The following is a 57,671-nucleotide window of genomic DNA, read 5'->3' on the forward strand; positions in this document are numbered from 1 at the left end:
CGACTGGCACCTGCGACCCGGTGCGCTAACGCGCGCCACCCCTCACTGGGCAGGTTCTGTTGAGCTTGATAAGGGCGTCGAAAAGGGTATGCAGGCACGGTTGAAGGTGGCAGTACCCGCCACTAAGGGTCTGATGACCCGCAATTGGACGGCGCTCATCATCGAGGTCACTGACCGTTCCTTTACCGACACCGCACTCGAAGCACCCGTCGCGCAATGGCAGCACACGCACGACTTCTTAGAAACCGCTAACCAGACGGTGGTGCGCGATAGCATCGAGTTCACGCTGACACCGAAGGACGCGGTGAAAGAACGCGCCGTAGCTAAGAACTCCGGTGCTTTGGAGTTTGCGGGCAACGCACTCACCGGCATTGAGGCTATCTCAGATAAGGTAGCCGAGCGTTTCTTTGAGAAGGTTTTTCAGGCTCGTGGTGCGCGCATTGAAGCTGATCTAGAGTTTCAGGAACGCTACGCCGATGTAGCCCCACAAACCATTGTGATTGCGGGAGTCTCAGGCATGGTCGGGCGTCAGGTTTCGGCACTGTTGACCACCGGCGGTCACACGGTACGCACCCTGGTGCGTCGCGCCCCTCAAGCTGAGGGTGAGTACCGCTGGGATCCGGACGCTGGTGAAATCGATGAAAGCGTTTTTGAGGGTGCGGACGCGGTAATTCACCTGGGCGGTGCCTCTATTAATACGCGTTTCACTGAGAAGAACAAGAAGAAAATCCTCGAATCCCGGGTGAAATCCACCGCTTTACTGGCGCGCACCCTGGCGCGTTTGGCGGGCGAGAATAAGGGCCCAGCAACCCTGGTGGTTGCTTCAGCAATCGGTATTTACGGTGCCGACAGGGCAGGTGAGATTCTGAGTGAAGATTCTACTGCCGGTCGAGATTTCTTAGCTGAGGTATGCGCCCGCTGGGAGCAAGCAGCTGACCCGGCACGCGAGGCAGGTCTGCGCGTCGTCCACGTTCGTACCGGCATTGTACTCACCCCCTTAGGCGGTGCCCTACGCCTGCAACTGCCCCTGTTTTTGACCGGCACCGGCGGCACGGTAGGCAAGGGAGAAAACATCCAGTCGTGGATTTCCCTCGACGATATCGCCGGCATTTACGTACACTCTGTACTGCGTGAGAACGTTGAGGGCGCTATCAACGCGGTAGCGCCCGAACCCGTGGCTAATAAGAAGCTGGCGACAATCGTAGGTAAGGTGCTCAAGCGTCCTGCCGTGATGCGCGCACCGCGCCTAACCTCAGATGCACTGCTGGGCAAAGAAGGCACCGACCAGCTGGTACTTGCCGATCAGAATGTCTCCAATGACAAGCTCACTGGCACCGGTTACGTCTACTTTCACGACACCCTACGCCGGGCTCTTGAAAGCGAACTGGGCTAGCCCCACCCCCTCCCGCCGAGTTCCTGTTTTAAATCAGGATTTCGACAACACATCTCGGCGGGAGGTTTTGTATATATCTAGCGCTTCTTGACGTGATGCTTTGAGATCCACCAGCGGTACTGGGTAGTCAGGGGCAGAAAATCCGAAGCCCTCGGGGTGTTCGGTGTGCAGCGTCCGCGCGTCAGCACCCACCAGTTCAGGTACCCATCGCTTGATATAAAGGGCGGACGCGTCAAACTTTTTGCCCTGTAAGAGCGGGTTGAAAATGCGGAAGTAGGGGGCGGCGTCCGCACCGCACCCGGCAACCCACTGCCAGTTGCAAGGGTTAGAGGCGGTATCGGCATCGACCAAGGTATCCCAGAACCAGCGTTCGCCCTCGCGCCAGTTAATGAGCAGGTTCTTAGTGAGATATGAGGCGACGACCATGCGCACGCGGTTGTGCATGTGCCCGGTTTCCCAGAGCTCGCGCATGCCTGCATCAACGAGAGGGACGCCGGTGAGCCCTTTCTGCCAGGCGGTGAGTTCTTGCGGCGCTTGGTTACCGGTGAGCCAAGGGAAGCTCTGCCATTCGCTGCGGAACTCGGTGTTGTGCAGGTTGGGATTGTGAAAGGTGAGGTGCCAGCAGAATTCCCGCCAACCGATCTCGCTAGCAAAACTGGCGGTGTTTGCCGTAGGTTCTTGGGCGGTGTGCAGGGCGTGCAGTACGTAGCGGGGGCTGATTTCGCCAAAGCGCAGGTGGGGCGAGAGGTTGCTGGTGGCTTTCTGACTGGGGCGGTCGCGACCTTCATCGTATCTATGCACGGTGGATTCAACGAAGGTGCGGCAAGTCTTGAGGGCGCTGGTTTCGCCGGGTGTCCAGCGTTCTTTCAGCCTGACAGCCCAGTCGGGGCGGGTGGGTAGCAGTGTCAGACCATCGATGGTGGTAAGCCCCGGTAGGTTCGAGGCTACGCTTTCAGGCAGGACGCTTGCCGCGAGATGTTCTTCACCCAGTGACTGCGGTGCCGGTAGCGGCGCGGGGAAGTCTTGCGCTGAAAGCGCCTTCCAGAAGGGCGTAAAGACTTTGTAGAAATCGCCGGATGCCGGTTTCACAACCCAGGGTTCGTGCAGTAAGAACCCGGTGTAGCTGTGCGCTTCGATGGTGTGGGCGTGTGCCCAGTCTTTGAGGGCGGTATCGACGGTGCGCTCGGGCAGGGCGTAGCGGCGGCTGTAGTGCAGGTGGGTTGCCCCGATATGGCTTGCGAGGGCGGGCACAGTGTCTAAAGTTTTCCCGCGCAGGATCACCAGGTTGATGCCCAGTTCTTTGAGCGCCTGTGAGTGACTGGTTAGGGAGTGGTGCAGCCACCATTTTACGGCACGGCCCAGGGGTCTTACTTCCTCGGATTCTTCATCGAGCACGTAGGCAGCGTACACGCGTCCGCCTGTTTGACGTGCCGCAGCCACCGCGGCGTGCAGGGCTTCGTGGTCATACACGCGCAGGTCATCTCTGAAAAGAACAAGGTGGGTAGTCATGGTTCAAGTGTAGTAGGCGGCTCGGGCGGCGGATGTGAAACGCTTGCGGATTGAAATGCATCATTATGACGGACGTGCATTCGCACCTTTAACACAACGGATGACTGCACCATCTGGGCGAATGAGTACACGATTTAGTGCATATGCTGCAAAAAGTGTTGCAAGAGCACGAAAAAACCGCTCTGCCTAGAATGTTTATCCTAGTCAGAGCGGGTTTTTACTCGGTGCGCAAGGGGGGACTTGAACCCCCACGATCTTGCGATCACTGGCACCTGAAGCCAGCGCGTCTGCCAATTCCGCCACTTGCGCAAGTGGCTGAGTGTTGATTTCTCAACAAGCAACGAAGACTACTATACACATTTTCGTACCAACCCCACAAATTAAACTTTATGGAATGCACCACAGAAACCGGTTCGATGGGGACAATTTGGCTATATCACCTAAAATAGAAGTACACGCAGTGTGAGCGTAGCACCACTGTCGGCTTTCATGTGAGCCTTTTTAACCTGGTTTATAGAGGAACAACTCAGGTTTTCCTCATCTTGGGTTCATGTAAAGCCGGTAGTCTGGTTCACTCGCGCAAAAGATGTGCCGGTCAGCGAAGGAGGCGTCATGGGTTTCATCAATAAAATCGAACAGGGTTTAGAGAAAGCTGTGCGCTCCACTTTCAGCAAAGGCGGTCAGTTTGAGCCTGTAGATATCGCCAACCGCGTCCGCACAGAGATGGATAACCGCGCTTACGCTATTCCCTCAGGACGCACGATTGCACCCAATGTTTTTACCATTGAGTTCGCTGCCGACGATTTTCACCGTGTGCAGGATTGGGGTGCTCCACTTGCTGAAGAGCTGTGCGATGTAGCAATCCGCCATGCGCGTGCCCAAGCGTATTCTTTGCGTGGCTCAGTGCGCGTGACCTTCGTTGTCGGTGATGATTTAGAGCCTGGCGACTTTGTAGTGAACTCATCGCAAGAGAAAATCGCTGCCCCCCATCAAGAAACGAGTGCAGCTGCCACCGGCGCCTTTCACCGGCAGGCACGCACACCGAGCGCACCTTCGCAGAATGCTCGCGGTGAAGCTTCGTTGCCTAGCCGCATTATCAAGCCAGCGGCACCCCATACGTCGCCAGCATACGGCGGACGCTCTGAACCCCACCGCGCAGACCCTAGTTTCACTCCGCCCAAGCCAGCTGTTCAGGTAGTTCTTGATATCAACGGCGAGCTGTACTCCATTAATTCTTTCCCCGTTGTTTTGGGTCGCGGACGCACCGCTGATATCACCGTTGAAGATGCCGGTGTTTCGCGTCGCCACCTAGAAATTGATGAGCGCGACGGCACCTATATTGCCAGCGACTTAGGGTCTACCAACGGTAGCCAGCTTGACGGTGCGCCACTTATAGGTCGCCGCGAGATCAGCAACGGCTCTGTCATTTCGATGGGGCGTGCCCGCATTATTTTTCGTCTGATGGTTCCGAGGAGCTAACACTATGGCATCTGAAATTACCGTCACTTTGTTGCGCTTCGCATTTTTAGCTTTGCTGTGGCTTTTTGTCTTTATGGTGCTCGCGGCTGCCCGCCGCGATCTCGGTATTGGTCGCAACTTGCGTGCCGCACGGACGCCCGAGGTAGCTCCCAGCGCCAGCGTAGCACCTGCGTCCGACCCTACGCCGGTTGCACCGCCACCTGCCCGCGCTACCCAGCTCACTATCATTGATGGTGCCCAGGCTGGCGCCGTGATGCGATTGGGGGACTCACCCATTACTATTGGTCGCGCCGACGATATTGAAGTGGCACTGCAAGATGATTACGCGTCGGGTCATCACGCGCGTCTTTTCCCGCAGGGTTCGCGCTGGTTCCTTGAAGATTTGGGGTCAACCAATGGCACTTTTGTGGGCGACACCCGCCTGACGCGAGCAACCGCCATTGATATTGGCACCGACTTCCGCGTTGGTCACACGACGATGCGGTTGAAGGCATAAGACTCTATGAATATTGCCTTTCGATTCGCGGCACGCTCAGATGTGGGTATGGTGCGCTCCAAAAACGATGACTCTGCGTACGCTGGTCACTACCTAGCTATCGTTGCTGATGGCATGGGTGGTCACGTGGGCGGTGACGTTGCGTCAGCCACCACTGTTCTTGATCTTACCCCGCTTGATCGCACCGGTTATTCGGGGTCTGCCGGCATCTATCTGGCTGATGAGATTCAAACAGCCAATATGATTATGAATGAGCTGGTAAGCCTCAACCCTGCCCTCGGTGGTATGGGTACCACCTGCACGGCTCTACTGATTGATGGCGGACGCATTGAGTTAGCTCATATTGGTGATTCTCGCGCGTACCGTCTGCGCGATGGCAACTTTGAGCAGATTACTACCGATCACACTTTTGTGCAGCGCCTACTCAGCGAGGGGCGCATCACCCGCGAAGAAGCAGAAAATCACCCCCACAAAAACGTGATTATGCGCGTTTTGGGTGACGTGGATGCTTCCCCCGAGCTTGAACTTCAAACCTTGGACGCGCAGGTTGGCGAAAAGTGGCTTCTTAGCTCAGACGGTCTTGATAACTGCGTCAGCTTAGAAGAAATTGAGGCGGTACTGCGTTCTACCAGTGACCTCAAGCAGATTGTCGACACTCTCACTGACCTCACCCTTCAGCGCGGAGCGCCCGATAATGTCACTCTGGTGGCGTTGCAGGTGATTGCTGAGGACACGCTGTCGCAGGCAATTACTGCCCCACAGCCTATTATTCCTGTTCGGAAATATGACGATTCGGGAACACATGTGGGTGTTCACCCTGTTCCTGCTGAAGATATCATCGATGTCGATGCCGCAGAACAGGCGTCCGAATACCACCACAAAATTCCCTGGCGACGACGCCTGCCCAGTGATGCCAAACTACGCAACGCCCTGCGCCACGGAAAATGGCGTGGCGAGTCTTTCTCTGACGGCGTGCTGAACGTGATGACCCAAACCGCGGGCGTTGATGAACGCCCGGTCAACGCAGAGGAATCATCGGCGTCCGTCCTGCGCACCGAGCTGAAAGAACGCCCGCACCAGCTGGTGGGGTCTGCGGCTAACGCCACCCAGACCGGGAAGATTCCCGCGGTTGCTGAACGTACTGTGCAGCAGCGCGCCACTCTGGCGCAGACTGCGACTCTCCAGTCGCAGGAAAAGACCGCTGAGCTACCCGAGGATTTTCGCGCCCTGCTTGAGGGTGAAGACAATGAAGACCCTCGCCCTCGCTGGGCGGTGCGAATTTTCGCCGCCATATTGACCTTGGCGGTGCTGGCAGCAACCGTTTGGAGCGGTCTGAGCTGGATCTCAAACCGCTATTATGTAGGCGTCAACAACAATAAGGTTGCTATTTACAGCGGCGTCCCCCAGTCGGTGGGTCCCATTCATCTGTACGAGCTGCTCGATGAAACTTCTATTGAGGTAGATACTCTGCCGGAGTACTCGCAGTCGCTACTGCACAACACCATTACGGCTACTGACCGTCAGGACGCCGAGCGTATTGTTGATAACCTCAATCAGCAGGTCATCCGTCGCGCGCCTACCCCTGGCACCGTTACCACCGTGATGCCTGAACCCAGCGCGTCCGCACCAAGCGAACCTAAGGCACCTGAAACTCAGACTACCGATGCAGGGGTTCGGTCCGAGACAACGCAGGGAGGTCAGTAATGTCTACACAAGCAGTACCGCGTAGTCGCGCTATCACCGGGTTTGTGCTGAGCGCTTTTGCTGTTGCTTTGTGCCCGCTGGCGATGTGGCTTATTGATGCTGAGCTGATTGCTGCCGGTGATACCCGCTGGCGCACGGCTACCATCACCCTGGCGGTGGGCACCCTCGTTATCTATCTTGTTTCTTTCTTCCGCGCGCGTTACGCTGATCCGCTCATTTTGCCCCTCGTGGTGGCATTGAACAGCGTTGGATTGGCAATGATTTATCGCATTGATTTGACTACCAGTGCGGACGCGGGTGAGTCGCAGGTGATGTGGACGGGTGTGGCGATGGGCGCTGCAATGCTTGTGCTAGTGGCTTTGAAAAACCACAGGGTTCTGCGTAAGGTCACGTATATTTCTTTAGCAGTATCTATTGTGCTGCTCTTGCTTCCGCTTATTCCCCGCCTTGGTCTTGAAATTAATGGTGCGCGCATCTGGGTGAGCGTGGCGGGTAGAACCTTCCAGCCCGGTGAGATTGCCAAGATCACCCTGGCTATATTCTTTGCTGGCTATCTTTCGACGCACCGTGATTTGATTCTGCTTGCTGGTAAGCGAGTTGGTCCCGTCCGTCTGCCCCGTTTCAAAGATTTGGCACCTATGTTCATCGCGTGGCTGGTGAGCATCGGTGTTCTGGTGTTCCAGCGCGATCTTGGCTCGGCAATTCTCTTCTTCGGCTTGTTCATGGCGATGCTGTTCCTGGCAACCGGGCAGATTACCTGGATTGCTCTGGGTTTGTTGTTCGTTGCTGCCGGCGGTTTTCTCGCCTACAACTTCATCTCCCATGTGCATTACCGCATCTCGTCGTGGATTCACGCTTTTGACCCCGAGGTCTATAACCAGCCGGTGGGTGGCTCTGGGCAGATTGTGCAGGGTGTTTTTGGTCTTGCCTCTGGCGGTCTATTCGGACGCGGCTGGGGCAGCGGACGTCCTGACCTGGTTGCCTACTCCAATTCAGACATGATTGTTACCGCCCTCGGTGAAGAACTGGGTCTTCTGGGTCTGGGCGCGATTTTGATGGTCTTCCTCCTGCTGGTATCAAGGGGTTTCCGCGCGGCACTCGGTGTACGCGATGCTTTCGGCAAGCTTCTGGCGGCTGGGCTTTCAGCTGTTATTGTTCTTCAGCTCTTCGTCGTTATCGGCGGGGTTACCCGTCTTATTCCGCTGACCGGTTTGACGACCCCTTTCATGTCGGCAGGCGGTTCTTCTCTTCTTGCCAACTGGGTGATTGCGGCTTTATTGATTGCTATTTCGCACTCGGCGAGGGCACCGCAGGTGGTTGATGCTTTCTCAGATCAGGACGCTGTGGCGGGCTCCATTGCCGCCTCCGAAGGTCATGAGGGAGCAACTTCTGTGATTTCTAGAATTTCAGACGAACAGGCAAACGCTGCAGGAGGTGGCAGATAAATGAATAAGGCTATTCGCAGACTCTGGATTGTGTCTGCCTGCGTCTTTGCCCTCCTGCTGGGAGCGCTTACTTACATTCAGTTTTTTGAGTCAAAGAACCTCATGGCGAATCAGTGGAACAGTCGCCAGCTCTATGATTCCTACGGGGCACAGCGCGGTTCTATTGTGGTCGGCGGCGTTGAGATCGCTTCTTCGGTGCCTTCTGATGATGGTTATAACTACCAGCGAGTGTATGCCCAGCCAGAAATGTATGCGAGTCTTACCGGCTACTTCTCTTCTGTGTACGGCACCACCGGCATTGAGTCTGCCATGGATAAAGAGCTTTCAGGCACCGCTGATGAGCAGTTCTATGATCGCATTTCGCAGATGTTCTCGGGTAGCAGTGCCCAGGGGGCAACTGTTGAGCTAACCATCGACCCTGTCTTGCAAAAAACTGCATGGAACCTTTTGCGGGGTCACAAGGGAGCCATCGTGGCGCTCAACCCCAAGACCGGTGAAATCTTGGCAATGGCGTCCTCACCTTCTTACGACCCCAACGACCTGTCTTCGCATAACAGCGCTGAAGTCATTGAAAACTATGCGGCACTGAATCAAGACCCCAGTAACCCCCTGCATAACCGCGCTATTGCCGGTAACACCTATGCACCGGGTTCCACCTTCAAAATTATTGACGCTGTGGCAGCCCTGGAATCGGGCAAGTACACGGCAGAGTCTGTGATTGATAACCCCCAGAACCTGCCCCTGCCCAACACAAATATCAGCCTGCCCAACTACGTCAACGGTCAGTGTTCAACACGCGCCCAAGCCACTATCGAGTGGGCTTTGGCGCAATCGTGTAACACCCCCTTCGCTCAGATTGCAATGGCTCTAGGGCAGGATAAGATAGCTCAGACGGCGCAGAATTTTGGGTACGGTCAAAAACTCAGCATTCCCCTTTCGGTTTCGCAGTCTGTCTTTCCCCAAAATATGTCTGATGACCAGTTGGCTTTGGCATCAATTGGTCAGTACGACGTAAAAACTACTCCTCTGCAGGTCGCTATGATGTCAGCTGCTATTGCTAATGAAGGCAAGCAGATGAAGCCCAACATGATAGCGTCTGTGAAATCTCATAATCTAAACTCACTGTATGAATTTTCCAGTGAGCAATTAAGAACTTCTACTAGCCCAGAAATTGCTGCGCAGGTTAAGGATTGGATGGTGAACGACGTGGAAAACGGCATTGCCTCGGGTGCCGCCGTCAATGGCGTTGAGGTAGCTGGTAAGACCGGTACCGCCGAGATTGGTGATACCGGTTCTAACAACGCGTGGTTCACGGGTTTTGCTCCGGCGGATGACCCTCAGATCGCTGTTGCAGTAGTTTATGAAGATGTAGATGCAGTTACTGGTGCTTCGCTCACCTCTCCGGCGGGCAAAGCTCTTTTTGAGGCGGTGTTGAACTAGTGAGACCCTCTGTTGATACGACGCTCGGTGGTCGTTACGACCTGACTGAGCGCATTGCCATTGGCGGAATGGGTGAGGTCTGGAAGGCTCGCGATAAGGTTCTTGGTCGCATTGTGGCGGTTAAGATTCTGAAAGAGGAATATACGGGTGATCCGGGTTTCCTCGAGCGTTTCCGCGCCGAAGCGCGTCACACTGCCCTGCTAAACCACCCCGGTGTAGCGAACGTCTTTGACTACGGTGAAGAGGACGGCTCTGCTTATCTGGTGATGGAGCTGGTGCCGGGTGAGCCGCTATCTAACATCATTGAGAAAGAGAAGCGTCTTGCTTCAGACCGCATTCTCAATATCATTGCCCAGACTGCTCGCGCTCTGGCGGCTGCTCACGCGCAGGGTCTGGTTCACCGAGATGTGAAACCAGGCAACCTCATTATCACTCCGGACGAGCGCGTTAAAGTTACTGATTTCGGTATCGCTCGTTTGGCTGATCAGGTTCCTTTAACTGCGACAGGTCAGGTGATGGGTACTGCCCAGTACCTCGCGCCCGAACAGGCGACGGGACAGCAGGCAACCGGTCACTCCGATATGTACTCTTTGGGCATTATTGGCTACGAGTGTTTGGCGGGTAAGCGTCCTTTCACCGGTGAGTCACAGATTGCTATTGCGCTGGCTCAGGTAAACGACCCGCCACCCCCGCTACCGCAGGATGTTCCGGCGCCCGCTGCTGCGCTCATTATGTGCCTGCTGTCCAAGGATCCCCAGCAGCGTCCTGAGACTGCTACTGCTTTGGCTTCTGCGGTGGATGCGATTCGCCGCCGCGATGTACCGGCAGCCATTAAAGCTGTGCCTTCCTTGGTAGCTTTCTTGCCGCAGGGTGCTGAGACAAGCGCTACCGAGGTAATGCCACCGGCAACTAAGGTTGCGCCTACTGCGCGTTTTGGTTCCGGTGCTCGTTTTGCACCGAAGCCGACCACTGCGGCACTGCCCGAGGTGGGCGTATCCGGTTCAGCTGCTGCGCCTGCGGCATCTGCACCTCGACCCGCGCCGGTCAAAAAGTCTTCACTCTGGGGTTGGGTATCGCTGTTCTTGGCGGTCATTTTGTTGGGTCTATTGGGTGGGTTCTTCTTGCTCAATAACAAGGATGATGATTCATCACCCGCGCAGAGTTCAAGCACAGCCCCGACCCCGTCGGGCACCGTCTCAACGGTAAGCTCAGCACCTGCAACTGAAGAACCAGCTCCCAACCAAAACGAGGCGCAGCGAGTTTCAATCCGCAGTAGTGACTACACCGGCAGGGCACTTGATGATGTCATCAATGACCTCACGGCGCTAGGTTTTTCAACCAAAACCGAGGGAATCGTTTCAGATGAGGAGAATGACACCGTCCTCTCTATCACCCCGACGGGTTCACTCAAGTCGGGCTCAACGATTACCGTCACCTACTCCACCGACCCTGAAAGCGTCGTGCTGCCCAACGACCTTGAGGGACGTAACGCTGATGAGGTCATTAGCGAAATTACAGACATGGGCATTAACGTCCAGTTGCATATGCGGCAGACAAACAGTGCAGACCCTAACACTGTGCTTCGCACCTCGCCTTCTTCAGGCTCACGCGTTGAAATTGGTAGTAGTGTAGATGTTTACGTGGCGCAGACACCTGCAACTGCTTCGGCATCTGCGACTCCCAGTGCGCCTGCAGCTCCTGCTGGAACCAAAAACTCCGGTGCAGCAGCAGACCCTAGTGCTTCAGCGAACGCCCCTGGGAGCGTTGCGACTGAGCCTTCTTCAGCCCCTTCAGAGAACAACGGATAAAGCATGGAACTGAATATTCCCGACACTGTTGACCAGCGTTATAGCGTTGGTGAGGTTATTGGTAGCGGCGCTATGGCTACTGTGTATGCGGCTACCGATAATCGGTTGGGCCGCCAGGTGGCGTTGAAGGTTTTACGCCCAGAGATTGCCCGTGATGAGGCTGCGCGTGTGCGTTTTGCCCGTGAGGGTGAATCAGTTGCCTCACTGAATCATGCTGGCATCGTGGCTGTCTACGATACTGGTTCTGTTTCTGTTGAAGATTCAGGTGAGCAGGTTGAGGTTCCTTACCTGGTCATGGAGCTGGTACACGGTAAGTCTTTGCGCGATGTTTTACGCGGTGGAGGGGTCTCTGTTGCGGATGCCGCTGTTTACGGTGTGCAGTTGATGGATGCCCTAGATTGTTCCCACAGTGCCGGGGTGATTCACCGCGATGTGAAGCCCGGTAATTTGATGGTGCTTGAGGCAAGCGATGATGATCGCAAGCAGGGCATTCCCGGTCGTATTAAGGTTATGGACTTCGGTATCGCTCGCGCGGCGATGGAGGGTGAGCCACTGACTCAGGCAAATATGGTGCTGGGCACCCCTCGCTATATCTCACCGGAGCACGCTAGTGGCGCTGCTGTTGACGAGCGAAGCGATGTTTATTCTGCTGCCGTGGTGCTGTACGAGATGGTTGCTGGGCGCGCACCGTTTACCGGTGATGTTGCCAGTGATTTGTTGTCTAAGCATTTAAGCGAGGATCCGAAGGCTCCGAGTTTCTACGCTAAGCGTGAGGTTCCCGTTGAGCTAGATCGCGTCATTTTGAAGGCTTTGAGTAAGGATCCCGCGAGCCGTTATCAGAGCGCTGCGGAGTTCCGCAATGCTTTGGTGCATGCTACGCATTCTTTGTTGCCCACGTCTATTCTTGAAAATCTTGATAACGCTCCGGCAACAACCGCTTTTACCCCTGTTGAGACTCCTATACCTACCAGCAAGCCGGGTGTCGGCGCTGCTATGGGTGCCGGGGCGGTAGCTGCTTCCAGCGCTGCAACCCCTGCTAGCGCGTCCTCAGCTACTCCTCCCACCGGCGAGGTAGCAGGTTTAGGCAGTATCTTCACGGACGCGCAGGATGAGTACTCCCGCGAAGAAGTATTGGAGTACGGACGCGATGAGGAGCTGCTGCGCAAGAGCCGCCGCAGGCGCGCGTGGGGCAGGTTCCTCTCTGGTCTGATTATTTTCTTGCTGGCCGCTTCGTGTATTGGCATTGTGTTGTACTATAACAACAAGCTGAACGAGGTTCCCACCGTTGCTGTTCCTTCGGTGACCGGGCAGATGCAGGCGGAGGCTGAGAATACTCTGCGTAATGCTGGTTTGCAGGTGGAGCACATCGAGGATTTCTCGGATAACGTTCCCAGAGGTCAGGCAATCGGCACTGTCCCCGTGGTGGGTACCGCTGTTGATGAAAACTCTATGGTGACTTTGAAAGTTTCAAAGGGTAACGAGCAGATTAAGGTTCCCGGTGATTTGGCGGGTCAGTCTGAGGCTTATGTTCGTGAGGCTTTGACTAAGGCTAACCTTGTTCCCGGTAGGGTTTCGACGGTAAATGACCCCACTATTCCTGCTGGTTTGGTGGTGGCTGTTGAGCCGGGTGAGGGTGAGTCTGTGAAGGCTGAGTCCACCGTGAACATTGTGCTGTCAACCGGTAAGGTTGAGGTTCCTGATTTGGTGGGTCTGACTCGCGATCAGGCGATTGCTGCCTTGACTGGTCCTGATACTCTACTGAGCACCAATATTGAGAATGTGCAGACAACCTCGGCACCGGCTGGTACCGTGATGTCGCAGAGCGCGGCACCGGGTACGTCCATTGAGCAGGGTTCCACGGTGACTATTCGTATTGCGAATGCTCCTACTCCTACCGCAGCTGCGGCACCGGCTACGCCCAGCGCACCGGCGGCTTCTAATGCTCCGAGTGCAGCACCTAGCGCACCGGCTAATCCTAATGCACCGGCAGGCAATGCGCCTCCGGCTCCGAGCGCGACTGCTTCAGCTGCTAATCGTGCGCCTGCTGCGCCCAGCACGGCGGCAACCGGTGGCGCTAACCGCTAGGTTGGTTCTCTAAGAGTGAGTAAAAGCCCTGCACTGTTTACAGTGCAGGGCTTTTTAGTATCTGGCTTTGCTGTGGGAGCGTGTTTATTCGCTGACTAGGGGTGAGAGTGCGGACGCGCGTTCGGCGACCCCGGCAATGCCACCTACTTCTTCGAGCCAGTTACCGAGCATGAGGTAGCCGCCTTCTGTGAGTACTGATTCGGGGTGGAACTGTACTCCGTGCAGGGGCGCTTCGGTGTGGGCTAGACCCATGATGATTCCGTTGTCGGTGCGAGAGGTGACGCGCAGTTCTGCTGGCACCGTTTCGGGTTCGACGGCAAGGGAGTGGTAGCGGGTAGCGGTGAAGGGTGAGGGTAGGTTTTTGAAGACTGAGTCGCCTTCGTGTACCAGCGATGAGGTTTTGCCGTGCATGAGTTCGGGCGCGTGTGAGACGGTAGCGCCGAAGGCTTCAGCTATTGCCTGGTGACCCAGGCAGACCCCGAGAAGGGGTTTGCGCGCGTCCTTAGCCCAGCGAATCACGTCGATGATGACGCCAGCATCGGCGGGGGCACCGGGGCCGGGTGATACGAGTACGCCGTCGTGGTTCTCGGCAAGAGCAATAGCCTCTTCAACGCTGATTTCGTCGTTGCGTACAACCGTTGTTTCGGCGCCCAGTTGCTGGATGTAGCCCACTAGGGTGAACACAAAGCTGTCGTAGTTATCGATGACAAGAATTTTGGTCATAAGGTCATACCCTGCTATTCGATGGTTGAGGTTTCAGTAAAGGGGCTGTACTCAGCGAGCACAGGAAAGACGTATTCCATGAGTATGAAAACTGCGGTGAGAATCAGAAGTAGCGCCAGAATGATGCGTACTGTCAGAGGTCCGGGAAGGTGGCGAAAAATCCATCCGTACATGCTTTAGCTTCCTTCCACAGTTGATGCGATGTCTTGGGGTGCGCCAGCGGCAAGAGGCTGCCAGCCGTCAAAGCTGGCATGAACAATATAACGTTCGGTGTCTCCGTAGCGCGGGTGGCAGGTGGTGAGGGTCAGGGTGCGCTCGGTGGCTTCAGCGCCGGGTTCGTTGGGTACGGGTGCGATAACCTCTACCTGATGGGGTAGCACAATGTGAGACTGGTAGACGGTGTAGGTGTAGTAGCCGTCGATAGTCTGAACGTAGATTTTGTCGCCGTTTTGCAGCTTGTCGATGCGGTCAAGCACCGCTCCGTTAGTTTGGCGGTGACCTGCGAGCGCGAAGTTCCCGACTTCGCCCGGCTGTGCTGTGCCTTCGTAGTGACCGAGTCCTAGGGTGTCGAGGACGTCGTTACCGGTGCCTTCGGCGATGGGGCGCTGGTAGCTTTCACCCAGTCGCGGTATGTAGATGACTCCGTAGGCTTGACCGTAAGCATCCGCACCTGTTGCCACCGGGGGGTTGGTGGGGTCAAAGTTTACGGTATCGGTACTGGCGGGGTCTGCACTGTTCGCGTTGTCGGTGGAGGTACCGCCGTCCTCGACCTGCCCCGATGCGTCGGAGAGTGCGGACGCTGCCGCCTGCTTAAATTCCTGGGTGAGGGAGGAGACCGCGTCCTGCTGGGCACTGTTGGCGGCGATATTCGTCCACCACAACTGCCAGGCAACAAAGAGAAGCAGTATGAAACCGAGGGTGAGCAGCAGCTCTCCAATGATCTGCACAGACCATTGCCCTGCGGTGCGAGCAGGGGCAGCCCGGTGAAAGCCGGAGCGCCCTGTTGCTGCTGTATTCATTGCTCCCTTTCGGTTGCGCATTGGTAGCTTCTAGTAACAACGATATAATTGTGTACTGAATTAGTTTTATTTCATTGTAAACCGTACAGTTGTGCGGCACTGGAGGTACCGTGGCATCAGGTAGCAAGAAGGCAGCAGAGAGCGGCATGGACGAAGAGGTTCAGTTGCGCCGTGTGGCACGCGAGATGAGCCAGGATCAGTTCGCCTCACCCACTCCCCTGTGGTACCGCGTCATCATGTTTGGCTTGATGATTATCGGCGTTTTGTGGATTATGACCTATTACATTAGTCAGACTCTTTACCCCATTGCATCTATTGGTGCGTGGAACCTTGTGGTGGGTGTGGGTTTGATGATGATTGGTCTGATTATGACAACTAGGTGGCGTTAGTTAGGTGAGCGGCAAAGGTTTCGCGGGTTCTGATATTCACCCCGAGCTGCCCGAGCAGCCTTCTGATGGTTTTAAGCCGGATGTAACGAACCCGGCGAATTTGGCGCCGGTTGATCCTACGGAGAAACGCGAAGAGCGCGAAGATATTAAAGCGGCGATTCTTGAGACTAAGTTGCGCCGTTGGGCGTTGCTGGCTTTTATTGTGATGCCCGCCCTTTATGTCATTTGGCAGCAGTTTTTCGCTTAGGCTGTAGCTAGCCCCGTCCTTATACGGTGTATAAAAACTGCCCGCTACCAGAAGGTGGCGGGCAGTTTCACTCGCACATCCACTCACAGAAGTCTCTCTCTGCTGGTGAATCCATCCCCTCGCGTGAGGGGAAACTTTTTTATGCCTCGGGTGCGGTGAATTCGAGGTCGAGTTCGATGAGAACCTTGTCTGAGACCATGACGCCACCGGTTTCAACGGCTGCGTTCCAGGTGATACCGAAGTCTTTGCGGGAGATGGTGGTTGATACGGACGCGCCGGTGCGGGTGGTGCCGAAGGCGTCTACCGCTACGCCGCCGAACTCGCCGGTCAGGGTGACGGGGCGGGTCTCACCGCGAATGGTCAGGTTGCCTTCAACGGTGATGTCTTCACCGTTGATCTCAACGGAGCGTGAGGTGAAGGTCATGGTGGGGTAGTTTTCAGCATCGAAGAAGTCTGCTGATTTGAGGTGACCGTCGCGGGCTTCGTTCTCGGTGTTGATGGAAGCGATCTGGAGGGTCGCTTCAACGGTTGAGTCTGAGATGTTCTCAGCTACGTTGAACTGCGCGTCGATCTGGTCGAAGCTGCCGCGTACCTTTGAGATGCCTGCGTGACGTACAACGAAGCCTACGTGTGAGTGTGCTGCGTCGATTGCCCAGGTGCCTGCGGTGAGTTCTGCCATGATGCCCCCCTTGGTTGAAGCTGTTTTACCTACAAGAATTACTTTACGAGTAAAGTTTATACGAGGCAAACTTTCCTTGTAAAGTTTCTTCATTAAGGGGCACCAAGAGGTCAGATGTGCGTCATTTTCAGGCTAAAAATGACGCGCACCTGACCTATCGCGGTGTATTGCGAGAACCTAGCGCTTCAACGACGCACCGTTGGACGCGATGACCTGCTTGTACCAGTCAAAGGACTTTTTCTTGTAGCGCTGCAAGCTACCCGAACCGTCGTCATGACGATCCACATAGATAAAGCCGTAGCGCTTAGACATCTGTGCGGTAGATGCCGAGACCAGGTCAATGCAACCCCAGCTCGTGTAACCCAGCAGCTGCACGCCGTCCTCAATAGCCTCAGCCACCTGCACCAGATGGTCATTCAGGTAGTCAATACGGTAATCGTCCTCAACCGTGCCGTTCACCAGCTCGTCTTTAGCGCCCAAACCGTTCTCTACGATAAAGAGCGGCACCTGCCAGCGATCCCAATACTCATTGAGAATGTAGCGCAGACCCACCGGGTCGATCTGCCAGCCCCATTCTGAGGCTTCCAAGGTGGGGTTCGGGATTCCGCCAATGATGTTGCCCTTACCGCTTTCCTTCTCGGTGGCAGACTCACACACCGACATGTAGTAAGAGAACGAGACAAAATCAACGGTGTGCTTCAGATCTTCACGGTCAGCATCGGTTATTTCAAGCTCGACACCCAGCTCGCGCAGCTTACGCCTGAAATAGCCGGGGTACTCACCGCGCACATGCACATCGCCAAAGGTGAAATCGTCGTGGGAGGCAATCAGCGCCGCCATAGCGTCATCAGGGTGAGGGGTCAGCGGGTAACGCGGAACCGCCAAAATCATGCAACCCACCTTGCTCTCGGGGTCAATTTCGTGGGCAATCCTGGTCGCCCGACCCGACGCCACCAGCTCATGGTGAATTGCCTGGTACAGGTTCTGCGCCCCGATTTCTTCGGGTGTTCCCTCAATGCCCGAGAACATTGGAAAGTGCAGCACCGAGTTAATCTCGTTGAAGGTCAGCCAGTAGCGCACGCGTCCCTTGAAGTGCTCCATGACGGTGCGGGCGTAGTTCTCAAAAAAGTCGATGACCTTGCGGTTGGTGAAGCCACCATATTCACGCATAATGTGCAGCGGGGTTTCATAGTGGCTGAGAGTCACCAGCGGCTCAATGCCTTGAGAGCGCATGTAGTCGATGACGCGGTCATAGAACTCTAGCCCCTCCCGGTTGGGTTCAGCCTCATCCCCGCGCGGGAAGATGCGGCTCCACGCGAAAGAAATACGGAAGGTGGTAAAACCCATCTCTGCCAGCAGATCGATGTCTTCTTCGTAGCGGTGGTAAAAATCAATGCCTTTGAGCTTGAGATTATCTTCGGTGGGGCCGTCCGTGGCAGGGCGGGTGACGCCACCGGGCAGAATATCCTGCACGCTCAGACCTTTCCCGCCCTCATTGTAGGCGCCCTCAATCTGGTTAGCGGCGGTCGCTCCGCCCCACAAAAATCCTTCGGGGAACATATTCTCTTCTTTCTCTCCTTTTAACACAAAAGACCTGAGCCACACAGAACGTGAATCTCAGGTCTAGCCCCTAGCACATCAGCAGCAGGTCAGCTGTTCATACCGGTGAAGGGTAACGATCCATTTCTGAGTCTAGACCTCATACTGTGAGCGGTGCAATTAGTTTCACCCTTGTTAATAAATATGCCCCTCCCCCAGCGCTTCGTAGATTCGCTGGGTCACGCGCTCCATCACAGACGAGGTGATCTTCCAGTGCTGCCAATACAGCGGAATCTCCACGGGCGCGTCGGCGAGTTTCACCCAGCGTCCTGCCGCGAGCGCGTCCGCGCACTGAACGTAGGGCACGATTCCCCAACCGATGCCGGTATCAACAGCGCGTACGTAATCCGGCGATGAGGGTACATAGACGCTGGGGGCGTCCTGCAGGTTTTTGCCCAGCTTGAACTTTGCGGCGATAAGTTGGCGGCCGCGTTGCTGACCGAAATCCTTGTGGTCGTATTCGATGACGGGTGCGGACGCGAGTTGTTCGGCGGTGAGGTTGCGGGGAAGATCAGGAAAGAAGTCTTGGGCAAATTCGGCGGATGCGACGGGCCAGTAGCTGCCGATGCCCAGTTTTTCGACGGAGCAGCCTGCGATGGCTTCTGGTTCTGAGGTGACAGCTGCCATGACCTCGCCGGAGCGTAGCAGGGCTGATGAGTGGTATTCGCCTTCGCGGCGCAGGTCGCAGTAGATGTGGTCTTCACGGGCGAGGACGCGCACGGCATCCAGTAGCCAGGTGGAGAGCGAGTCGCTGTTGATTGCTATTGCCACTGTTTGCCCGGAGCGGTCGCCGTCGAGTTCGCGGGCGAGTTCGTCGTGGAGGTACTGGCTTTGCCGTGCCACGCGGAGCACGAGTGTGCCGGGTTCTGTGGGTTCTACGGGGTTGGTGCGTTTGATGAGGACGCGCCCGGCTGACTGTTCCATGGCTTTGATACGTTGGGAGACAGCTGAGGCGCTAATCATGAGTACGTCGGCGGCAGCTTCGAAGGTTCCGTAATCAACGACGGTGGCGAAAGTGGTGAGCTGGTCTGCGGTAAAACGGGTCATAAGAATATCTTACGCACCGTGAGAATCCTTAGATTGTCTAATTAGACCTAAGACCGTATTGTTTCTCGGGTGACTAGCGCAGAAATCTTCTCTCATTACCTTTTAGGGGTTACGACCCTGCTGACGCTGATTGTGGCTATTGGCGCGCAGAACGCCTATGTGTTGCGTCAGGCGATTCTGGGTAAGTTCGTTGTGCCCATTGTGCTCTTTTGCATCGTTTCGGATATTTTGTTGGTGGGCTTGGGAGTCTTTGGTTTCGGCATCATTGTTGAAAGCGCCCCCTGGCTGTTGGAGATTCTGCGCTGGGGTGGCGGTGCTTTCTTGCTTTGGTATGGTTTTTCAGCTGCCCGGCGCAGCCTGAAGCCTTCTGCCTTGAAGGTGGACGCCTCGACTCAGGGCCCGCAGACCTTGCAGCGGGCGCTGGTGCTGGCGGCGGCGATGACTTATTTGAATCCTCACACCTATATCGACACTGTGGTTCTGTTGGGGGCGCTGGCGAACCAGCAGGGCGATGAGGGGCGCTGGTACTACTATGCAGGGTGCGCCACCGGTAGCGTTCTCTGGTTTATAGCCCTCGGGTTTGGTGCGCGTTTTCTGCGTCCTGTCTTTGCCAATCCTAAGGCGTGGCGGGTGCTCGATGGGCTGATTGCCCTGCTCATGTTCTTCCTCGCCTACAAGGTTATGTTTGGTATGCATTAGCCAACCGATCCGCAGACGCCCTCAAAAGCCATCACGAATCCAAATTCAAAGGCGGTTCCTGAGAAGCGGTACTTCTCAAGTAGCTCAGGGGCGCAGTTGTTGGAGCCTATGCCGGTTTGTTTGTAGTCAGTGGTGAGTGCTGTTGCTCCGGCTTGTTGTAGCCGGTCAATCAACTCGAAGTAGTCCTCGAAAATCTCCAGGCCCGTTGCCTATGGCGTGGCTGTATCCCAGGTACTGACCGTTGAGCCACACGTAAAAACAGGAATCAACGCTTCAAAGTTCAGGTTGACCCGCGGGGCGTCCTGCAGAGGGGTGTAGGTGAAGTCTCGCAGGTAGGCACCGGCAGGGTTGTTGTGGGGTACGAAGGGCGGGTCAATCGCATGGGGGTAGTTGACGTTGGTGTACTGGTGGGTGTCCATAACCGTGGTTTTGCCAGACGCTCGGTACAGGAAGGGCGTCGAGCCCATCCACCGGGTAGTCATCCGCGAAGAACCCTTCGGGTACGTCATAGATGCTGGCGAAGTATGCGAAATTCCAGTTTCCACTGAGCAGACTCAACCGGTCTGATGCCTCGCGGTTGTGTGCTAGGGCACCCATGGTACGGGGACGTGGGCACAAAGTAGGAGCGCACGGGCAGGGTATTTTCGTGCAACACCTTGAGGTTTGGTAGTGCTGTGGAACAATCACGAGGTTCTTCCTTCTCTACGAATCAGGCTGTAGTTGCAGATTCTTTACTGAGCTTATCGGGTGCCCCTTCCTCTCGGTGGTAACCGCTGGTTAGCCTTGGTTTATGCCTCTTGCGGCGCTGATAGTTCTCGGGCGCGCGTCCGCTTGGTCAAATGTGGCAGTTCTTATGAGCTTTTGTAGCGGTTCTAGGTGCTAGGACGCGTGAGACCAGATACCATTTATAGGGAAAGACCGCCGCTATGCGGCACTTGCGACAAGGAAAGAGCGTCAGCAATTGGCGCTCAAAATTTTTATAGGAGTACATATGGAACTCGACGTCACTATTGAAATCAACCGTGGCTCACGCGTTAAGTACGAAATTGACCATGAGACCGGTCGCCTGCGCCTGGATCGCGTGCTGTTCACCTCAATGCAGTACCCCACCGCTTACGGTTACTTTGAAAACACCCTGGGCGAAGACGGCGACCCCTTGGACGCGATGGTCATCCTTGATGTTGATGTTGTGCCCGGTGTTTTGGTTGAGTCACGCCCCATCGCTGTTTTCCGCATGACCGATGAAGCCGGTGGCGATGACAAGGTTCTGTGTGTTCCCTCAGATAAGCGTTACAACCACATCCAGTCCATCGACGATGTATCTGACCAGCTCAAGGCTGAGATCCAGCACTTCTTCGAGCGTTACAAGGATCTGGAGCCCGGCAAGTGGGTTAAGGGTGAAGGCTGGGAGAACAAGGACTTCGCTGAGAAGCTCGTTGTTGAGGCTCAGGAACGTTTCAAGGCTTCACACTACGGTTCAGCTGCTGAAGCTAAAGCAGACGAAACCCACTAAGCTATAGAAAGCTTTGGGGGCTTTGACGCTTTATTGAAGCTCAAGGGGGGGGGTCTCCGATATACACCGGTGCCCCCCCTTTAAGCAGACCATTCACCTCTGACCCAGGGGTGAATCATGCATTTAAAGGAGAATGATGACGCTTGCCCTCAATCTGTTTACCTCACACCGAACCCACCATTGCTGTACAAAATCGGGCAGTTATTCCACTGCCCTACATCGGAGGGTAAAAACTCGACGAGATTCGCGGTATCTACCGGGTGCCCAGCCGCCCTGTCATCGTAGGAATGGAGGTAAGTGATACAAATATGTTCCACCCCGGCATCAGCCAGTGTCTTCACAGCTGCGTAGCCGATGCTGTTGCTTCGTCCTGCACCGGTCACCAGAGCTACTGCACTCATGGCTTATCTCCTTTTAGGGAAGTGCCGATAAAGCGCGCAAAACCGCCCAAAAGCATCTGGGCAACCTCCCGGTCACGGGCATAGACGCCCAGCTCAGCGTCCGGGGCGATGTCCTGCGGTCCAATGATTCCCGAAGACATCTCAAGGCTGCTACCTTCGTCCTCTTCGTCAAAGGTAAAACTCAGCCCGTCTACGAAAGCGCCACCCAGAGCGTTTTCAACAGGTTGCAGAGCAATCACGTCACCGGGGACATAGTGGACGGTCTCGGCAAGGGGCACCAGCTCATTCCCTGCATTCTCTTCAACGAGCAACTCTTCGGTGAGCTCGACGTGCGCCTCGTGGGAGCTACGCAACTCTAAGGGCCACCACAGGTGCATGTATTCAACAAAAGCCTGCCATAACTCCCCCGATGGCAGCTCAGAGATGATATACAGATCAGTCCTGACCTCTTGCGCCGAGGGCACCTCTGTGGTTTGGATTTCTTCAATGTGATGCGAGAACAGTGAACTCATATCTTCAGCTTAACCCGCTGGAAGTCTTTAGCGTATCCCTTGTCTTAGTTCTGGGGTACGGGTGGGCCCATGAGTAGCAGGGCAACATAAACGACCACAATGACGCCCAGCAAAACGGCTGTAGCCAGCAGGGGTTTACGCAGTACCCACGCCTGCACCTTCTCGATGAAGCCTCGGGGCGTTTCACCACCGGGTGCCAGACGCCAACCGCCGGTGAGCAACCCACGCTTTTTTAGGTAGATTTCGTAGGGGACGGTGGCGAAGGGGATAACCGAGAGCAAAATGCCGGTAATACCTACAGAGGTTTTCCATTGCTGGTTAACCCATACGAAGAGGGTCACTGCCACGTAGCTGAGGAATACAAAGCCGTGCAAGCTACCAGCTGTAGAAACGAAGTCTGCTACCCCGGTTGCTCGGCTTATTATTGCGGCAATTAACCCTGCCCAGGTGATTGCCTCTGCGGTGGCGAAAATACTAAAGAGTGTGCGTGGGGTGAGATTCATAAGAGTGGATTCCATCTGTATCTATGTCTGTGTGTACAGGGTGAGATTTCCACTCTACCGCTTTTACTTTACTGTTGCGTGATGAGGATGCGGACGCGGGTTCTTCAGTTGCTCATAGTAAGTGGGGATCTTCTTCCAGGGTATAAAGAGGGCATCTATACCTGCCATTATGAAGAAGTAAATGTCCCCGATAATAAAACCACTAATCAGGCATACAAAGAACAGGGAGATACTCACTAGGAGATGGGGGCTTCTCGTTCTGAGTAGCCGTAGGGAACAAAGCGGGAGCGCACTCCCTGCTATCCCACTATAGCTACAGCCCACATAGTAGGCTCTCCACATCTTTGTAGGGGCTTTACTGCATCTTATGATCCTGAATTTTACTGCACGGGGGGTGGTGCAAGCAGTTAGGGATTTGTTACTAGGTTCTTAAACGAGAAAAAGTCCCTACCGTCAAACGATAAAGACTAAATCCCAAACAAAAAACCCGCGGTGACCTACTCTCCCACACCCTAACAAGTGCAGTACCATCAGCGCAAAAAGCCTTAACTACTGGGTTCGGAATGGAACCAGGTATTTTACTCTCGCCAAAACCACGGAAAACCAAACAACACACACCCCACCAACAAACAAGAGGCGGGGCACACGCCGGGGTTATTACCCAAAAACCATACAGTGGACACGTCAACAACAAAAACAATACTCACATACTCATGCCACCACAAAAAGTGATAAACAGTAAGCCTTCGACCTATTAGTACCAGTCAACTCCACACCTCTTCAGTCGGCGCTTCCATACCTGGCCTATCAACCCCATCATCTATAGGGAGTCTCACACACAAAAAGTGCAAGGAAATCTCATCTCAAAACAGGCTTCCCACTTAGATGCTTTCAGCGGTTATCCCTCCCGAACGTAGCCAATCAGCCATGCACCTGGCGGTACAACTGACATACCAGAGGTTCGTCCGTCCCGGTCCTCTCGTACTAAGGACAGCCTTTCTCAAATTTCCAACGCACGCAGCGGATAGGGACCGAACTGTCTCACGACGTTCTGAACCCAGCTCGCGTACCGCTTTAATGGGCGAACAGCCCAACCCTTGGGACCAACTCCAGCCCCAGGATGCGACGAGCCGACATCGAGGTGCCAAACCATGCCGTCGATATGGACTCTTGGGCAAGATCAGCCTGTTATCCCCGAGGTACCTTTTATCCGTTGAGCGACGGCCATTCCACAATGAACCGCCGGATCACTAGTCCCGACTTTCGTCCCTGCTCGACCTGCCAGTCTCACAGTCAAGCTCCCTTGTGCACTTACACTCAACACCTGATTGCCAACCAGGCTGAGGGAACCTTTGGGCGCCTCCGTTACTCTTTAGGAGGCAACCGCCCCAGTTAAACTACCCATCAGGCACTGTCCCTGAACCAGATCATGGCCCGAAGTTAGATATCCAGAATGACCAGAGTGGTATTTCAACAACGACTCCACACAAACTAGCGTCCATGCTTCACAGTCTCCCACCTATCCTACACAAGCCACACCAAACACCAATACCAAACTATAGTAAAGGTCACGGGGTCTTTCCGTCCTGCTGCGCGTAACGAGCATCTTTACTCGTACTGCAATTTCGCCGAGTTCATGGTTGAGACAGTAGGGAAGTCGTTACTCCATTCGTGCAGGTCGGAACTTACCCGACAAGGAATTTCGCTACCTTAGGATGGTTATAGTTACCACCGCCGTTTACTGGGGCTTAAATTCTCAGCTTCGACCACAAAGATCTAACCAATCCTCTTAACCTTCCAGCACCGGGCAGGAGTCAGTCCGTATACATCGTCTTACGACTTCGCACGGACCTGTGTTTTTGATAAACAGTCGCTTCCCCCTGGTCTCTGCGACCCATACACGCTCCCCACCGCAAGGGCAGTTCACGCTCAAGGTCCCCCTTCTCCCGAAGTTACGGGGGCATTTTGCCGAGTTCCTTAACCATGATTCTCTCGATCGCCTTAGTATTCTCTACCTGATCACCTGTGTCGGTTTAGGGTACGGGCAACTAGAACCTCACGCCGATGCTTTTCTCGACAGCATAGGATCACCAAATCCCCCACAAACGGGGTCCCATCACACCTCAGGCAAACACGGCCGCATTTAACAAACCGATACCCTACATGCTTAGACCACGACAACCATCGCGTGGCTTGGCTACCTTCCTGCGTCACACCTGTTAATACGCTTACCGCCACTGCTCGGATCCTACAACCCGCAGTAAGCTCCACACCAATCATAAAACCAGTGCAGTTACAAACCACATCGCATAGTTAGCATCACAGTCTTAGTATGGACGGTCCTTCGTCGGTACGGGAATATCAACCCGTTATCCATCGACTACGCCTGTCGGCCTCGCCTTAGGCCCCGACTAACCCAGGGCAGATTAGCTTGACCCTGGAACCCTTGATCATCCGGCGCACGGGTTTCCCACCCGTGATTCGCTACTCATGCCTGCATTCTCACTCGCATACCCTCCACCACTAGTTCACACCGCAGCTTCACTGGATACACGACGCTCCCCTACCCAACACACTCCACAAATGAAGCACATTGCCATAACTTCGGTGGTGTACTTGAGCCCCGCTACATTATCGGCGCGGAATCACTTGACCAGTGAGCTATTACGCACTCTTTCAAGGATGGCTGCTTCTAAGCCAACCTCCTGGTTGTCTAAGCAACTCCACATCCTTTCCCACTTAGCACACGCTTAGGGACCTTAGTTGATGGTCTGGGCTGTTTCCCTCTCGACAATGAAGCTTATCCCCCACTGTCTCACTGCTACACTCTCACTTACCGGCATTCGGAGTTTGGCTGACGTCAGTAACCCTGTGGGGCCCATCGGCCATCCAGTAGCTCTACCTCCGGCAAGAAACATGTAACGCTGCACCTAAATGCATTTCGGGGAGAACCAGCTATCACAGAGTTTGATTGGCCTTTCACCCCTATCCACAGCTCATCCCCTCCATTTTCAACTGAAGTGGGTTCGGTCCTCCACCACGTCTTACCGTAGCTTCAACCTGGCCATGGATAGATCACTCCGCTTCGGGTCTAGATCCTGCCACTCAAACGCCCTATTCAGACTCGCTTTCGCTACGGCTACCCCACACGGGTTAACCTCGCGACAGAACACTAACTCGCAGGCTCATTCTTCAAAAGGCACGCTGTCACCCCAAAAGGCTCCAACGGCTTGTAAGCACACGGTTTCAGGTACTATTTCACTCCCCTCCCGGGGTACTTTTCACCATTCCCTCACGGTACTTATCCGCTATCGGTCATCAGGAAGTATTTAGACTTACCAGGTGGTCCTGGCAGATTCACACGAGATTCCACGAGCCCCGTGCTACTCGGGTGGTCACACAAGCGGCGTGTCACATTTCAGGTACAGGACTCTCACCCTCTCCGGCCGTCCATTCCAAGACGTTCCCCTACACAACACAACATCACTACACTAGCCAGTTAGAACTAGAACGGTAACTCCCACAACCCCCATGATGCAACGCCTAACCGCTATCACACACCACAGGTTTAGTCTCATCCGCTTTCGCTCGCCACTACTCACAGAATCATTAGTTATTTTCTCTTCCAGCAGGTACTGAGATGTTTCACTTCCCCGCGTTCCCCCCAACCAGCCTATACATTCAACTGGCGGTAACTCACATCACTGCAAGCCGGGTTTCCCCATTCGGAAATCCTGGAATCAACGCCCTGTTATCGGCTCCCCCAGGCTTATCGCAGATTCACACGTCCTTCATCGGCTCCTGATGCCAAGGCATCCACCGTGTGCCCTTAATAACTTACAAAACACACAAATAATCAAAGAATAAAATCTAAGTTGTTACAAAATCATGAAAACAATAACAGAACAAACAAACACCCAAAAGCGCCCATTCGCTCACAGTTTCCAGAAGATGCTCGCGTCCACTATACAGTTCTCAAACAACAACCCACACACACAACAAACACACCAAAACAGCATATCCACCATGCGCCAGGCACAACAACAGAGACAACAAACCAAAGCTTGCTACCTCAAAACCCAACAGTATACCTTGAAAACACCACAACCAAGCAATGCCAAAAACAATGACGATATTCCACCCATGAGCAAACCCAGTGTCCAACACTCGCGGACAAACCAGGCTCAACCAATAAATGTTGAAGCTCCTTAGAAAGGAGGTGATCCAGCCGCACCTTCCGGTACGGCTACCTTGTTACGACTTAGTCCCAATCGCCAGTCCCACCTTCGACGACTCCCCCCACAAAAAGCGGTTAGGCCATCGGCTTCGGGTGTTACCAACTTTCGTGACTTGACGGGCGGTGTGTACAAGGCCCGGGAACGTATTCACCGCAGCGTTGCTGATCTGCGATTACTAGCGACTCCGACTTCATGGGGTCGAGTTGCAGACCCCAATCCGAACTGAGACCGGCTTTTTGGGATTAGCTCAACCTCACAGTATCGCAACCCATTGTACCGGCCATTGTAGCATGCGTGAAGCCCAAGACATAAGGGGCATGATGATTTGACGTCATCCCCACCTTCCTCCGAGTTGACCCCGGCAGTCTCCTATGAGTCCCCACCATCACGTGCTGGCAACATAGAACGAGGGTTGCGCTCGTTGCGGGACTTAACCCAACATCTCACGACACGAGCTGACGACAACCATGCACCACCTGTACACCAGCCCAAAAAGGGAAACCCTATCTCTAGAGCGATCCAGCGTATGTCAAGCCTTGGTAAGGTTCTTCGCGTTGCATCGAATTAATCCGCATGCTCCGCCGCTTGTGCGGGCCCCCGTCAATTTCTTTGAGTTTTAGCCTTGCGACCGTACTCCCCAGGCGGGGCACTTAATGCGTTAGCTACGGCGCGGAAAACGTGGAATGTCCCCCACACCTAGTGCCCAACGTTTACGGCATGGACTACCAGGGTATCTAATCCTGTTCGCTCCCCATGCTTTCGCTTCTCAGCGTCAGTTACAGCCCAGAGACCTGCCTTCGCCATCGGTGTTCCTCCTGATATCTGCGCATTCCACCGCTACACCAGGAATTCCAGTCTCCCCTACTGCACTCTAGTTAGCCCGTACCCACTGCACACCCGGAGTTAAGCCCCGGGCTTTCACAGCAGACGCGACAAACCGCCTACAAGCTCTTTACGCCCAATAATTCCGGACAACGCTCGCGCCCTACGTATTACCGCGGCTGCTGGCACGTAGTTAGCCGGCGCTTCTTCTGCAGGTACCGTCACTTTCGCTTCTCCCCTGCTGAAAGAGGTTTACAACCCGAAGGCCGTCATCCCTCACGCGGCGTCGCTGCATCAGGCTTGCGCCCATTGTGCAATATTCCCCACTGCTGCCTCCCGTAGGAGTCTGGGCCGTGTCTCAGTCCCAGTGTGGCCGGTCACCCTCTCAGGCCGGCTACCCGTCGTCGCCTTGGTGAGCCATTACCCCACCAACAAGCTGATAGGCCGTGAGCCCATCTAAAACCAGTACAAACCCTTTCCACCAAAAACCATGCGGTTCCCAGTCATATCCGGTATTAGACCCAGTTTCCCAGGCTTATCCCAGAGTCAAAGGCAGGTTACTCACGTATTACTCACCCGTTCGCCACTAATCAACCCGGTGCAAGCACCAAGCATCATCGTTCGACTTGCATGTGTTAAGCACGCCGCCAGCGTTCGTCCTGAGCCAGAATCAAACTCTCCGTTAAAAAACAAAAAAGAATGATAACTGTTATAGCTCAAAAATAAACAAAACCATCCCATACTCCACAAAACGGAAGCACCCGCCGTGCTTAATGACGGAACAAACACCACAAACATAGTGCTCGAGAGATGATCATAACTGTCATATTGAAAACCAAAAGTTATCAAAATAATAAATAAAATTGGTATCAATCAAAGTTTTTATAAATCAAAGCACACTATTGAGTTCTCAAGCAACAAACCACCCCAACACTCACCCCACACCAACCGGCGCAAGAAGCTCGCATTGAGCAGTCAATTCTCTTATTTCAGCCACCCACCGCAGCAGGCAACCATTCAAGCTTACCAGAAGCATTTCCACACCGCAACACGAAACAACATGTTCCATATCACAACCACGCATGAGCACATCCCAGCAACCACCACAACAGGCAACCACACAAAACCAAGCACACACGCACCAGAAACACCCTATAAAACTCTCAAAACCACCGCCCGACCAGGCACTTCATACAGCACCCCGCCACAACGACTCAAACAACTATACGCAGGTTCTTTGAGGTTTGCAAATCGAAAAGCGGTGAAACAGGGCACATTTCCAAATGAATGCCAACTCGTCCCACACAAGACCATAAAACTTCCCCAAAAGCAGCGGGGCGCGTCCGCACGTCACTCTATATGGAGGTCACTGACAAGCAGCCAAGCAACTCAAGGAATACACACAAGGCACCCGGTGTTACAGAAACGTACACCCACACAGACATATATAAGGAGCACCCTCGTGCCCGCACTATCAATACTTGACCTTGCGACCATCTACCCGGACGAAGCACCCAAGGACGCCTTTGCCCGATCAGTGCAGCTCGCACAAAAAGCTGAGAACCTCGGTTACAAACGCATCTGGTACGCAGAGCACCACAACATGAACAGCATTGCATCCTCAGCACCCGCCGTGCTGATTTCACACATTGGCGCACACACCGAAAAAATCCGACTGGGTGCTGGTGGCGTCATGCTACCCAACCACTCCCCACTGACCATCGCAGAACAGTTTGGCACACTCGCCGAACTCTACCCGGAACGCATCGACTTAGGTCTGGGACGCGCACCCGGCACCGACATGAACACCCTGCGCGCACTGCGCCGCGAACCCACCAGTGCAGAACGCTTTCCACAAGACGTCCTCGAACTTGCCGGCTACCTCAACGACAACACCCGCATTCCCGGAGTCAACGCAACCCCCGGACGCGGCACAGGTGTTCCCCTCTATATTTTGGGTTCATCGCTTTTCGGCGCCCAGCTAGCCGCAGCCCTCGGTCTGCCCTACGCCTTCGCGTCCCACTTCGCACCCACTCACCTAGAGCAAGCCATCGCCACCTACCGCCGCGAATTCAAACCCTCAGAACAACTAGCTGAACCCTACGTCATCGCAGCAGTCAATGTACTAGCATCAGACACCACTGAAGACGCCGAAGACCAGCTGCGCACCACCACCCGCCAGCGCATCAAGCTACTGGCAGCAGGCGGTCAAGACCTCAGCAACGAACAGCTGGACGCTATCGCCGACTCCCCCCGCGGTCAGCAGATCCTCGACATGATGGCATTCCGCGCCGTCGGCACCGGGGCAGAAGCTAAAGACTACCTGCTGCGCTTTGCAAACATGGTAGAAGCAGATGAACTCATACTCTCGTCCCTGGCAGCAAACACCGAACAGTCCCTGCGCAGCTACGAGATCATCGCTGAGCAACTCATCAATAACTAAAGTTGCCCAAAAGCGGTGGTGCAGTTGATATCCCTTTATCAACCGCACCACCGTTTTTGTTGTTCTCACGAAATACCCAGAAGGCAGCTAGCGGGTTTCGTCCCGACGGTTAGCGCGCCACAACCCCAGTTCATCCCCCATCGCCTCAAGTTCATCACGCAACTCATTACGCTTCTTACGCTGCCACAGACGGTAGGGCATAACTAATAAAGACACCAACAGCACTAACCCCAGAGACAAACTGCCCAACATCAACAGCAACTGCAAAGAAGAATCCAAATGTATGCCCCTACTCCCTTGATGCTTCATGCCCTTGTTTAGGCACACTTTGCCGTAAGTCTACTGTGCAACCACGCGAACAACCGCAACGGTCAGGCGAGCGCGGTTCTCGAGAGTGCCACCGTACTCATCGATGCGCTCATTGGAACTCGGTGTCACAAACTGATGCAAGAAATAACCATTAGCTCTGTTCACCTCAACGCCATCCATACCGCCTCGTGGACAGCGCGGTAGACTGCGTCCGCGAAACCCATAATAATGCTGGGAATCTTGTTATGATCCAAAGCCCGCGGGACAGAGCCCTTCTTCGTGCCCATTCGCACCGTGCAAGGTAACGCCAGGGATGATGGCACTCGGTACCTGCACGGTTTCCCCGAAGTGAGTAGAAGGAAGAGTTAGGCGTCCGGGCATAATCTGCATGACGATAGTGCCACCGGCAACATCAACAGCGTCGGTAATTCTCTTCCAACCGGCAAAGCTACTCATCGGTAGAGATACCGGGCTGACCCAAGAAGGAGCAGTTAACGTCCTCAAAGAAAGCGACCTCAGTAACAACCAGAGTGCCGAATATTCAATTTAAGACCGATTTTAAGTGAAAACATGTCTTAGATTGAACGCTCGGCAAGATAACTACTGCGCGAGATCCCGGTGGACGTGGTATTCGAGGTCGTACACGTCGTACACAAGGCATTCTGCAAAGGTTTGCACGGTAAAAGCCGCACCGTTACCTCGCAGACCTCACTAATATACGCAAGATACTTTAACGGTGACCAGGTCACTACGGTAGGACGCTACCTGAGCCCCTGCCTTTGCCTTGTGAAGCTGTTACGAACAAAACCTACGAAACTAAGAACGGGTTCAAGGTTAACATTGCACTCTATGGAATCTTCCACTCAAATCGTCCATTAGCACCTAAGAGATATAGTAAAGACCCTTAGCTCACCTCAAGAGAAGGAAATAGCAACGTGCCTTCGATGGCTACAAATCATCTATTTACTACACATGTTGATATTCAGCCTGTCGCGCCCAGTAACTATACTCGCCGTAATGCACAAAAATAGGTATAGTCAGCCCCTCACGCAAGGGCAGCTTACCCTCAGATCCCTGGAGACCTAAGCACCCCCTGGACGACCAGCACGCCTTCAGTCTTTGCAGCCCACCTACAATACATCACCTGTTTCACGTGAAACATTTACTTCTCGAAGCACTCCACCAGAGCCTTAATCATGGCACCCATTCGCGAGCGCTCCGGCTGCACGGGGTCAATCCCCTGCTCTTGCAAGGGCACCGAGGTTACCGACCCAACGCTTGCCACCACAGTTTTCTCACGTAGAGCCGCTACGAGTTCGGGCAGCTGCTCACGTTCGGTAGCATAACCCAAGAGCGCTTCGACCGCAGGGGCTGCCGTGAAAGTCAGTGCATCCACTCGACCGGCAATAATATCTTCAATTAGCCTGAAAACCGCTGGGAGATCTTCAGGCTCTTCCCAACGATGTGGTACCACAGTCATAAGTTGGGCACCGGCGTCCACTAGGCGCTGTTCTTGGGCAGCATCAGGCTTACCGTGCTGCTGTAAAAGGACGCGCTTGCCATCTACACCTACTTCAAGGGCAAGATCAACTAGGGCACGAGTAAGTTCCCCTCCTACTGCCATACCCGAGTCCTCAAATCCCAGGGAGCGCACAGCGCCGCGTCCTTTAGAACCTCGCACATAGAACGCGGAATCAGACAGGGCAGCACGCGCCTGCTCGCACAACCCAAAACTTTCAGCTGCTTCGAGCCACCCTTTTAGTCCGTAACCAGTAGTCACCAAAACCATGTGGGGCGGGTTATCAATGACCGTGCGAGTATCAGCTTTCAACTGCTCATCAGCATCAGTGGGCACAACGCGCACCGTAGGAGCGTAAATGACGCGCGCCCCCTTGCGCTCAAAGGCTTCCCCCTGCTCGACTGCACGGCGGGACGCGGTGACAGCAACAGTGATTCCTGCCAGGTGTTGCTCTCGTGGCTCAGCAGACATGACACTCCTTGAAATAGGGGGTATATATACAGGATATCTTTTGGATAAGCACCGCAGCAGGTTGTTACACAAGAAGTAACCAAAAGACCCATATCTACAGGTGAGGAATTATGGACTCAGGGCGAAAGAGGGAGCAAATATTCCTTACGCGGGGAATCTGGATTACATCCCTCTACTCAGGGCGACCAACATCCACCAACCAAAAGGCAGTGAGTGGATGCCGGGGAACGTCTAGAACGCTTCAGCAAATCTGCTAAGAATCAATATCTCACTAGGTTAAACACAATTCATCATATGATGAATTGAGGAATATTCTACATCCGTAGAATATATCTTTTAGGGGGTGGGGAAATAACTAAGCTATGCTTAGATGCATGGCAGTGAAGAAAATATCAAAGACAACAAAGGGCAATGCCCATAAGGCTGGCAGAAGAGCAGGCGAAAGCGATACTCGTAACGACATTCTCAACGCTGCCAGCACCCTCTTTGCACGGCACGGATTCACCGGGACATCCATGCGCGCCATCGCCGCAGAGGCCAACGTAGACCCCGCCCTGATTCGCCACTTCTTCACCAATAAAGACTCCCTATTTTCCGTACTTGTCGACAGCCACGCAAACAGGGCAAAGGATGCCATCACCACCCTTGACCTCTCCGACCTATCGGAAGCTGAGGCTATCATTTACACATATCTTCACCTGTGGAATTCTGATGATTTCAACCCCTTCCTCACAGGCCTCCTCCACTCGGTCACCACCCCCACCGATGATGCTGAACAGTTCAAAGAAATCTTCTGGGACGTCTTCACAACAGGACCCCTCGATAACGCCGCCCGTAAGATAGACCCCATCGCATTCGCCCTAATGAGCTCTCAACTTTTAGGACTCGCAGTGGGGCGCTACCTTCTCAAGATGCCTCACATGACCGTACTGAGCAACGAGCGCATCATCGAAGAACTCTCTCCCGTTATTCAGCAATACATAGACGGCACTTACCGCTCCCCCAGTGAGCGCACCTCTATGCAGCGTACCCCCAGCACAGAACACCTCTCACTCACTCCCGATAAAGGCAGCGATTCCCATCCACCTCTCCAAAAGGATCCGGAGCCCTCAGACATCGAGGAAAAAGACACCCGGAAACCTACCATCGAAAACGAGGTACTGTCTTTGAAAGAAGGCACCCCAGATGAAGCTCCTCAGGGTCTACACACGCTAACAGAGGATGAACTTCTTATCGCTGAAGAAATTCCAGCGAATACCCCCTCAACACCGGCACTCCTAGAAGATGAAACTCAAGAACCAAACTTCTACACGCGTCCGGCGGTAGAAGGCGCCCATGAACCCACCCTCTTTGAAGAAGAACCCGCACCGACGAAGAACAAGCAGCAAAAAACCAGCAACGACCAAGAAGCTTTATTTGACACCCTCTTCTAAGAAGCAGAAAGCCCCTGATGTTTCACGTGAAACATCAGGGGCTTTCGCGCACTAGAAACCAAAAATCACAAAAGTCACCGCGAATAAAAAACCAGAAAACGTGCTGAAAGAACGCAAAAAGCCATCACAAAAACCCACCAACGACGACATAATAAAGCCAGCCGTACCGGCGCAACCCAGCACCTCATTTCACCGCCAAGAACCTCCCACATTCTAAGGGTGGCAATGTTTACGGCCTTTAGAAAGCCAATACCCACGCACCACGCCAATTGCGCATAACCATGAAGATCGCACCTTCTCTCTTAAGCGATTTACTCCCACGTAGCACTGGCAGGATCCACCCCGTACACCTTGGCATTCGCATCAATAACCTCACGCAACCACCGCGCAAGACCAGGCTCACGCGCATCATAATGCTCAGCAAACCGGACATCCGCAACATACATACAGCCCAATAACACCTGCTGAGCATGCGAACAGTTATAGTAACGGTTGATGGACGCACGGTGACGCTCCGCAAGCGCATTCGCCTCTTCAGAACCAGCAAGGACGCCCGCACGCTTAGCGCTCGCCGCATCAGCCTCTAACGCCTCAGTCTCAGACCGAGCACGTTGCCAGTCCTCATCAGTAAACCGAGCCGTATTACGCTGCGACTGGTTATAAGCATCGGTATTGCTCCAGCGCTTGCGGACCTCATCTGCATAATGCGCCTGAATTGCCTGAGCCTTTTCGGTGGCGGTCAAGTTCTTTTCTGACATATTCTCCTCCATCAGGTGATTGACGGTTTCCAAAACCGTCGTGAGATGAGAGATTTTGTCTTGTAGCAGCCGTTTTTGCTCCTGCAAGTGAGTGAGAGCTGAACGCTCACCATCAGCAAGGACGCACTGAATTTTCTCAAGTGAGAACCCCAACTCACGATAGACCAGGATGCGATGCAAACGATCAATATCGTCTGCACAATACACCCGGTAGCCGGCACTTGATCGTTCGTGCGGGGTCAGCAGACCCACCGCGTCCCAATGGTGCAGGGCTCGGACGCTCACCCCCACCAAGCGAGCGACCTCACCCACTGTGAGGTAATCATTAATCAGCCTGCGTGAATCTCTCATACAACCAATCGTGGCACCTAACGTCGCGTCAGGGTCAAGGATTGCGCGCCGAGAGGGCATTTTAGGACAGGTTTTCACCCTAAACCTATCCTAAAATGCACTCTCGGCGGTCGGGGAGAGACTAGAAGTCGTCTCCACCGGAGTAGGAATCATGAGTCATATTCGCAAAACGCGAGTAGTGGCCCTGGAATGCCACCGCAATAGTCTTAGTCGGGCCGTTACGGTGCTTCGCCACAATCACATCAGCCTCACCAGCGCGCGGAGACTCCTTGTCATACACATCATCGCGGTGCAAGAGGACAACCATATCCGCGTCCTGCTCAATGCTGTTATGAACAGTAATACCATTAGCGATGAAGTTATGGTGCCCCAGAACGGTAGCGTCAAAGACCTCCTCCTCACCGCAGTACTCAATCTCAACAATCGAATCCCAGAACAGGTCATTCACCGCCACCATATCAAGCTCAGCAGAATCAAGAAGAGTGGCTACCTGAGACAGTCTCGAGGGCGCAGGTGAGTTCTTGTAGTAGGCAGACCCACAATACTGAGAGACCATTTGGAACCCACGAGGAGTCATACCTTTTTCAGTAAGAATTCGTTTGACATCATCCCACACCTGGGAAGGGGCCGTGTCGACATTCGTATTGGACTTACACCCTTCGCTTTCGAGAACATCCAAAAGTCGTTTGCACTGTTCAGCACGATTGCCAAACACAGAAATCTCACGCAAAAAACGCAGTTGTTCATCGCGTCCTGAAATATCTAGAGAGTAACCCGGGCGATACTCGCCCTTCAATGTAGTTTTGCGAACACGAGAATTGATGCCAAAACGCAACAGGAGAATAGAAAGCTGATCCACTAGCTCACGTGAAGTTGAGGAATAGTAGATACGCCCTGTTCGACCATTCTTGTTCACAGTTACAGAACCATCAGTTGCCCACAGGTGCTGAATAAACAGAGCAATCTGACGTTTAGGCAGGGCATTTACTGACTCAGGGATAAATTTTTCCCATGACCGCAGACCAAAAAGACCCACTTCATCCAGCCAAGAAGCCAAAGGATTACGTTTGCCGTGGGTAAGTCGATGGGGCGCAGGCAGACGCAAAGAAACACAACGGGCAGCTTCGTGCTCATCACGCACAGCTGTAATACCGAACTGCTTGAGGGCAGCGTCAGTCATTACCTTCAAATTATTTTCATCAATAGACGCATACCGTATGGGCTGATGTTTTACAGCCGAACCATCGCCCAACATATGAGCCAGCAGGATGACCTGCTCATCGCTCCACTTCACGCGCTCTGAGGGGCCGTTTACATGGCGGGACACGCCAATGCGCTCGCCGACTTCTAGCTCGCCCAGCCCCTTCCACCCGCGGAAGGTAAAGAAGGGATGGTTAGCGGTTGCGCGCAGGGTCTTGCCGGACGCCGTAGTGAGGCGGTAGACCGGCTTTACACCGGTTGAGAAAACGTGGGTGAGGTGACGTTCCACGAAACGCATATCGTCACCTAGAGACCACACAGGTACATCCTGAGCTCCGGCTGCGTAAAGCTCGCCCATAGTGGTTTCCGCGCCGGTGTCTGCCCTGAGAATACGAGTATCCGCGGTGAGGCAGCCCGATTCGCGAAGATCTGACACCATGGGTTTCTTGTCGGTGCGCTGCTCCGAACCACGGTTCAGCTGCGAAAGCGCGATGAGAGGAACCTCCAGTTCCTTCGCCATCAACTTCAGCGCACGGGAAAACTCCGAGACCTCCTGCTGACGAGATTCCACCTTCTTACCCGAGCTCATCAGCTGCAGGTAGTCCAGCACAATCAGCTGCAAGTTATTGCGCTGCTTGAGGCGGCGTGCCTTCGCGCGAATCTCCATCAGCGTCATATTCGGCGAGTCATCAATAAACAGGGGCGCGGCGTCCATCTTACCCATCGCCGTTGCCACCTTCGCCCACTGGGAATCATCCAGCGTACCCTTACGCAAATCAGATAAGTTCAAAGACGCCTCAGCCGAAAGTACACGCATAGCAATCTCATTACGGCTCATTTCCAACGAGAAAAAGACCGTTGCCATATTGTGCTTAATCGCAGCGGAACGAGCGATATCCAGAGCGAACGTACTTTTTCCCATGGCCGGCCTCGCCGCAATAACAATCATCTGACCTGCCTGCAAACCGGCGGTCAGCTCGTCGAGCTCGATGAAACCGGTGGGGACGCCGTGAATGCCGTCGGGGCGGGCACCGTTAGCCTCGATTTCCTCAACCGTGGCATTCATAATCTCACCCAGCGGCGCATAGTCCTCGCTCTCGCGAGTATCAGCCACCTGGTAAATCTCAGCCTGCGCCTGATTTACCAAAGCATCGACCTCACCATCGCTCTCATAACCCAACTGCACAATCTTCGTACCAGCACTCACCAGACGGCGCAGCACGGCGCGCTCGCGCACAATCTCAGCATAAAACCCAGCATTTGCAGCAGTAGGCACCGAAGAAATCAAAGAGTGCAAATAGGGCACACCACCCACTCGCTCAAGCTCCCCGCGCTTCTTCAACTCATCAGCCACCGTCACCGCGTCCGCAGGCTCACCGTGACCGTACAGCGAAATCACAGCCTCATAAATACTCTCATGGGCAGGCTTATAAAAATCAGTACCGCGCAGCACCTCAACAACATCAGCAATCGCGTCCTTCGACAGCATCATGCCGCCCAGCACCGACTGCTCAGCCGCGTCATTATGCGGGGGTGTTCGAACAAACTCAGACTGATTTTCAGACACGAAAGCCACCTTGGATAGGGAAAAGAACCGGTTTCTATTATCCCCCATTCTTCAGCATCGCATGGAGTCTAGGGGGTTTATACTGAGCATAAGTAGTTCATCGCACCCAAGGAAGAAAAGATGAAATCCACACCCAACACTCTCATCGTCTGGATTTCAGCGGTGGCAGCAACAGTCAGCGTTCTCATAGTTGTTTTGACCACAGCGACCCTTGACTACGGGTCGCCCCTTACCCCTCTCATCGAAATATTCAGTGTGCTGGGCAACGTATCCTACATACTCTTAGCATTTGCACTGCTACCACTGATTAGCAAAATCTTTCGAGGCGAAGGTTCTGCCTCAGAGACCCGCACCGCGTGGGTTGCTCCTTTAGTAGCCACAGGGGTGCTGGTTGCTGTGTGCATACCGGGCATCATTCTTCTTTCTCTCAACTCGCCGGTAGCGTTCTAGGAGGCACACCATGAGTAACTACACCAGCACATCCGCCCCGACGACAGGACGCACCCTCGGGCTTCTCGGAATCATTTTCACCCTCATCGCCGTGCTCGTGATCTGGGTAGTCACCCTCGCGCCCCTCTTTGACCCTGAAAGTGAAATGTGGCTGTTCGTCTCGATCATCTTAATGCCCTCTGCCCTGCCGGGTTACATGATGCTGATACTCGCCGCAGGTAAGGGATACCGCAGTACACTCGCCAAAATCTGCGCACTCGCAGTGCCCCTCACCGCGGGACTACTGGGGCTTATGCTCCTTTGGTTCATCTTACCTAGCATCAGCATTCTCTAACCTCACCCGTCTTTAAATACCACCGGGCAATCTCCGTTCATTCTGCTGGGTGCAGTGAACAAAAAGTGAATCACTCCCAAACAAACCTCAACACCTTTACCAGCTTGAGGGGCATCTTTCACCAAGGACTGAATCTTCGAATTTATCTAGCACTGCGACTAATCTAACCTCATCCGGGAGGTACATATTTTTGTAAAGTTACTGATGATACCTTTCAGTCGCCAGAGGCAACCCACCGATTCGCTGTATGAATCAGATGGACGATACAGGGAAAAATACTCCTTGAAGTCCTGGAATGAGTGACTCATCCTACTCAAACAAGCACTAAAGATACTTGGCTCGCTGGCGATTGATGGAATACTAATTCTTCAAGCAAACGCAAACGTACTGGTTTTACGCTTCAAATAATCTGCACATTATCCAGTCAACCATTTGCGATAACGAGCCAACTTCCAGGAGCTAAACATAACTACCTTCAAAGCTCACGGCTTAGAGAAAGCTGACGTATTTTCACGCGGTATACAGGCATCGGCTGAGGTCGTATAGTGGGTGTTTTCGGTGGTACGCGGGTTGGTGTTTTTGAACCACAGGGAACCCCTTATGAACTAAGATCTCTAGCCCGGTTGCACGCTGATATAGCAATGACCCTTCCTATTGGCTGAGATTACTTGGTCGAAGATTTAACTCTCATTGTGCCAATAGTAGGGCCATTGTCTCGATTGGTGTGGGGCTTTTAAATAAGCTTCCTAGCAGCTAGTAATAAATTATTCTGAGGCTCTCACCCCTGCATAGCTTCCAGTTACTTTCTGCACTGCATATCGAACCACTCTCTCCAATGGACCATGTGCAAAGAAAGCAAACCAGCACACAGAAAACAGTAAAAACACTCCAGCAGTAGTCCAAAAGAACCACGGGACCCTTACAACACCGCCAGGACCCACCATAATAAAGACTGATAAGACGTGCAAAGAATAAACCGTCAGTGGCATAGTGCCCAAAGCCACTATTGGTAAAGCTAGCCAACGCAGCCTAGCAGCGACCATCAGACATACCGATACCACGACTAGAGCGAGCCCCCCCGAGCCCATAATCTCAAGAGTTCCACCAGCGTGAGGTTCAGAGGCGATCCAAACTGCAAGGATTGTAGGTACCAGATCTGGCTCAACCAGACGTTCGCCTACTTCGGACCATTGGTTTATTATCTCCTCTTCTGATTCACCCTTTTTCTTATCGAGATCTTCCTTAGATCCTGTTAAAGTACAGCCAATATACGCTTTATCGAAACGCTCACATTCGTACTTCGTGAAGTCAAAGTCTTCAGATGGAACGGTCTCAGGTGGAACGTCCTCAGCAGAATATAGTTCCTTCTTCTGTTCCGCAGTTATAGGTGAAGAACTGGAGTCAGCAAAACTCATCAGACCTGGCAACATGATGCCAAGGACAAGAGCAAGCCCAGAGCTCAACACCATAAGCCCCACACCCGCACCAGCTAGCTTCGCAAGAACTTGAAAACTTCCTAAATCCAGACGTCCCACATACATCCCTAATAGCATCAACGATGTCCATGCAGCAGGAGAATAGATTGATTGGAAAACTAAAGCGTAGCCAAAACCGTTACTGGGCATTAGAGTCTGAGTCACAGCAATCAGAGGCGGACCGATAACCATGATACCGGCAGACCACCACAAGAGCGCTCGTGAGGTAGCTGTTACGAAAGGCAACATCACCATATACAAAGCCCCGTAGAGCGTAAGAATCACCATTATAGAGGTGCCGAGCGATTCCAGTAAAAGACCAAAGCCGAAGATAATGATCCCGCGAATCATGAGGTTGATTCTAGCGGTAGTTACCGCCTCAGCGCTCTTTGTTTTCCACGCTGCTTTAGTCATCAAAGAGATTGATACCCCAGCAAGCAAAGCGAAGAGCAAAGATGGGTGCCCATGAACTATGGCGTTATAGCTCTGTACATCAAACAGTGAAAAAACATCAGCTGTAGGGTAAGTATGTGCAGCAATCATACCGATAATTGCAAGCCCGCGTGCCAAGTCAAGACCCGCAAGGCGTGGTGCGGCCCCTAAGCGAGCTAACCTGCTGAAAACCGATGAGGATGGTATCTGTCCTATTGTCATAATTGGTTAGCCTAACCTAAATATCTCAACTTGAGAAGACGACATGCTTCTGCGTTTTCAGCAAGATGCCCTAGAACATCTTCATCGATGCTTAATACAGAGACCTAGAACCTTATTTATAAGGTCTTACCTCACACTAAAATCACTTAGTGAGTTCCAGCAAACTCTGCAAGAGGGCCAGAGGAGAAGATTCCTGCGGTTTCTATGCACAGATAAAAATAGGGGCAGAAACACCAATGCCTGCCGCCAAAAAATTAGTTGATACCCTAGATGGCACCTCAAATTCCACAATCCATCTGTATTCCCCCTCCACAGCCTGGAAAGAAAAAGGAGGGGACTGCAGCCGCTGAGTAATAATCCGGTTATTTTTTGGGGCAAGCGGTACGCCTAAAACACCACTAGCTGGTGAGGAACTGGTACTGTAAGCCGATCTTGAAGCAGCCACCTCATTACCTTGAGGGTCAATAAGGTACACTCTCATGGTGGGGTGCAAGGTATTTGGCGCGTTGGCGGGTAGTGAAGTGATCCCGTACTGAGTTGAGTAAGTGCGCCCAGCTCTCAAAGCACCCAAAGCCTCACCCCCTGAGCTAATAGTTGTTGAGTAACGCACTAAGGCTATACCCCCAGGGTTGGCGGTAGTAGAAGAGATGAAGTAATCCACATTATCCACCCCTCGATAAACCTTGTTTGCCTTAGGAGAGTAAAGAGAACCCTGAACAGGGTTCTCTAATGTCCAAGAAGCATCAAATCTCTTCTCATAAGACGGGCATACAGAAGCAGCATATGCTGGCACCAAGCAAGTACTAACAACAACCGGAGCAGCCCACAAGGAACCCTTTAATAGAGCGCGTCGTGATTCTTCACTTCTCTGTAAAATTCTATTGTTCATTTTTCTACCCCAGTTTACTTTCGCTCTTCATTAGGTAGTTACCTAATCTTGTTAGTACCAGATAGTACAGGCAAGTAACCTGCCTAAGTTGAAGACCCAACCTCTCCAACTAGTGATGTTTAACATGCTAGCTACAGGTGATGGTCTAGCTTTTTGAACAAGAGAAGATGCAGCAGTTCCACGAGCAAAAGTTTCAGGTACTCAGTAAAAACTATGCGAAAAATATCATACGCATGAGTTACCCAGCGTGGATTCACGGTGGAGGATAAAACGCCAGCGTATAAACGCAGCTCAGCAACCAGCACGTTGCTGACAGCCCTTACCAGCCACCTCGCCTGACCAAAACCCTAAAAATCACGCCTCTGACCTACCGGCAGAACATCATCCGAGCAGGCTACTACCAAATCTACGCCTACCACAGCATTGCAGGATGCACCATAGCAAGACCACAAGTTGAAGCCTGCCTCAAAGAACTCCGTCCAGAAGATGCCCTCGGTAAGGTGGCATATGATGGTTGCATTACCTACGCTTGATAATCAGGGAGCCTTCCGTGTCGAAGAAGACGAAGAAACAGCAGAAGAAGCTGGCTAAGGCGCTCAAGAGCCAGCATAAATTGTTGAATAAAGTTGTCAAGCAGAACAAGAAGCTGCACCGCCAGTTGCGTGTGGTACATCAGCAGCTGGACGCACTGCCCCTGGCAGCTCAGGCACCCCATACCGCGAACGATGCTCAGCCCACGCGGTCTCAACCTCACCGGGCGCCGGTAGTGAGCACTAAAGACCGCCCGGGAGCGCCAGCCCCCTTACGCAGCGGCAAATACCCCTCGCCCTACCTTCGATACAAGGTGGCGAGCGCCCTCCGCATCACGCCCACGATGATGAGCATCCGCTGTATTCCCGCAGGTGGGGCGCGGGTGGAGAGTCAGCATCTGGTCGGTGAGTACATGCGGGTTCTGGTTTCGCGTGATGGCTCTGCCCTTGCAGAGCCTGAGTTTAAGGGCAGCAAACCGGTATGGGGCAAGCCCTCCCCTACCTCACGTAAATACACTATTCGTAAATTCTGGCCTGAATCTGGTGCCATTGAGTTGGGCGTGGTCATCCATGCGAAGGGTCCGGGCACCCAGTGGGCGCAGCAGGTTCAGCCGGGCGACCCCGTTCACCTCTTAGGACCGCGCTCTGGGTACGACATCAGCGATAACTACGACTTCTACCTGTTGGCAGGTGATGAGACGGGGCTACCCGGTATGGCTCGCTGGATTGAATCTATGCCCGCCACTGCTCGGGGTGCTGCCTATATTGAGATTCCTTCTGCTGAGTCCGAGCAAGAAATTCTTGCACCCGATAATTTCGAGGTTCACTGGGTCATTCATGAAACCGAGAACTCGCTGTATCAGGCAGTGAGTTGCGCCGAGCGTCCGCAGGGTCAGGTATTTATGTGGCTGGCGGGTGAGTCCCGCTCCATTCAGCCCCTACGCCAGTGGATGCGCACCGAGCTGAATCTTGGTAAGGATCACGCTCATGCCAAGGGGTACTGGAAAGATAAAGACTAACTCAAATAGTCCCTAGCAATCTGCGCTCCCAGTTCTTCAACGTGCGGACGCGGGTCGGCCAGAGATTCTTCGAGACTCACCCCGGTACCCAGCACCGAGTAGACAGCATCGAACCCGGCATCGCTCCACTGACTCTCATCAAGTTCGCAGGCACCGCAGACTGCAAGGACGCGTGCGCCCACCTGACGGCAGGCAGCGGCAACACCGGCGGGGCCTTTGCCTTGAAGGGTTTGTTCATCGAATTTTCCCTCACCGGTAATGACCAGGTGAGCTCCGTGGAGTGCCTGGTGAAAGCCGGTAAGTTCGAAAGCGACATCAACGCCAGGTCGCATGGTTGCCCCCAAAACTGAGAGGCAGGCAAATCCTAGACCGCCGGCAGCGCCAGCACCGGCGGCTTCGCTGAAGGTGCCCCTGGCAACTTTCAGGGCTTGCTCTACGAGCTGGGCGGTATGTGCCAACAGGCTATCGAGTTCAGCAACATCAAGAGCAGATGCGCCTTTTTGTGGACCATAAATAGCAGGAGCACCGTTGTTCCCATTCAGAGGGTTAGTCACATCGGACGCCATCACAAAAGACACCTCATGCAGGCTGGGGTGCAGGGTCGAAAGATCAGCACGGGTGACGCCGCTCAGAGCAGAACCACCGTGCACAGCAGTCGGATTCTCAGACCCCACAAACCGCACCCCCAAGGCGCTGAGCATGCCCGCACCGGCGTCCGTCGTGGCAGAACCGCCCAGACCGATCACTATCTCAGATGCATCCTGTGCTACTGCGTGCAAAATGAGCTCGCCTACGCCGTAGGTGGTGGCACCGCATGCGTCCAAAGAATCCATGAGACGCAAACCGCAGGCTTCAGCCACCTCAATTACGGCTGTTTGTGTAGAGGGGTTCAGCGCATACCGGGCAGTCACCGGTGTACCTGCCGGGCCGGTAACGCGCGCAATTTTCTCTTCAAAACCTGCAGCGAGTGCAGCATCCACCGTGCCATCACCACCATCAGCAATAGGGCTGATGCGGGGAGCAAAGCCCTCCCCCAGGACTCGGCGCATACCGATAGCAAGGGCGTCCGATAGTTCGACGCCGGTGAGTGAGCCCTTGAACTTATCAACAGCAATGAGAACGGTCATGCTTCTAGTATCGCGCACCATCCACCGAGATCCTGATTTATTGCCGAAATCCTGATATAAAACAGGATTTCGGCAATAAATCAGGATCTCGATGCACAGAAGAAAAGCGAATGGCTCAACCGCATTTGGTTGAGCCATTCGCTAATCACACACACATACATACTTTGAGAAACCGTCAGGTTTCTGACCAAGAAAGTCACACAATCACTCTCTTAGCTCCCTGAGGAACCGTATGATTCAAGTATGCTCCGCCCACCTTGAAGTTGGTAGTAATCTGACTGAGAGTTACCTGTGCATCTCACAAATCTAGGGTTAACGTTCGTTGCGCCTGTAGTTATCTAAACGCTCAGGGGTAATAATTTCTAGGTTCTCTGTCAAAGGATCCCCCGGACGCCATGTTTCTCGCACCAGTAACCGTTTGGTTCTTCTGCGGGTTTTGCTACGAAAGCTAGGACGCGGCACCGTAATACTCACGGGTTGAGGTAGCTGCCAGTTGCGCCAGCGTGACAGCAGACCCAAAACGCCACAACTCAGGATTGCAACCGCCATGCCAAGGGTTGGCTGGTTGAGTGCTACGGTGAAGATAGCCATTTCGGCTGCGCCAATGAAGGCGATGGTTGCGTACAGTGAATTGCCGCCAAAAATTGAGGGAATCCTGTTGACCATCACGTCTCGTATGATCCCGCCACCCACCGCGGTAACAACCCCTAAGACGACTGCCGGGAACCAGTGCAATCCTACGCTCAGACTTTTGAGGGTGCCAGTGGCTGCCCAACAGCCCATACCCACAAAATCGACAATGAGCAGAAGACGGTCAGTGATTTTGCCGCCCAGGTCAATTGCGTAGGCGACCCCGGCAGATACAAGGGCTGCTACCCAGTAAGCGCTATCGGTGAGGGCAACGGGTAAACCGGTGTTAAGCAGGACATCGCGAATTAGCCCGCCGCCCATGCCGGATGCAACGGCAAGCATCAAAAAGCCAACCACATCAAACCGGAAGGCTCGTGCTACAGCACCGCCAAGCAGACCGTTGGCTGCAACTGCGGCAACATCAACAACGCGATACCAAAGGTCTGGGTCAAAAGTTGCCATAAATACCCCTCCCTCGTCTTTCTTCCCGTATCCTAGTACACTGCCTTGAGACCGATAACGCCACCAATAATCATGGCGAGAAAAAGAATTTTGAGAGCGGACGCACTCTCCGCCCCAGTGAGCATCTCCCAGCTGACCGTCACTATAGCACCGATACCGACCCATACTGCGTAGGCGGTACCCACGGGGAGCCCCTTGAGTGAATAGGCAAGCCCCGCCATCGAGGCGCACAGCCCAACCACGAAAATCAGGGAGGGCACCAACCGCGTGAACCCCTCAGACTTACCCAGAGCTGTCGCCCATACCGCTTCGAGAACGCCCGAAAGAATCAGAATCAACCAGTACATCTTTGCTTTCTGAGCCGTCTTGTCGCTGACCGGGTACGGCCTCCCTCGTCCGGGGTCTTGCCTGAACGGCTGAAGACCTCGAATGATATTAGCAAAGTTTCAACTCACATCATCTTCGACGAAAAAATGCTGTACACCCGACGATGTGAGGTTCTGAGAAACCCCAAAGTTTTAGTACCCTCAGAAGAGATTATTCTTCTTTCATCCAGCAAGAGGCTTGCTGTGATTGGTCTTGTTGATCCGACTGCGGGTTTGATTCTTAGCTCCCTCATTGCCGTGGCTTTTTGTTGCTGGCGGTGAGCGCTTTTGCAAGAGAGAAATGATTTACCTGCCCTAGTACATGCAACGCAGGGAATTCTTGCACTGACTGCGGGTACTTGTGTTCTTGGCGCGGTGTCTCTGGCAGAAATCTGGGGCGCCAGCCTGGTGGCACTCTTGCTGGCTTTCCTCTAAGCATTGGGCAGGTTCTCGTCAAACATTAACGAATATGGAGGGAAATCTTTTTGTTAAACACGAAGGCGAGATCCCCATACAGATCTCGCCTTCGTATTGAGTATATTCAAGGCTCAGCATTACCTTGTTTATTCAGCACACACACATTTTGCTTCACGTTCTCACCGAAGTCTTACTACTATTATGCATGCCTATTCTTGGGGGTAGTTTGAAAAAACCTGCAAGAAACCTGAGTGTTTAACGACTTCTACCTAAACACCTGAGAAAACCACCAAACCCATGAAAATAGTGAGCGGATTGAACACAAAGGCAGCCACGAGAAGAAAACTCAGCCAGAGAGTGTATTCTCTGAACTTCACCAAACCCACAAGAGCGAGTAAAGCAGCAAGACCAGCAGCAATCGACCCCAGCACCAGAGCCACCAGAAAAACAGTAACCACCACTGAGGTAGAACCCGCTGTAAAGAAGAATGCTACCAGCAGCATCAACACCGAAATACCCTCAGCAATACCGGCTGCTACTAGCATCTGCCCCGCCGGACTCAAACGTTTTTTCGCCATGCCTACAAGCATGGCAGAAACAGCGCTGGCAACACAAAAATCAAGGCATACAAAGGGACGCGCCAACCCGCTCTCGCTAAAGAGCAGGTGAGCGCGTCCTTTGAACTAACGCTAGGGGCTAACCCCTAAAAGAGTTAATTATTCAGCGACAACGTCGAGCTCAACGTTAGCAGTTACGTCTTCGTGCAGACGTACTGAAACGTTGTAAGTGCCGGTTGACTTGATTGCTGAACCGAGGTTGATTGAGCGCTTGTCAATTGAACCTGCACCAGCAGCTTCAATAGCTTCAGCTACGTGCTCAGCCTTAACGGTACCGAAGAGGCGACCATCAGCACCAGCCTTGTGAGCTACGGTGATGGGTGAAGCAGCAAGTTTAGCTGCCTGTGCCTTAGCGTCCTCAAGATTAGCCTTCGCGCGAGCCGCACGAGCTGCCTTGATTGACTCAACCTGCTTCTCGCCGCCTTTGGTCCAGGTAACAGCGAAACCGCGGGGCAGCAAGTAGTTACGTGAGTAACCGTCTTTAACGGTTACAACGTCGCCTGCAGCACCGAGACCGGTAACTTCCTGAGTAAGAATGATCTTAGCCATGTTCTTCTACTCTCCTTATTCTTTAGCGGCCAGCGCCTGAGTAGGGCAGCAGTGCAACTTCGCGTGCATTCTTGATTGCCTGAGCAATCTTGCGCTGTTCCTGAACGGTTACGCCAGTAACGCGACGAGCACGGATCTTACCGCGGTCGGAGATGAACTTACGCAGCAGTGCAACGTCCTTGTAGTCAATTACAGTAACGTCAGCAGCCTTGAGCGGGTTCTGCTTGGGTTTGGGCTTACGGATTTCAGCCTTAGCCATCGTGGTGCTCCTTATTAGTCTGGGAGCCCGCGGGTTTCAAACCGCGGGATGGTGGATATTTTGGTCTTAGTTAAAGAAGGTGAACGCGGTGAAGCGTGAGGCTCCCTTTAGAAGGGAGGCTCATCGTCAGCGCCGCCACCCCAGTCATAGTTACCGCCGGACTGAGCGCCCCACGGATCAGCTGCGGGAGTAGCAGGTGATGTTGCAGGAGTAGCAGATACCGCGTTAAAGCCACCGCCGGTGTTGCCACCGTTGTTGTAGCCATTACCGCTACCAGCGTTGAACTGGTTAGCTGCCGGGGCTACTGGGGCGTTATTGTAACCGCCCTGCTGACCGCCGAAGCCGCCATTTTGCCCGCCTGCGTTGTAACCACCCTGACCACCGCCATTGAAGCCACCGTTTGCAGCGCCACCGTAGTTGTTACCACCGTTGCGCTGATTGCGGTTGACCGAAGCGGTTGCGAAACGGAGTGAGGGACCAATTTCTTCGATCTCTAGCTCCATTGAGGTGCGGCGTTCGCCTTCTTTAGTTTCGTATGAACGGGACTTCAAACGGCCCTGCGCGATAACGCGCATACCCTTCTTCAGGGTTTCGGCGATGTTCTCCGCAGCATCACGCCAGGCGGACGCGCGCAGGAAGAGGGTTTCGCCCTCTTTCCACTCACCAGACTGACGGTCAAAGACGCGCGGGGTTGATGCGATCGTGAAGTTAGCTACCGCTGCACCGTTGGGGGTGAAACGAAGCTCGGGATCGCCAGTGAGATTACCAATGACGGTAATAACGGTATCGCCGGCCATAATCAGCTCCTGTTAATGTCGAAAGAAGTATTACTTGAAAGGGTAGACTCACCGACTGACATTTTAGGGTCTAGTAACCGTGCCAGCGGGAGAATTTTCAAGAATTTACTTTGCAGAGATCTGCTGATCTTCCGGGCGGATGATCTTGGTGCGCATGACAGATTCGTTCAGGTTCAGAACGCGGTCAAGCTCAGCAGCAGTCTCAGGGGTTGCAGTGAAGTTAACGACTGCGTAGATACCTTCGGACTTCTTTTGGATTTCGTATGCCAGACGGCGACGACCCCAGATGTCCATGTTGTCTACGGTGCCGTTGTCTTTGGTGACAACTTCGAGGAATTTCGAGAGGGTGGGCTCTACAGCCTTGTCCTCTACCTCGGGATTGAGGATAACCATCAGTTCGTATGCACGCATGATTAAACCCCTCCTTTGGGCTAAACGGCTATGGGATTTCCATAGCAGGAGTATCTTCTAGTTCTGTGTGCCTCGCGGGGATTGGCCGGTTGGCTACACAGACTCATTCAACTTTACAGTAGTGCGGCGGCTTTGGGCAGGGCTGAACAAGGTTTTCTAGCAACTTCGGTGCAACTCACACTAATTACGCCCCTGCTATTTACCGACGCGCGCACCTACGCCAAGAACGCGCCGCTTACCCGATAGATATCAAGAAAGCAGCGCGTCCTAGTAGCTAAGAACTAAGCAGTTTTAGTAGCGGTAGCCCTGATTGGCGCGGACGGTGGCAATAGCATTGAGGATTCGCACACGCAGGGGAATGGTAAAGATGTCAATAAACATCAAAAAACCCCAGAAGAAGAGGGGAATGTACCCGATAAAAAGAGCGACAGTGAGTGAGCCGATACCAAAGAGAGCCAAGTAGATGATTCCCATAAAAGGCGCATTCAGGTAGAACTTATGAATACCTAGCCCCCCCCAAGAAGAACCAGAGCACGTAGGCAACAATCAAGGATTTCGACCTCACCACAACCTGCGGGGTGGCACCCCACAGAACGTTTGACTGACCCCAGCTTGCTCGTTCTTGGTCAGTAATAGGGGTAGGAATATAGTGATCGGGTTGCTGACTCATAGCCCTCCATCTGTAGGTGCGAAATGTGTTACTGCGAGATGCTTTCTGCGTCCTGCAATGACACGTCAATTTTCGCGCTGTTACCTGTAGATTCTACCCGCGCGTCAATTGCGGCTTCGATAGTTTCACGTTGAGCTTTACCGTCGATTTCGTAGGTTAGCTCGAAGACAACGGGGGAGCGTTTCTCAGCTTCCCAGACAGTGGGCTGCTCAAAGTTTTGAGCAAGGACGAGGGCAGGTCGATTCACGAGTTTCCAGCGGACCTTCTCGACCACCACGCGCTCATCAACATCACTGTCACTTTCGCTGTCATCATCTACTGCGGGAACAGCAACCCTACCCCGCAAAGACATTCCGTTTTCTACATATTTCTCAGATGAGGGGCACCCACTGGGCGATAGACTGCGGGCTTCAGCGCACCTTTTAACCAGCCTGCTCACCTCTTCATCAACCTCGGACCACATGCGAGATGAGGGACGAACCCCTAGTGACAGCGATTCCACTTTATTGTCAGTCAAGGCTACACTGAAGGGCTTATTCATGCCTACCAAGGAATAATATGAACCCTTAGGTGTGTCTAACTGATATTCACCGGGCAGAAGGACAAGACCCCACTGGGTAGCTCCACTAGGCATTACAGCCCCCTGACCGGCACCTAAATCAGTTTTCACACCGTTCACAGTTACCGCATCCAGCGGCAGCGGAGCCTCAATAGGCTGCACTATTTGCGTGGGGTTAACCAGCTGCCACTCGTCATTCAAAAGCCCCTCTTTTTCAAGACGCTCCACAGGAATATCAACGGTATGCCACTGGTCATGCACCTTGACCTCAACATGCGCTACAGCCTGATTCACACCGGCGGTCTCAACATCCTTAATACGGTGATCTTCGATACGCCCTGTTGACCTGCGGTAAGCGGCGCTTTTAATGAAGATTTTGTGATCGGCGGTGAAAACATCTTTATCAAGGGCAGAGAAATAGCTACCGCGCTCCAGTGAGCGCAAGTAGGAGTTCACTGCCTGCTCGGGAGTGCTATTGGTCGTGAGGTGATTGGTAATCGACGCGACCACTGCACCCACCAGCGCCAAGGAGAAAGCAACAAGCAACAAGCGGTTGCGCACAGTAATGCGATCCCTGGCGGTGAGAATACCCGCAATCACCTTAGGCGGCTTGTAGTTGCGGCGGGGCTTAGGTTTCTTGCCCGCAGAAGAAAGGCGGCTCTTGCCAGCCTGAGAGCTTTGAGGCGATGACTCAGCCACAAGAACCTCTTTCTCTTATCAATATCTAAATTATAAGTTTACTGTTTACGGGCGCCCGGGCTGACCAGCCCGCTCTCATAGGCGAAAACAACCACCTGCACGCGATCTCGCACATCGAGTTTAGTCAGAATAGAACGCACGTGGGTTTTCACTGTTGTCTCAGAGACGAAGAAACGCTGGGCAATTTCAGCATTCGACAAACCCTCAGCAATAGCGCCAACCACCTCGTACTCACGCTTGGTCAGCAGAGCCAGCTGACGTTTGTACCGTGCGTCCGACTCTTGAGCAGCAGGACGCGCGATGTACTCTTCTACCAGTTTTTTAGTGATGCGCGGGGCAACAATAGAATCTCCCGCACTCACCACCTGAACGGCACGAACCAACTCATCAGGTTCTGAGTCTTTGAGCATGAAAGCACTCGCGCCAGCACGCAGACCGGAGAAAGCATACTCATCCAAATCAAAGGTGGTCAGAATAATGACCTTTGAATCGGTCTCAGCAGTAATCTTAGCGGTGGCGTCAATGCCGTTGAGCAAGGGCATACGAACGTCCATGAGCACAACATCGGGTGCTAATGAACGAGCCAGATCGTACCCTTCAAGACCGTTCGCACCCTCGCCAACCACCTGAATATTATCGGTGGACTCCAAGACCATCTTGAAGCCCATACGAATGAGGGGCTGATCGTCAACAATAACAACTCTTATCTGAGGTGCCATATATACCCTCCTAGCTATTATTCCATGCCAAATGGGCTTTAACCTGCCAGCCACCCTCTTCGTGAGGGCTTGCTTGCACCGTACCACCGTAGAAAGCAGCGCGCTCTCTCATACCCGCAATGCCCTTACCAGACCCAATGCTGGGTGGCAGAGAATCACACAGTAGCGACCCATCATTAATGATAGTCAACCAAATATCTGGCAGGTTAACCTCCACCTTCACACTAATATGCTGGGTATTTTGCCCATATCGCAAAGCATTGGTCAGTGACTCCTGCACAATACGGTAAAGACTCAACCGCAGATTGTTATCAGAGGGGATCTCTTGCCCCTCGTGTACAAATCTCGCCTTCATGCCGGTGCTAGCAAAAGACTCGGTTAGCACCCGCAGGTTATCCACCGCTTTTTCTTCCGCACCCTCGGCGGGGGCTAGACGCGCATCCTCACCCTCATCAGAACGCAATACACCCAAAGTGCGGCGCATATCAGCAAGTGCGGTGCGCCCCGTCGTTGAAAGCTCTTGAAGAACCTCACCGGCTTTTTCGGGGTTCTTAGCGGCAACGAACCTAGCCCCATCAGCAAGAGTAATCATCACTGTGAGAGAGTGGGCGATTACATCGTGCATCTCGCGAGCAATGCGATTGCGTTCCTCAGCAGCAGCCAGAACCTGATTCTGTTTAAACCCAGCCAGAAGCGCCTGTTCAAACATGCGGTTGCGGTGTACCGCGCGTCCCACCAAAAAGAGGGTGATGTAGAACAGAGCAATAGAAATGATGTCCCCTGCAATGTAGGGGAAATCCGTTGTTGCTGACTCCACCCCTTCAGAGAACTCAACGCTAATGAGATCCCCAGAGTTGTTGATGGAGCGCAGATAGAGCAACACCTGCGTAGATATAGCCATAAGGGAATACAAAATACATCCCAGTAGACCCCGCCTAAAAGGCTCACGTGAACCCAGGGTGTACATAAAAACCCATGAGGTAGCACCGCTGACCACATTGTTCAGTGGGAATGCTACAGCAATCAAATCGACAACACCGCTAGCTAACAAAAGCCACAATGAGTAGCGGTTGCGCCAGAAAATCCCCAGAGAAAAGAGAACGCCCAGTGATACCACCAGTAGAAGCTGAGCCCCTTGACTCAAACCTGGGGCTTGACCCGCGTCAGAATCCCCTGCCAATACCTGAGACGCTGACCCCACCACAAAAGACAACAGGTGCATAACCACCAGTGCCACATTAATAATGCCGGGATGCTCATTAACCCACCGCAGCAGCGGGCCGCGTCTTTTCGCCAGCAGGCGCTGACCCTCCTCAGAGAAATCAGCGCCTGCCGGTAATGTTTCATTAGCCTTCTTCAAGGCTTCTACAGCTTTCTACTTGGAATCCGTAAAACGGAATCGCAGGTATCCCAAAACTGCCGGGACAACACACCAAATGGCAAGGTATCCCGCTGCTTCAAGATTATTGTGTTTAGCGTCGGCTGCAACTTCGTAGGCCACCATGCTGTGCCCTAATAAGTTAGGCATGTAGGGCACCATATTAGTAGCCCATTCAAAACCTCCAGCAAAAAGCGCAAACATAATCGGCAAGACAAAGAGGCAAGAAACCACTAATACGATGCCGCCGGCATTATTACGCATGAGAGCGCCAAAGCCAATTCCCATCCACGCAAGCATCATGAAGTAGGCGGCTACTGCCAAGCAGTTGTAGAGCACACCAACTTCAAAGGGGTTAGCATCACGTATTGCAGGTTCAAGAATCGCGTAAGAAGCAAAGAACCCAAGCAACGACAGTACGAAGCCCAAGGTGAAGCTGTAAACACTCACCATCAGTAGCTTGGCGAAAAATACCATGGAACGTTTAGGTACTGTGGCCAGAGTAGTACTTATAGACCGCGTGGCATATTCAGAAGCAACAAAGACCACGGCAATAGATGCAATCAGCATATTTGCCATATCCATGCTCACTGCACCGTTAGAGAAAACGTCATTCGCGAAACTTGTAGCTGCGGACTGATCCACAGATCCGGCAGGCAAGCCCTCCATCTCTGCGGCAGACAGGGCACTCTTGTACATGCTGTTAATAAACAGACCGCCCAGCATGGCGAAACCGATAACCACCACAGCCAAGACGCCGGTCATCACCCAGTTGGTGGTGAGAGTGCGGAACTTAAGAAATTCAGAACGCACAACACCAAAGAACGAGAGTTTCTTGTCCGCGTACCGCGAAGCCTTCGGGGAAAAAGTTGTAGTAGTCATTTACTCGCCTTTCGAGCCCCAGGGGGTCTGGGCTTTCTCATACATGGTTGCTGGTGCTGCCTGCGGGGTGACGCTGGGGTTACCACCGTCCGTAATCACAGAACCTGCAGGCTCAAAACCACCAGAGTGGTACTCAACGTCATCGCGGGTCATCTGCATATAGACCTCTTCAAGGGTCGCAATCTGCGGAGTGAGCTCGTGAAGCACAATGCCTGATTCCATAGCTCTACGGGCAAGGTCACGGGCATCTACACCACTGACCATAAGACCGTCAGTTTCCACCGGGGTAATGGTGAGTTCCTCGGCAGTGGGAGCACCGTCTCGCAGGATGCGCTCAAGCTGCTCACGCGCGTCCGCACGTACCAGCAGACGGGAGTTATCTGCCTGCTCCAAAAAGTCTTTGATAGAGGTGTTAGCCAGTACCCTACCGCGGCCGATTACTACGAGGTCGTCAGCGGTCTGCGCCATTTCGCTCATCAAGTGTGATGAAATGAGGACGCATTTGCCCTCGGAGGCTAGGTGACGGGCAAGGTTGCGTACCCAGATGACGCCCTCGGGGTCGAGACCGTTAACGGGCTCATCAAGGATAACGTTCTGAGGGTCGCCCAACAGCGCACCGGCGATACCCATGCGCTGCCCCATACCCAAGGAGAAACCCTTAACTTTTTTCTTGGACACGGCACTCAGACCGGTCATCTCGATAACCTCATCAACGCGGCTCTTAGGGATACCGTGGGTGAGAGCCAGCGAGCGCAGGTGCTGCATGCCGGAGCGGCCGGGGTGCATGGCTTTTGCATCCAGCAGGGCACCGACTGATGCTAGCGGTGATGAGAGCGAGGTGTATTTTTGACCGTCAACGAGCGCAGTGCCTGAGGTGGGATTTTCGAGCCCGATGAGCATGCGCATGGTGGTGGATTTTCCGGCGCCGTTGGGGCCGAGGAATCCGGTGACTTTGCCGTCAGGCACGGTGAAGCTGATGTCGTTGACAGCTACTTTGTCACCGTATTTTTTGGTGAGGTTCGTGACTTCTAACATTGCGAACTTCCCTCCCTGTGTCAGCGAATGTGTTGGTGCTCTTCTAGGTTCATACTACGGCACTGAATGGGGACGTGTAAGGTTCTGCGGGCTGATTTTAAGGGAAAGTAGAGCTAGCTCTACCCTCCTTGCGGACGATTTTTCGGTGGATTTTAGGGGCTTATGAGAAAACCCCACCTGCGCAGGTGGGGTTTTCGTCGTTAACCGGTGGGGGGGGAGTTATGAGGTGGTTTCTTGTTCTGCCCACCATGATTTGAGGCGGTTGGTTGCTTCTTCTTCGCCGAGGGCGCCTTCGTCTAGCCTCATGTTGAGAAGGTATTTGTAGGCTTTGCCGACTGCGGGGCCGGGTTTGATGCCTAGGATTGCCATGATTTGCTGACCGTCGAGGTCAGGACGCATGGCGTTGAGTTCTTCTTGTTCGGCGAGTTCTTCGATGCGGCGTTCGAGGTCGTCGTAGGCGCGGGCGATTTTGTTGGCTTTGCGTTTATTGCGGGTGGTGACGTCCGCCCGGGTGAGGCGGTGTAGACGCTCCAGTAAATCGCCGGCGTCGCGCACATAGCGGCGTACGGCCGAGTCGCTCCAACCGGCGTCACCGTACCCATAGAAGCGCATGTGCAGCTCGACGAGGCGAGCGACCGCTTTGATGGTGTCGTTATCAAAGCGTAAGGCGCGCATGCGTTTTTTGGTGATTTTGGCTCCCACGACGTCGTGATGCAAGAAGCTGACGGTGCCGTTGGGTTCAAATTTGCGGGTGGCCGGTTTACCGCAGTCATGCATGAGGGCGGCAAAGCGCAGTACAAAGTCGGGGGCGGGTACCGCACCGTCGGCACCGGTTTCTTGGGCTATGGCCTGTTCCATGACGGTCAGGGAGTGCTGGTAGACGTCCTTGTGGTGGTGTTCATCAGCCTCTAGTTTGAGGGCCGGGATTTCGGGCAGAATGTAGTCGGCAAGCCCGGTGTCTACCAGCAAGTCGATGCCGCGGCGGGGGGAGTCAGCCAGAATAAGTTTGGTCAGTTCATCGCGCACGCGCTCCGCAGAGATGATTTCAATGCGTCCTGCCATGTTCTTCATGGCGTCGAAAACATCGTCAGCGAGCGCATAGTTGAAGCGGGCAGCAAATCGGGCGGCGCGCATCATGCGCAGGGGATCATCGGAGAAAGAGGTTTCGGCGGCGCCGGGGGTCTGGATGATTCCAGCTTCGAGGTCGCGGGTGCCCCCATAGGGGTCTACGAGTTCAAGAGTGGGTAGGCGTAGCGCCATGGAGTTAATGGTGAAGTCGCGGCGAAAGAGATCGTCGTTGAGGTTATCGCCAAAAGCTACGGTGGGCTTGCGTGAATCAGGGTCGTAAGAATCTGCCCGGTAGGTGGTGATTTCTACGGTTTCATCGCCTTTACGAATACCGATGGTGCCAAAATCGCGCCCGATATCCCAGGTCGCATCTGCCCATTCGGCCGTTATCTCTAGGGTTTGGTCGGGGGAAGCGTTAGTGGTGAAATCAAGGTCGATAGCTTTCGTACCCAAGATGAGGTCGCGCACGGGCCCGCCTACCAGTGCCAGTTCAAAGCCGTGGCGGGCAAAGAGCTCCCCCAGTTCAAGGGCAATGGGGTCAATGTGTGATGTCTTAAAATTCGCAACCATAGTGCCTTAATCGTGCCAGATGTTTGGGTGTTCGGCATACTTTGAGGTGTTTGTCAGAAGGTATCTTGTGAAAGCGGGCAAAAGGTAGGGCAAGTTTTCGGTAAGGTAGTAACATGACTTTTCCAGTACCTAGAGCACCAAAGAATCGGGTTGTGACACCTGTGTCGATGCTGCCTACGGTTGAGGAAATCTCTGCTGGCGGCGTGATTGTTGATTTTGAGAAGCCTTCTTTGCCGGTAGCGATTATTGCCCGAGTGAACAGGGGCGGACGTGTGGAATGGTGTCTGCCGAAGGGGCACCCTGAGGGTGTTGAGACGAACGAGGACGCCGCTGCCCGCGAAATTGAAGAAGAGACGGGCATCGCCGGTGATGTTTTAGCTTCTCTGGGTAGTATTGATTATTGGTTTACGGTGGGTGGTCACCGGGTTCATAAAACGGTGCATCATTTTTTGTTGAATGCAACGGGCGGGTATTTGACCACCGAGAAAGATCCTGATCACGAGGCAGTTGATGTTGCCTGGGTTGATATTAATGATCTGGGCCGTAGGCTTTCTTTTCCGAACGAGCGTCGCATCGCTGAGATTGCGCGTGAGTACATTATTCATCAGCTTTCCTAGGTTTGTGGGGGGCTGGTTAGCGGCAGTGAGGGCTTGTTGTGGCGCGTACCGGTGCTTTATCGAGCGCAATTATGGCTGCGGGAACGATGGTTTCTCGTGTGCTGGGTTTTGTTAAAACTTTTCTGATTACCATTGCTTTGGGTTCGGCAACAACGGTGGGCGATGTTTTTGAAACATCGAACACTTTGCCGAACCTGATTTATGTGTTGGTGGCTGGCGGTATTTTCAATGCGGTGTTGGTGCCGCAGATTATTAAGGCTGCTAAGCACGATGACGGTGGCTCTGATTTCGTCTCGCGTTTGGTGACGCTGGCGGTGACGGGTATTTTTGCTGTCACTGTGGTGGTTGTGGTGTGCGCGTGGCCGATTATTACGGTGATGGGACGCGGCTGGTCGCCGGAGCAGCGCGAACTCGGTTTCATTTTTGCGCTGTGGTGTTTTCCGCAGATCCTTTTTTACGGCATTTACACCATTATTGGTCAGGTGCTCAATGCCCGCGGTGCTTTTGGCTGGTTCATGTGGGCGCCGGTAGTCAATAACGTTGTAGCGATTATTGGTGTGCTGGGCTTTATCTGGGGCTTTGGTGCTCAGCGGATGAGCAACCCGCCGCTACATTCTTTGGAGTCGTGGACGTCCACCCAGACCCTGGTATTGGCTGGTTCAGCGACCCTGGGCGTTATTTGTCAGGC

The 57,671-nt window shown here is 53.6% G+C and carries 54 protein-coding genes, 1 tRNA gene, 3 rRNA genes, 1 pseudogene and 1 riboswitch (2 of these 60 running past the window's edge); of the genes and pseudogenes, 19 read left to right on the forward strand and 40 right to left on the reverse strand.

All coding sequences use genetic code 11. The features are described from left to right. Nucleotides 1–1,393, forward strand: partial view of a TIGR01777 family oxidoreductase gene (locus JR346_RS09955; protein ID WP_205482415.1) — the 3' portion only. Its footprint begins 53 nt before the window's first position; the window shows 1,393 of its 1,446 coding nt (coding positions 54–1,446); the start codon falls outside the window, past its left edge; the stop codon is at nucleotides 1,391–1,393. Nucleotides 1,394–1,426: 33 nt separating this feature from the next. Here the strand turns inward: JR346_RS09955 and JR346_RS09960 are convergent, their stop codons facing one another. Next, a complete protein-coding gene (locus tag JR346_RS09960; RefSeq protein ID WP_205482416.1) occupies nucleotides 1,427–2,902 on the reverse strand; it encodes a deoxyribodipyrimidine photo-lyase in 1,476 nt (491 codons plus the stop codon). 225 nt (nucleotides 2,903–3,127) lie between these two features. After that, nucleotides 3,128–3,211 (reverse strand) — tRNA-Leu (locus tag JR346_RS09965). 303 nt (nucleotides 3,212–3,514) lie between these two features. Here JR346_RS09965 and JR346_RS09970 point away from each other — a divergent pair. From JR346_RS09970 to pknB, 7 genes are read left to right on the forward strand one after another with little or no spacing between them, the layout of a single operon-like run. Further along, nucleotides 3,515–4,381, forward strand: coding sequence for a DUF3662 and FHA domain-containing protein (locus tag JR346_RS09970; RefSeq protein WP_205482417.1), 867 nt, complete (start codon nucleotides 3,515–3,517; stop codon nucleotides 4,379–4,381). 4 nt (nucleotides 4,382–4,385) lie between these two features. Next, the gene (locus tag JR346_RS09975; RefSeq protein ID WP_205482418.1) at nucleotides 4,386–4,877 is read left to right on the forward strand and encodes an FHA domain-containing protein; all 492 of its coding nucleotides are present in this window, start codon (nucleotides 4,386–4,388) and stop codon (nucleotides 4,875–4,877) included. Between the two features lie 6 nt (nucleotides 4,878–4,883). After that, the gene (locus tag JR346_RS09980) at nucleotides 4,884–6,581 is read left to right on the forward strand and encodes a PP2C family serine/threonine-protein phosphatase (protein ID WP_205482419.1); all 1,698 of its coding nucleotides are present in this window, start codon (nucleotides 4,884–4,886) and stop codon (nucleotides 6,579–6,581) included. Next, nucleotides 6,581–8,026, forward strand: coding sequence for an FtsW/RodA/SpoVE family cell cycle protein (locus tag JR346_RS09985; RefSeq protein WP_205482420.1), 1,446 nt, complete (start codon nucleotides 6,581–6,583; stop codon nucleotides 8,024–8,026). Before JR346_RS09980 ends, JR346_RS09985 begins: the two co-directional genes overlap by 1 nt. After that, a complete protein-coding gene (locus JR346_RS09990; RefSeq protein ID WP_205482421.1) occupies nucleotides 8,027–9,466 on the forward strand; it encodes a penicillin-binding protein 2 in 1,440 nt (479 codons plus the stop codon). Next, nucleotides 9,466–11,274, forward strand: coding sequence for a protein kinase (locus tag JR346_RS09995; RefSeq protein WP_205482422.1), 1,809 nt, complete (start codon nucleotides 9,466–9,468; stop codon nucleotides 11,272–11,274). Before JR346_RS09990 ends, JR346_RS09995 begins: the two co-directional genes overlap by 1 nt. Nucleotides 11,275–11,277: 3 nt before the next feature. Next, nucleotides 11,278–13,359, forward strand: coding sequence for a Stk1 family PASTA domain-containing Ser/Thr kinase (gene pknB / locus JR346_RS10000; protein ID WP_205482423.1), 2,082 nt, complete (start codon nucleotides 11,278–11,280; stop codon nucleotides 13,357–13,359). An 84-nt stretch (nucleotides 13,360–13,443) separates the two neighbouring features. On the opposite strand, the gene JR346_RS10005 is transcribed toward pknB, so the two are convergent. From JR346_RS10005 to JR346_RS10015, 3 genes are read right to left on the reverse strand one after another with little or no spacing between them, the layout of a single operon-like run. Further along, nucleotides 13,444–14,082 carry an aminodeoxychorismate/anthranilate synthase component II gene (locus tag JR346_RS10005; protein WP_204878259.1) on the reverse strand — a complete coding sequence of 213 codons (639 nt, stop codon included), beginning with the start codon at nucleotides 14,080–14,082 and terminating at the stop codon, nucleotides 13,444–13,446. A 14-nt stretch (nucleotides 14,083–14,096) separates the two neighbouring features. Further along, entirely contained in the window at nucleotides 14,097–14,255 is a 159-nt protein-coding gene (locus JR346_RS10010) for a hypothetical protein (RefSeq protein WP_204878258.1), read from the reverse strand. 3 nt (nucleotides 14,256–14,258) lie between these two features. Continuing rightward, complete coding sequence (locus JR346_RS10015; RefSeq protein ID WP_205482424.1) at nucleotides 14,259–15,101, reverse strand: class E sortase; 843 nt, start codon at nucleotides 15,099–15,101, stop codon at nucleotides 14,259–14,261. Between the two features lie 110 nt (nucleotides 15,102–15,211). Here JR346_RS10015 and JR346_RS10020 point away from each other — a divergent pair, with 110 nt between their 5' ends. Both JR346_RS10020 and JR346_RS10025 read left to right on the forward strand, forming a co-directional pair. After that, nucleotides 15,212–15,490, forward strand: coding sequence for a cell division protein CrgA (locus JR346_RS10020; RefSeq protein ID WP_240333953.1), 279 nt, complete (start codon nucleotides 15,212–15,214; stop codon nucleotides 15,488–15,490). 4 nt (nucleotides 15,491–15,494) lie between these two features. Next, nucleotides 15,495–15,737, forward strand: a complete 243-nt coding sequence (locus JR346_RS10025) for a long-chain fatty acid--CoA ligase (RefSeq protein WP_204878256.1) — start codon at nucleotides 15,495–15,497, stop codon at nucleotides 15,735–15,737. A gap of 139 nt (nucleotides 15,738–15,876) precedes the next feature. On the opposite strand, the gene JR346_RS10030 is transcribed toward JR346_RS10025, so the two are convergent. The 3 genes from JR346_RS10030 to JR346_RS10040 all read right to left on the reverse strand — a co-directional run bounded on the left by JR346_RS10030 (nucleotide 15,877) and on the right by JR346_RS10040 (nucleotide 19,062). Further along, entirely contained in the window at nucleotides 15,877–16,416 is a 540-nt protein-coding gene (locus JR346_RS10030) for a YceI family protein (protein ID WP_205482425.1), read from the reverse strand. Between the two features lie 177 nt (nucleotides 16,417–16,593). Continuing rightward, nucleotides 16,594–17,976, reverse strand: a complete 1,383-nt coding sequence (locus JR346_RS10035) for a glycoside hydrolase family 1 protein (protein ID WP_205482426.1) — start codon at nucleotides 17,974–17,976, stop codon at nucleotides 16,594–16,596. A 174-nt stretch (nucleotides 17,977–18,150) separates the two neighbouring features. Further along, nucleotides 18,151–19,062: an ArgP/LysG family DNA-binding transcriptional regulator gene (locus JR346_RS10040; RefSeq protein ID WP_204878253.1), complete on the reverse strand. Its 912-nt coding sequence runs from the start codon at nucleotides 19,060–19,062 to the stop codon at nucleotides 18,151–18,153. Between the two features lie 69 nt (nucleotides 19,063–19,131). On the opposite strand from JR346_RS10040, the gene JR346_RS10045 reads away from it, so the two are divergent. Further along, nucleotides 19,132–19,761 carry a LysE/ArgO family amino acid transporter gene (locus JR346_RS10045; RefSeq protein ID WP_240333954.1) on the forward strand — a complete coding sequence of 210 codons (630 nt, stop codon included), beginning with the start codon at nucleotides 19,132–19,134 and terminating at the stop codon, nucleotides 19,759–19,761. Here JR346_RS10045 and JR346_RS10050 read toward each other — a convergent pair. Both JR346_RS10050 and JR346_RS10055 read right to left on the reverse strand, forming a co-directional pair. Beyond that, nucleotides 19,758–19,934, reverse strand: coding sequence for a hypothetical protein (locus tag JR346_RS10050; protein ID WP_204878252.1), 177 nt, complete (start codon nucleotides 19,932–19,934; stop codon nucleotides 19,758–19,760). The two genes, JR346_RS10045 and JR346_RS10050, sit on opposite strands and share 4 nt — an antisense overlap. Nucleotides 19,935–19,970: 36 nt before the next feature. Then, nucleotides 19,971–20,243: a hypothetical protein gene (locus JR346_RS10055; RefSeq protein ID WP_205482427.1), complete on the reverse strand. Its 273-nt coding sequence runs from the start codon at nucleotides 20,241–20,243 to the stop codon at nucleotides 19,971–19,973. A 509-nt stretch (nucleotides 20,244–20,752) separates the two neighbouring features. Between JR346_RS10055 and JR346_RS10060 the strand changes: the two genes are divergently transcribed. Further along, on the forward strand, nucleotides 20,753–21,274 hold the full coding sequence (locus JR346_RS10060; RefSeq protein ID WP_204878250.1) for an inorganic diphosphatase: 522 nt from the start codon (nucleotides 20,753–20,755) through the stop codon (nucleotides 21,272–21,274). 158 nt (nucleotides 21,275–21,432) lie between these two features. Here the strand turns inward: JR346_RS10060 and JR346_RS10065 are convergent, their stop codons facing one another. From JR346_RS10065 to JR346_RS10090, 6 genes are all read right to left on the reverse strand, one after another. Further along, nucleotides 21,433–21,675 (reverse strand): hypothetical protein, encoded by a 243-nt coding sequence (locus tag JR346_RS10065; RefSeq protein ID WP_205482428.1) that lies wholly within the window; start codon nucleotides 21,673–21,675, stop codon nucleotides 21,433–21,435. After that, entirely contained in the window at nucleotides 21,672–22,187 is a 516-nt protein-coding gene (locus JR346_RS10070) for a hypothetical protein (protein ID WP_205482429.1), read from the reverse strand. Before JR346_RS10070 ends, JR346_RS10065 begins: the two co-directional genes overlap by 4 nt. 44 nt (nucleotides 22,188–22,231) lie before the next feature. Further along, entirely contained in the window at nucleotides 22,232–22,690 is a 459-nt protein-coding gene (locus JR346_RS10075) for a DUF3817 domain-containing protein (RefSeq protein WP_205482430.1), read from the reverse strand. A gap of 484 nt (nucleotides 22,691–23,174) precedes the next feature. Continuing rightward, a 5S ribosomal RNA gene (rrf, locus tag JR346_RS10080) occupies nucleotides 23,175–23,291 on the reverse strand. Between the two features lie 133 nt (nucleotides 23,292–23,424). Next, nucleotides 23,425–26,533, reverse strand: a 23S ribosomal RNA gene (locus JR346_RS10085). Between the two features lie 369 nt (nucleotides 26,534–26,902). After that, nucleotides 26,903–28,436 (reverse strand): 16S ribosomal RNA (locus JR346_RS10090). Together the 16S, 23S and 5S rRNA genes form the textbook arrangement of a ribosomal RNA operon. 776 nt (nucleotides 28,437–29,212) lie before the next feature. Here JR346_RS10090 and JR346_RS10095 point away from each other — a divergent pair. Further along, a complete protein-coding gene (locus JR346_RS10095; RefSeq protein ID WP_240333955.1) occupies nucleotides 29,213–30,193 on the forward strand; it encodes an LLM class flavin-dependent oxidoreductase in 981 nt (326 codons plus the stop codon). Nucleotides 30,194–30,280: 87 nt separating this feature from the next. Here JR346_RS10095 and JR346_RS10100 read toward each other — a convergent pair whose 3' ends face one another. The 4 genes and pseudogenes from JR346_RS10100 to JR346_RS10115 form a co-directional block, all read right to left on the reverse strand. Continuing rightward, entirely contained in the window at nucleotides 30,281–30,472 is a 192-nt protein-coding gene (locus JR346_RS10100) for a hypothetical protein (RefSeq protein WP_205482431.1), read from the reverse strand. A gap of 60 nt (nucleotides 30,473–30,532) precedes the next feature. Beyond that, nucleotides 30,533–30,688, reverse strand: a pseudogene (locus JR346_RS10105) (alkene reductase); the annotation flags it as partial. 57 nt (nucleotides 30,689–30,745) lie between these two features. Continuing rightward, nucleotides 30,746–30,958 carry a hypothetical protein gene (locus JR346_RS10110; protein ID WP_205482433.1) on the reverse strand — a complete coding sequence of 71 codons (213 nt, stop codon included), beginning with the start codon at nucleotides 30,956–30,958 and terminating at the stop codon, nucleotides 30,746–30,748. Nucleotides 30,959–31,664: 706 nt separating this feature from the next. After that, nucleotides 31,665–32,492, reverse strand: coding sequence for a uroporphyrinogen-III synthase (locus JR346_RS10115; RefSeq protein ID WP_205482434.1), 828 nt, complete (start codon nucleotides 32,490–32,492; stop codon nucleotides 31,665–31,667). Nucleotides 32,493–32,872: 380 nt separating this feature from the next. On the opposite strand from JR346_RS10115, the gene JR346_RS10120 reads away from it, so the two are divergent. Beyond that, the gene (locus JR346_RS10120; RefSeq protein ID WP_205482435.1) at nucleotides 32,873–33,925 is read left to right on the forward strand and encodes a TetR/AcrR family transcriptional regulator; all 1,053 of its coding nucleotides are present in this window, start codon (nucleotides 32,873–32,875) and stop codon (nucleotides 33,923–33,925) included. Between the two features lie 311 nt (nucleotides 33,926–34,236). Here JR346_RS10120 and JR346_RS10125 read toward each other — a convergent pair whose 3' ends face one another. After that, nucleotides 34,237–35,034, reverse strand: a complete 798-nt coding sequence (locus JR346_RS10125) for a MerR family transcriptional regulator (RefSeq protein ID WP_205482436.1) — start codon at nucleotides 35,032–35,034, stop codon at nucleotides 34,237–34,239. A gap of 121 nt (nucleotides 35,035–35,155) precedes the next feature. Next, nucleotides 35,156–37,849, reverse strand: a complete 2,694-nt coding sequence (locus JR346_RS10130; protein WP_204877805.1) for a replicative DNA helicase — start codon at nucleotides 37,847–37,849, stop codon at nucleotides 35,156–35,158. A 72-nt stretch (nucleotides 37,850–37,921) separates the two neighbouring features. Here JR346_RS10130 and JR346_RS10135 point away from each other — a divergent pair, with 72 nt between their 5' ends. Then, nucleotides 37,922–38,251, forward strand: a complete 330-nt coding sequence (locus JR346_RS10135) for a hypothetical protein (protein WP_204877804.1) — start codon at nucleotides 37,922–37,924, stop codon at nucleotides 38,249–38,251. A 10-nt stretch (nucleotides 38,252–38,261) separates the two neighbouring features. Further along, the gene (locus JR346_RS10140; protein ID WP_204877803.1) at nucleotides 38,262–38,585 is read left to right on the forward strand and encodes a hypothetical protein; all 324 of its coding nucleotides are present in this window, start codon (nucleotides 38,262–38,264) and stop codon (nucleotides 38,583–38,585) included. A gap of 764 nt (nucleotides 38,586–39,349) precedes the next feature. On the opposite strand, the gene JR346_RS10145 is transcribed toward JR346_RS10140, so the two are convergent. Together JR346_RS10145 and JR346_RS10150 are read right to left on the reverse strand one after the other, a co-directional pair. Continuing rightward, nucleotides 39,350–40,714, reverse strand: coding sequence for a heparan-alpha-glucosaminide N-acetyltransferase domain-containing protein (locus tag JR346_RS10145; protein WP_205482437.1), 1,365 nt, complete (start codon nucleotides 40,712–40,714; stop codon nucleotides 39,350–39,352). A gap of 202 nt (nucleotides 40,715–40,916) precedes the next feature. Continuing rightward, nucleotides 40,917–41,603 (reverse strand): hypothetical protein, encoded by a 687-nt coding sequence (locus JR346_RS10150; protein WP_205482438.1) that lies wholly within the window; start codon nucleotides 41,601–41,603, stop codon nucleotides 40,917–40,919. A gap of 550 nt (nucleotides 41,604–42,153) precedes the next feature. Here JR346_RS10150 and JR346_RS10155 point away from each other — a divergent pair. After that, nucleotides 42,154–43,152 (forward strand): siderophore-interacting protein, encoded by a 999-nt coding sequence (locus JR346_RS10155; RefSeq protein WP_205482439.1) that lies wholly within the window; start codon nucleotides 42,154–42,156, stop codon nucleotides 43,150–43,152. On the opposite strand, the gene JR346_RS10160 is transcribed toward JR346_RS10155, so the two are convergent. From JR346_RS10160 to JR346_RS10230, 16 genes are all read right to left on the reverse strand, one after another. Next, nucleotides 43,149–44,279, reverse strand: coding sequence for a glycerate kinase (locus tag JR346_RS10160; RefSeq protein WP_205482440.1), 1,131 nt, complete (start codon nucleotides 44,277–44,279; stop codon nucleotides 43,149–43,151). The genes JR346_RS10155 and JR346_RS10160 overlap by 4 nt on opposite strands. Nucleotides 44,280–44,591: 312 nt before the next feature. Then, nucleotides 44,592–45,371 carry a trimeric intracellular cation channel family protein gene (locus JR346_RS10165; protein ID WP_204877797.1) on the reverse strand — a complete coding sequence of 260 codons (780 nt, stop codon included), beginning with the start codon at nucleotides 45,369–45,371 and terminating at the stop codon, nucleotides 44,592–44,594. A 32-nt stretch (nucleotides 45,372–45,403) separates the two neighbouring features. Next, a complete protein-coding gene (locus JR346_RS10170) occupies nucleotides 45,404–45,718 on the reverse strand; it encodes a multidrug efflux SMR transporter (protein ID WP_205482441.1) in 315 nt (104 codons plus the stop codon). Nucleotides 45,719–45,726: 8 nt separating this feature from the next. Further along, nucleotides 45,727–45,800: riboswitch (guanidine-III (ykkC-III) riboswitch) on the reverse strand. A gap of 622 nt (nucleotides 45,801–46,422) precedes the next feature. Then, the gene (locus tag JR346_RS10175) at nucleotides 46,423–46,731 is read right to left on the reverse strand and encodes a hypothetical protein (RefSeq protein WP_204877795.1); all 309 of its coding nucleotides are present in this window, start codon (nucleotides 46,729–46,731) and stop codon (nucleotides 46,423–46,425) included. Between the two features lie 138 nt (nucleotides 46,732–46,869). Beyond that, a complete protein-coding gene (rplI, locus tag JR346_RS10180) occupies nucleotides 46,870–47,319 on the reverse strand; it encodes a 50S ribosomal protein L9 (protein WP_205482442.1) in 450 nt (149 codons plus the stop codon). A 22-nt stretch (nucleotides 47,320–47,341) separates the two neighbouring features. Further along, entirely contained in the window at nucleotides 47,342–47,578 is a 237-nt protein-coding gene (gene rpsR, locus JR346_RS10185; protein WP_004005948.1) for a 30S ribosomal protein S18, read from the reverse strand. A 107-nt stretch (nucleotides 47,579–47,685) separates the two neighbouring features. Further along, on the reverse strand, nucleotides 47,686–48,375 hold the full coding sequence (locus JR346_RS10190) for a single-stranded DNA-binding protein (RefSeq protein WP_205482443.1): 690 nt from the start codon (nucleotides 48,373–48,375) through the stop codon (nucleotides 47,686–47,688). Between the two features lie 105 nt (nucleotides 48,376–48,480). Next, a complete protein-coding gene (gene rpsF, locus JR346_RS10195; protein ID WP_204877792.1) occupies nucleotides 48,481–48,786 on the reverse strand; it encodes a 30S ribosomal protein S6 in 306 nt (101 codons plus the stop codon). Between the two features lie 291 nt (nucleotides 48,787–49,077). After that, nucleotides 49,078–49,260, reverse strand: a complete 183-nt coding sequence (locus tag JR346_RS10445; RefSeq protein ID WP_240333958.1) for a hypothetical protein — start codon at nucleotides 49,258–49,260, stop codon at nucleotides 49,078–49,080. A gap of 22 nt (nucleotides 49,261–49,282) precedes the next feature. Further along, on the reverse strand, nucleotides 49,283–49,456 hold the full coding sequence (locus tag JR346_RS10450; RefSeq protein ID WP_240333959.1) for a TM2 domain-containing protein: 174 nt from the start codon (nucleotides 49,454–49,456) through the stop codon (nucleotides 49,283–49,285). A 28-nt stretch (nucleotides 49,457–49,484) separates the two neighbouring features. Beyond that, nucleotides 49,485–50,714, reverse strand: coding sequence for a hypothetical protein (locus JR346_RS10205; protein ID WP_205482444.1), 1,230 nt, complete (start codon nucleotides 50,712–50,714; stop codon nucleotides 49,485–49,487). 38 nt (nucleotides 50,715–50,752) lie between these two features. Beyond that, nucleotides 50,753–51,433, reverse strand: a complete 681-nt coding sequence (locus tag JR346_RS10210; protein ID WP_204877790.1) for a response regulator transcription factor — start codon at nucleotides 51,431–51,433, stop codon at nucleotides 50,753–50,755. Nucleotides 51,434–51,443: 10 nt separating this feature from the next. After that, complete coding sequence (locus JR346_RS10215; RefSeq protein ID WP_205482445.1) at nucleotides 51,444–52,793, reverse strand: sensor histidine kinase; 1,350 nt, start codon at nucleotides 52,791–52,793, stop codon at nucleotides 51,444–51,446. 15 nt (nucleotides 52,794–52,808) lie between these two features. Beyond that, nucleotides 52,809–53,693: an ABC transporter permease subunit gene (locus JR346_RS10220; RefSeq protein WP_205482446.1), complete on the reverse strand. Its 885-nt coding sequence runs from the start codon at nucleotides 53,691–53,693 to the stop codon at nucleotides 52,809–52,811. Further along, the gene (locus JR346_RS10225) at nucleotides 53,694–54,728 is read right to left on the reverse strand and encodes an ABC transporter ATP-binding protein (RefSeq protein WP_205482447.1); all 1,035 of its coding nucleotides are present in this window, start codon (nucleotides 54,726–54,728) and stop codon (nucleotides 53,694–53,696) included. It lies immediately after the preceding gene. Between the two features lie 219 nt (nucleotides 54,729–54,947). Continuing rightward, a complete protein-coding gene (locus JR346_RS10230) occupies nucleotides 54,948–56,366 on the reverse strand; it encodes a CCA tRNA nucleotidyltransferase (protein WP_205482448.1) in 1,419 nt (472 codons plus the stop codon). 113 nt (nucleotides 56,367–56,479) lie between these two features. Here JR346_RS10230 and JR346_RS10235 point away from each other — a divergent pair, with 113 nt between their 5' ends. After that, nucleotides 56,480–56,983, forward strand: coding sequence for an NUDIX hydrolase (locus JR346_RS10235; RefSeq protein ID WP_204877785.1), 504 nt, complete (start codon nucleotides 56,480–56,482; stop codon nucleotides 56,981–56,983). A gap of 38 nt (nucleotides 56,984–57,021) precedes the next feature. Continuing rightward, nucleotides 57,022–57,671, forward strand: partial view of a murein biosynthesis integral membrane protein MurJ gene (murJ, locus tag JR346_RS10240; protein ID WP_205482449.1) — the start only. The gene runs 1,006 nt beyond the window's last position; only the first 650 of its 1,656 coding nucleotides appear in the window; the start codon lies at nucleotides 57,022–57,024; its stop codon lies off the right edge, out of view.

Origin of the sequence: Rothia sp. ZJ932 (assembly GCF_016924835.1) — a bacterium.
Lineage (GTDB): Bacteria > Actinomycetota > Actinomycetes > Actinomycetales > Micrococcaceae > Rothia.

Bases quoted from the DNA above. Each gene is read 5' to 3' on its own strand.
- JR346_RS09960 (WP_205482416.1), bottom strand. From the start codon at position 2,902: ATGACTACCCACCTTGTTCTTTTCAGAGATGACCTGCGCGTGTATGAC.
- JR346_RS09970 (WP_205482417.1), top strand. From the start codon at position 3,515: ATGGGTTTCATCAATAAAATCGAACAGGGTTTAGAGAAAGCTGTGCGC.
- JR346_RS09975 (WP_205482418.1), top strand. From the start codon at position 4,386: ATGGCATCTGAAATTACCGTCACTTTGTTGCGCTTCGCATTTTTAGCT.
- JR346_RS09980 (WP_205482419.1), top strand. From the start codon at position 4,884: ATGAATATTGCCTTTCGATTCGCGGCACGCTCAGATGTGGGTATGGTG.
- JR346_RS09985 (WP_205482420.1), top strand. From the start codon at position 6,581: ATGTCTACACAAGCAGTACCGCGTAGTCGCGCTATCACCGGGTTTGTG.
- JR346_RS09990 (WP_205482421.1), top strand. From the start codon at position 8,027: ATGAATAAGGCTATTCGCAGACTCTGGATTGTGTCTGCCTGCGTCTTT.
- pknB (WP_205482423.1), top strand. From the start codon at position 11,278: ATGGAACTGAATATTCCCGACACTGTTGACCAGCGTTATAGCGTTGGT.
- JR346_RS10005 (WP_204878259.1), bottom strand. From the start codon at position 14,082: ATGACCAAAATTCTTGTCATCGATAACTACGACAGCTTTGTGTTCACC.
- JR346_RS10010 (WP_204878258.1), bottom strand. From the start codon at position 14,255: ATGTACGGATGGATTTTTCGCCACCTTCCCGGACCTCTGACAGTACGC.
- JR346_RS10015 (WP_205482424.1), bottom strand. From the start codon at position 15,101: ATGAATACAGCAGCAACAGGGCGCTCCGGCTTTCACCGGGCTGCCCCT.
- JR346_RS10030 (WP_205482425.1), bottom strand. From the start codon at position 16,416: ATGGCAGAACTCACCGCAGGCACCTGGGCAATCGACGCAGCACACTCA.
- JR346_RS10035 (WP_205482426.1), bottom strand. From the start codon at position 17,976: ATGTTCCCCGAAGGATTTTTGTGGGGCGGAGCGACCGCCGCTAACCAG.
- JR346_RS10040 (WP_204878253.1), bottom strand. From the start codon at position 19,062: ATGACCCGTTTTACCGCAGACCAGCTCACCACTTTCGCCACCGTCGTT.
- JR346_RS10055 (WP_205482427.1), bottom strand. From the start codon at position 20,243: ATGACTACCCGGTGGATGGGCTCGACGCCCTTCCTGTACCGAGCGTCT.
- JR346_RS10060 (WP_204878250.1), top strand. From the start codon at position 20,753: ATGGAACTCGACGTCACTATTGAAATCAACCGTGGCTCACGCGTTAAG.
- JR346_RS10065 (WP_205482428.1), bottom strand. From the start codon at position 21,675: ATGAGTGCAGTAGCTCTGGTGACCGGTGCAGGACGAAGCAACAGCATC.
- JR346_RS10070 (WP_205482429.1), bottom strand. From the start codon at position 22,187: ATGAGTTCACTGTTCTCGCATCACATTGAAGAAATCCAAACCACAGAG.
- JR346_RS10075 (WP_205482430.1), bottom strand. From the start codon at position 22,690: ATGAATCTCACCCCACGCACACTCTTTAGTATTTTCGCCACCGCAGAG.
- JR346_RS10110 (WP_205482433.1), bottom strand. From the start codon at position 30,958: ATGAGTAGCTTTGCCGGTTGGAAGAGAATTACCGACGCTGTTGATGTT.
- JR346_RS10115 (WP_205482434.1), bottom strand. From the start codon at position 32,492: ATGTCTGCTGAGCCACGAGAGCAACACCTGGCAGGAATCACTGTTGCT.
- JR346_RS10125 (WP_205482436.1), bottom strand. From the start codon at position 35,034: ATGAGAGATTCACGCAGGCTGATTAATGATTACCTCACAGTGGGTGAG.
- JR346_RS10130 (WP_204877805.1), bottom strand. From the start codon at position 37,849: ATGGGGGATAATAGAAACCGGTTCTTTTCCCTATCCAAGGTGGCTTTC.
- JR346_RS10135 (WP_204877804.1), top strand. From the start codon at position 37,922: ATGAAATCCACACCCAACACTCTCATCGTCTGGATTTCAGCGGTGGCA.
- JR346_RS10140 (WP_204877803.1), top strand. From the start codon at position 38,262: ATGAGTAACTACACCAGCACATCCGCCCCGACGACAGGACGCACCCTC.
- JR346_RS10145 (WP_205482437.1), bottom strand. From the start codon at position 40,714: ATGACAATAGGACAGATACCATCCTCATCGGTTTTCAGCAGGTTAGCT.
- JR346_RS10150 (WP_205482438.1), bottom strand. From the start codon at position 41,603: ATGAACAATAGAATTTTACAGAGAAGTGAAGAATCACGACGCGCTCTA.
- JR346_RS10160 (WP_205482440.1), bottom strand. From the start codon at position 44,279: ATGACCGTTCTCATTGCTGTTGATAAGTTCAAGGGCTCACTCACCGGC.
- JR346_RS10165 (WP_204877797.1), bottom strand. From the start codon at position 45,371: ATGGCAACTTTTGACCCAGACCTTTGGTATCGCGTTGTTGATGTTGCC.
- JR346_RS10170 (WP_205482441.1), bottom strand. From the start codon at position 45,718: ATGTACTGGTTGATTCTGATTCTTTCGGGCGTTCTCGAAGCGGTATGG.
- JR346_RS10175 (WP_204877795.1), bottom strand. From the start codon at position 46,731: ATGGCGAAAAAACGTTTGAGTCCGGCGGGGCAGATGCTAGTAGCAGCC.
- rplI (WP_205482442.1), bottom strand. From the start codon at position 47,319: ATGGCTAAGATCATTCTTACTCAGGAAGTTACCGGTCTCGGTGCTGCA.
- rpsR (WP_004005948.1), bottom strand. From the start codon at position 47,578: ATGGCTAAGGCTGAAATCCGTAAGCCCAAACCCAAGCAGAACCCGCTC.
- JR346_RS10190 (WP_205482443.1), bottom strand. From the start codon at position 48,375: ATGGCCGGCGATACCGTTATTACCGTCATTGGTAATCTCACTGGCGAT.
- rpsF (WP_204877792.1), bottom strand. From the start codon at position 48,786: ATGCGTGCATACGAACTGATGGTTATCCTCAATCCCGAGGTAGAGGAC.
- JR346_RS10445 (WP_240333958.1), bottom strand. From the start codon at position 49,260: ATGGGAATCATCTACTTGGCTCTCTTTGGTATCGGCTCACTCACTGTC.
- JR346_RS10450 (WP_240333959.1), bottom strand. From the start codon at position 49,456: ATGAGTCAGCAACCCGATCACTATATTCCTACCCCTATTACTGACCAA.
- JR346_RS10210 (WP_204877790.1), bottom strand. From the start codon at position 51,433: ATGGCACCTCAGATAAGAGTTGTTATTGTTGACGATCAGCCCCTCATT.
- JR346_RS10220 (WP_205482446.1), bottom strand. From the start codon at position 53,693: ATGACTACTACAACTTTTTCCCCGAAGGCTTCGCGGTACGCGGACAAG.
- JR346_RS10225 (WP_205482447.1), bottom strand. From the start codon at position 54,728: ATGTTAGAAGTCACGAACCTCACCAAAAAATACGGTGACAAAGTAGCT.
- JR346_RS10230 (WP_205482448.1), bottom strand. From the start codon at position 56,366: ATGGTTGCGAATTTTAAGACATCACACATTGACCCCATTGCCCTTGAA.
- JR346_RS10235 (WP_204877785.1), top strand. From the start codon at position 56,480: ATGACTTTTCCAGTACCTAGAGCACCAAAGAATCGGGTTGTGACACCT.